The sequence below is a fragment of the Janthinobacterium agaricidamnosum NBRC 102515 = DSM 9628 genome (assembly GCF_000723165.1).
GTDB classification, from domain to species: domain Bacteria; phylum Pseudomonadota; class Gammaproteobacteria; order Burkholderiales; family Burkholderiaceae_D; genus Janthinobacterium; species Janthinobacterium agaricidamnosum.
Genome location: NZ_HG322949.1, coordinates 2,834,455 through 2,891,293 on the forward strand (window position 1 = coordinate 2,834,455; position 56,839 = coordinate 2,891,293).

Consider the following 56,839-nt stretch of genomic DNA (forward strand, 5'->3'; position numbering starts at 1 on the left):
TGCACTGGAGCGCGGCGCAGACGCTGGCGTCGGTATCGGCCCAGGCCACCGGCCTGTTCACGCATGCCGGCGGGATCCAGGCCATCGCCGGCAATGGGCCGCTATCGCTGCAGGCCCATACCGACCAGCTGGAAATCCTGGCCGACCAGGCCATCACCGTGATATCGGTCAACGACGTCATCGAGATCAAGGCCAATCAAAAGATCACGCTGCAGGCTGGACAGTCGTCGATGACGCTGGAAGGCGGCAATATTACCTTCGCCTGTCCGGGCAATTTCACGGTCAAGGGAGCGCAGCATGTGTTCGATGGCGGCGCCAGCGCCGTTCCGGCCACGATCCCCTTGCCGGACACCCGCCTGAAATTGTTTGATGAGGCTTTTGTACTGAAAGACCGAGATACCAGCGAACCGATGCCACGCCAGCCTTACCGCGTCAAGCGCGAAGATGGCAGTTATGAAGAAGGCATGACCGACGAAAAAGGATTGACCCATGTGATCGCGGCAGCGACAGCCGAGGCTTTGGTAATCGAACTATTAAGCATGCCCGCTGCCTCCACTGCGCCGATCGAACCGTCGTCTAAGGCGCCGCCTCCCGCTGGTCCGAAATTCAAGCAGGCTGGCAACTCAAGCACCACTCCTCGCGAGATCAAGGGCCGCAAGGAAGTGCTGGTCAAGCTCCCTGCCTGCTGGGTGGCAGACTATGAGAAGGAAATTATTGTTCCTTCGACCGGCCACTATGCGCAAGCATATCAAAAGGATGGTTCGCCACACGAGTATGAGGATACGGTCTGGTATAAGATCTATGCGCCGGTCAAGTCGAACCAGGCTATCGTGGTCGAGGTGCGCTTCAAGATTATCGCCGTACTCGATGCCGCGGGCGAGGCGCTCGAAGCTTCGGACAAGGGGACGCCGGCTGCGGCCCTGCGGGCAAAACAACGCGCAGCCGCGCTTGACTATGTGAAACCACGGGCCGTTAGTGGTATCGAAGGCAATTGGAACAATAAATTCAAACTTGAAATCGACGATACGCAGTGTGGCAAAAGGGTCTTGCCGATTGTATACAAGGTAATGTGGGTCGATTCCGGCCAACACTACACGATGCAGGTGCACAAGCGCTACGATCGCGAAGATGTCACCGGCAATGTAATGAATGTTTCGACTTCGACTGCATTAACGACTTTCGCGCACGAATTCGCGCATTGTGTCGGCTTGCCGGACGAGTATTCTTATACCGAAAATGACGAAACGGTCAAATATTTCAAACCTGACGGCTCGCTGGACGAGGCAATCGATTGCCCGGTTGACGGTAAATTTCCTGACGACCCGACGGCAACCATCATGTCCAATGCGGAAGGTGCACGAATCATCAAGCGGCATGGCTGGAATATTGCAATCGAAGTGCAGGAATTATTGACCAAAAAAATTGGCCGGAAAATAAAATGCGATATCGTCTAGGACTCATCATAGCCGTGTTTCACCTTCTACCATCTCACGCAGAAAATATCATGAACGATACGCCACCTATTTCGATCGATTTACAGTGCGTCCATCACACCGGCTGCATCTATGATGGGAAAGATATTTTAGTCAACATTTTAATTAAAAACGACAGCACGAAAAGTGTTGGTTTTCCATTGGAATTTTTACGAAAATCGGGGCCGATCATCAAATTCATCGACACCGACACCGGCAAAAATACCTATGGCCGCAGGGGATTGGCCAATCCCCTGCTGAAAACGAAATTCACCCAAATTCCGCCAGGCGCGACCATCTCCATGGAAACCGCACTACACAAGGAGCAGCTCGAATCCTTCAAGATCAAGAAAGTCGACATCACGGCAGAAGTCATTATCAAGACCAGACTGCAGATTGAAGGGGCTACGGAACTGAGTGAATATCAGGGGTCATCGACCATTCGTATCGTTGAAAAAAGTGACTAAGGGCACCTGCCAAAAAATCCATGGCAGCATTACATTGCCTTGATTTTTTTGTTAGACGTTCTAAATTCCATTGGCAAGTTTATTGGGAAGCGATGAAAAAACTGACGCTGTTCAAATTATTATTGTTATCCCATATTGTCTCACTGGCACCGCTGACATCAAGAGCAAAGTTGCCGATACCACTTATGCTGAATAACAACAGCTGCCTTATAAAGGCAAGCTAGAAAATTCATGGGATCTGGACGACCAGAAAGGCCGTCATCCTTTACTGCTATCGTCATTAAAACGACCATCGCAAGAGCAAAGAAATCCCAATCATGACGAACGCACCGAGCTCTATGCGGTGTATTACAGCATGGTCAATCGCGCCAGGAATGGGCCATCAACGACTTTATCGATTGCCCCGGACTCGATTTGAGCGCATCGTTCTTTGGCGATGCGGTCACATTCACCGACTTGAACGGCTATAGCGTGGTGGAAGTTACCGTACCGTACAAGATGTTTTGCGGCGGCGGCATCGACACTGATGCCAAGGGACAGACAAGTTTACGATACGTGGCGAATCACTGGTCAAGATACCCAGCCAGGAGGAGTTTGGCGGTACCAGCAAAAGCGACCGGAGTTTGTCACTGCCTGACACTGCCTGAATATGCGGCATTCAAGAAGCATCTGCAAACGGTCTGGAAAAAAAGTCTATGTCAAGCAATACTGATACGCACCTCGAATAATCGACTTGCGAAAGATGAGGTGTCCGGAAAAATTAGACCACAGCAAACTACCGCTCAAAAGATAACAATATTTTTTGGCGAAAACGGCACCTCTTACGAAGAAGTCACAAGGAAGTTTAAATGGCTAGCGCTAAATTTCTTGCAATAAATACTTTTTAAAAGAAACAATCACTTATAGATGATAAGTTAAAATCAACAGCATAAATGCATATCCTTGTAGAGACCCATACAAAGATGATTCAGGAGAAGAGCTTCATTGTGGACATACCGCACTTCATATCAAAAATGAAAAATTTTATTATGAAAGAAGAGAATTGGAAGAATTTTATGGCTTTTTTATTGGGAGCACTGGCATCAACTTCTCTCTGCCTCTCTCTTTATTTTATATTGGATTGCAAAAAAATCACTAAAATTCATCAGTTAAAATTCCCTCTTTTGTTGACAAGTGATGCAGATCAAAATGGCATCAGCCTATTGCCAAAAGGAACGGTGCTGTATTTTGACAAGGCTTTTCCTGAAGGATTTACACGTTACAAGGTTTACATTAACATAGATCGTATGCCATTAAATCTGAAAGATCTCGATGATCCGACGCTCATTAGCCCACTAGAGGCTTCTCCTCTTGATAAACCCTCGTTGCAAAAATTACTGCAAAGTTACCCTCTAAGCAAGGATGACTTAACAAGCATATTGAAGTCAAATAAAATTTCCAAGGATGAAATAAAGGAAATTTTTGAAAATTATTTGTCTAAAGATTAGCGGCGGCGGTATCAATACCGATACCGTCAAAGTCATCATGCGCCAAGGTCAAAACAAGTTTGCGATACATGGCGAATCCCTGGTCAGATACCCGGCCAGGCAGAATTTGGCGGTACCAGCAAAAGCGACCGGAGTCTGTCGCTGCCTGAATATGCGGCATTCAGGAAACATCTGGAAAAAAATCTATATCAAGGCCGCCCGAATTGATCAGGCGTGAACAGTTTCAGCGCCCGCCGGACACCTCGATAAAGCTGCCGGTGGTATAGCTCGCTTGCTCGGACAACAGCCACATCACGGCTTGCGCAACTTCCTCCGGCTGGCCGCCGCGCCGCATCGGCACGACGTTTTTCAGACGCTCGACGCGTTCCGCTTCGCCGCCGCTGGCGTGCATCTCCGTATAAATCAGGCCCGGCCGCACGCCGTTGACGCGGATGCCCTCGCCGGCCACTTCCTTGGACAGGCCGATGGTCAGCGCATCGAGCGCCGCTTTGGACGCCGCGTAATCGACATATTCGCCCGGAGAACCGAGCACCGCCGCACGCGACGACAGGTTGACGATGGCGCCGCCATGCCGGGTCGACATGCGGCGCACCGCTTCGCGCGCGCATAAAAAGCTGCCGGTGATATTGGTGGCGAAAATACGGTTCAGGCGTTCCGCGTCCATCTGGTCGACGCGCATCTGGCGCGCCAGGATGGCGGCATTGTTGACCAGCGCATCAAGGCGGCCGAAACGCCGGTCGATGGTCTCGAACATGGCGAGCACCGCGGCTTCGCTGGCGATGTCGGCCTGTAATGCCAACGCCGTGCCGCCAGCCGCCGTTATTTGTGTGACGACCAGTTCGGCGGCGGCGCGGTTGGCCAGGTAATTGACGCATACCGCATACCCCTGGCGGGCCGCCAGCGCGGCGGTAGCGGCGCCGATGCCGCGGCCGGCGCCGGTGATCAACATGGTTTTATGGCTCATATCGCTGCTGCTTCCCTTTACTTTTCATGTCTGCGGGGGATAACCATAACACGCCTTTTTCGATTGTCCCGAGGTTGCCCTATTCATATAGTGCCATGCGCATCCAGAACACGATCGCGCGCGTATATGCTAAAAAAGCGACAGCGCACGCCCCGATATCTTCGGATCGCTTAAAAAAAGTGGCTGGCGCCACCCGCAAACATTATAGTAATAAGTGCCTCAATGTTTTTTTAATACTACTTCGAGTTGAAATAATGAATAAAATAATAACTATTCTGGCCGCTGCCAGTCTTGCAATGAGCACTGTTGCGGCGCATGCCAGCCCTCAACCCTCCAATCTGTCACAGGGACCGCACGATGTCGATGTAGGCGAAGTCAGCCTGCATTATGTGGTCAAGGGCCAAGGGCCGCTGCTCTTTATGGCCTCTCCCGGCTGGGGTGCGGGTTCAAACTATATGCAGAACAGCATGACGCCGCTGGAACAGAACATGACGCTGATCTACATCGATATGCGCGGCAACGGCAAGTCCACCCGTCCGGTCGACCGTGCGCGCATGTCGCAATCGGCGATGGCCGATGACATCGACCGCTTGCGCGTGCTGCTGGGACAGCAGAGCATCAATCTGCTGGGGCATTCCGACGGCGGGACGATTGCGATTGAATACGCGCTGCGTCATCCGGAACATCTGGATAAGGTTGTGCTGGTCGCCCCCTATGTATTGGGCGATACCGTACACGGCGCGGCCACCAAGGCGATCCTCGATTTGTGGACCGACGATCCCCACTATCGCGACGCGATACGCGAAAAGAGGAAGCCCGATGACGGCAAGGAATTGACGGATCAGGGTTTTCAGAAATACATCGAAACCATACTGCCGCTGTATATGTCGGATCCGGTCCGGTTTGCCCCGCAACTGGCGTCGACCTTTGGCGACACCCGCGTTGCGGCCTATGCGCGGTACGCTGAAAATTATTCGAACAAGCTTGCGCCGCGCAACCAGGCCAAGGAACTCGGCAAGATCAAGGCCAAGACCTTGATCATCAACGGCACGGTCGATTGGGTATGCCCTTACCAGATGGCGCAGCAGACGCAGGCCGCTATTCCAGGTTCGCGCTTGAGTCTATATGCCAACAAGGCGCACTTTCCATGGCTGGAAGACCCTCAGCGATTCTTCAAAGAAACGTCTGAATTTCTGTTGAATTAAGGCACACCAAGCTGTCCGCGGCGAATACCAGCGGCGCCGGATGTGTATCAGCCTTGCAAGCCGGTGCAGGCCAGGTCGGCAATCTGTCCCGGCAAGGCCATGCAAAGTTACCCTATGGTGACAAACTGTTTTAATATTTACAACACCACTTCGAGATAAAACAATGAAGAGAGTAATAACCATGCTGGCTGCCGCCAGTTTCATGATGAGTACTGTTGCAGCGCATGCCAGCCCTCAACCCTCCAATCTGTCACAGGGACCGCACGATGTCGATGTAGGCGAAGTCAGCCTGCATTATGTGGTCAAGGGCCAAGGGCCGCTGCTCTTTATGGCCTCGCCCGGCTGGGGTCCCGGTTCAAACTATATGCAGAACAGCATGACGCCGCTGGAACAGAACATGACGCTGGTCTACATCGATATGCGCGGTAACGGCAAGTCCACCCGTCCGGTCGACCGTGCGCACATGTCGCAATCGGCGATGGCCGATGACATCGACCGCTTGCGCGTGCTGCTGGGACAGCAGAGCATCAATCTGCTGGGGCATTCCGACGGCGGGACGATTGCGATTGAATACGCGCTGCGTCATCCGGAACATCTGGATAAGGTTGTGCTGGTCGCGCCAAATGTACTGGGCGACACGGCGCGCCGCGCTGCCCTCAAGGGTATCCTTGATTTGTGGGCCGACGATCCCCACTATCGCGATGCGATACGCGAAGTGAGGAAGCCGGATGATGGAACGGAATCAACGGATCAAGGTTTTCAGAAATACATCGAAACCATACTGCCGCTGTATGTGTCGGATCCGGTCCGGTTTGGCGCGCAACTGGCGTCGACCTTCGGCGACACCCGCGTTGCGGCCTATGCGATGAGCGCTGAAAATTATTCGAACGAGCTTGCGCCGCGCAACCAGGCCAAGGAACTCGGCAAGATCAAGGCCAAGACCTTGATCATCAACGGCACGGTCGATTGGGTATGCCCTTACCAGATGGCGCAGCAGACGCAGGCCGCTATTCCAGGTTCGCGCTTGAGTCTATATGCCAACAAGGCGCACTTCCCATGGCTGGAAGACCCTCAGCGATTCTTCAAAGAGACGTCCGAATTTCTGTTGAATTAAGGCGCGACAAGCTGTCCGGCGCCGGCTGCGGATACCAGCGGCGCCGGGTTCTTATCAGCCTTGCAGGCCGGCCCAGGTCAAGTCGGCTATCTGCCCCAGCAACGCCTGGCGCTTGCGGGCTTCGGAACGCTTGTTCGACGCAATCGCCTGATAATCGATGGCGGGCCAGCGGCAAGGCATGTCGAAATCGCCGTCGGCACGGGGGCGGGCGCCCATTTCCAGCCAGGTTGCATCGTAGTCCGCGTGCACCAGGCCCTTGCGTAACTGGCGCCCCAGCACCCGATTGACATTGCCTGCCAACACCATATCGCGGCATTCGAGATTCAGGCCGATATGCTGCACCAGCCGCACCATCAGCGCCTTGGGCCGCAAACCGAACAAGTCGCGGGTGGCCTGGCGGATCCGTTCGACGCGCTCCTCGCCCCGTCCGCCCTGCAGGCAGCCGACCGCGATGCCGGCGGCACCGGACTGGCACGACAAGGTGAAGGCAATCGAAAACACCACCTCATGCCGCTGGAACAATTGCAAGACCATTTCCCCTTCGCGTTCCATATTCACCAGCGCGACCAGGCGGATTTGATAGGTGGCGCCCGATTTGCCGTCGAAGCTGGCCAGCAATACCGGCGCCGCGGCGGCGCGCTGCACCAGGCCGGCCAGGCCATGCCGCAACACCAGCCGGTAATGCGATTGCAGCAAGGCCAGCCGTTGCTGTCGGTCCAGGCGCCGGCTCAAATACGGCCGGTAGATTTTTTTCAGCAAGCCCGGCGATTCGTGGGCGATGCAAGTCAGCACCGGCGTCGAATTCCAGAAACCGATCCAGTCTTGCGTCAAGCGATAGTGCAGCCAAAAACGCGGCAACAGTTTCAGCGATTCACGCAGGTAGGGAAAACCGGCGCTGGCCGCGTTCAGCACGGTACGCAAGCGCACCGGCTCGGGCGCGCGGGTCAGCCGCGCTGCTTGAGGGACGGCATTACCCATGCGGAAAACCAATCATCCCGACGCTGCGGGAAATACGTATCATCCAATCATTCATCACGCCGGCTTATACACTTTCTTTTTTCTCAGCAAAGAATGGAAATACCAGCGGCAACAGCAGCAAGGTAAAGAAGGTGGCCGATACGATGCCGCCGACGATCACCACCGCGAAGGGACGCTGGGTTTCCGAACCGATGCCATGCGATAAGGCGGCCGGCAGCAAGCCCAGTCCGGCCATCAGCGCGGTCATCAGGATAGGCCGCAGGCGCAGCACGGCGCCAGCCACGGCTCTGTCGGCCAGCGATGGGGTGCCGCGGGCGAGGTCGATGATTTGCTCGACCATGATGACGCCGTTTTGCACCGAAATACCGGCCACGGCAATGAAGCCGACCGCCGCCGACACCGAAAAGTGCAAGCCCGCCACCGCCAGCCCGGCGATGCCGCCGATCAGCGTGAATGGCACGATGGACAGGATCAGCAGCGCCTTGCGCACCGAGCGGAAGGCCCAGAACAGCAGCGAGAAAATCATCAGCACGGTAATCGGCACGATCACTTCCAGCCGTTTGACGGCGCGCTGCTGGTTCTCGAACTGACCGCCCCAGGTGATTTGGTAACCTGGCGGCAAATGTACCTGGGCCGCCACTTTTTGCTGCGCCTCGGCGACAAAACTGCCCTGGTCGCGGCCCAGCAAATTGGCCTTGACCGACGCATTGCGCAGGCCGGCTTCGCGGCTGATGCGCGCCGCACCTTGCCGCACGTTAATATGCGCCAATTCCGACAAGGCGATCGTGCCTGCGCCGCCCGGCAAGGAAATTTGTAAATTGGCGACATCGGCTATGGCCGAACGGGCCTCCCGTTTCAGCCGCACGGTCAGGTCGAATTGCCGGTCGCCTTCATAAAAAGTATTCACGGCGGTGCCGGCCAGCGCGGTCTGGATCGCTGTATTGACGTCGGCTACGTTGATGCCGAGGCGGGCGATGCGGTCGCGGTCGATCACGATGTCGAGTTCGCTCTGGCCGCCGATCTTGATCGCGGCCACGTCGGCGGCGCCGGGAATGGCGCTCAGGATGGCGGCGATTTGCTCGCTTTTCCGGGTCAGCACATCCAGCTCGGGGCCGGAAATCTTGACCGCGATCTCCCCCTTGACGCCGGACAGCGCTTCTTCAACGTTGTCTTCAATTACTTGCGAGAAATTGGTCGGCACGCCCGGCAGACGGCGGATCTTGGCGGAAATGTCGGCGATCAGCGTTTCCTTGTCGGCGAAACGCCAGCCGCCGCGCGGCGTCAGGTCGGCCAGGATTTCCATATTGTTCGGCCCTTTCGGGTCGGTGCCGTCGTCCGGACGGCCGACCGCCGAAATCACATTGCCCACTTCCGGATAACTTTTCAGGATCGCGCGCACCTGGTGCTCGGTCTGCTCCGTCTTTTCCAGCGCGCTCGAGGTCGGCAAGGTGACGGTCAGCCAGATATTGCCCTCGTCCAGTTTCGGCAGGAATTCGCTGCCCAGCAGCGGCGCCAGGGCCAGCGTCAACAGCAGCAAGCCGCCGGATGCGCCCAGCACGATAAACCGCTGCCGTTGCGCCGCCAGCAGCATGTTGCGGTAGCGCTGCTGGAGCTTGGCCATCCATGCGCTATGTTTTTCCTGCAAGGGATGGCGCTTCAAGACCCAGCCCAGCAGCGATGGCACCAGCGTCATCGTCAGCAAGATGGCGCCCAGCATCGCAAAACTGAGCGTCAACGCGACCGGCGAAAAGATTTTTCCTTCGACCCGCTGGAAGGTATAGATCGGGATGAAGGCGACGATGATGATGGCTTTCGCGAACAGGATAGGATGGCCCAGTTCCAGCACGGTTTCCTTCAGCGTGCGCTGCCGGCCGGCATAGGGCCAAGCGCCGTCGTTTGCCGCATGCTGTTGCAAGGTCAGGCGCACCATCAGCGCCTCGACCAGCACCACGGCGCTGTCGATGATGATGCCGAAGTCGACCGCGCCGAGCGAAATCAGGTTGGCCGGGATGCCGCGCGCGTCCAGCATGATGAAGGCGAACAGCAGCGACAGCGGAATCACGGTGGCGACGATCAGCGCGGCGCGCCAGTTGCCGAGGAAAATGATCAGGATGGCGATCACCAGCAATGCGCCGACCAGCAGGTTTTCGCCGACGGTGCGCACGGTGTGGTTGATCAGGTCGGTACGGTCGTAAATCGTCTTCAGCTTGACGCCGGCCGGCAGGCGCGCATTGATGCCGTCGATGGCGACCTTGATATCGGCCACGACCTTGGCGGCATTGCTGCCCTTGCTCATTTGCACAATGCCTTCGACCACGCTGTTTTCATTATTGAACGCCACCACGCCGGAACGCGGGCGGTGGCCGATGGTCACCTGGGCCAGGTCCGACACCAGCACTGTCTTGCCATTCCTGGCGCTAACGATGACACGGCCGATATCGTCCAGGCTGTTAAAGATGCCGATGCCGCGCACCAGCAGCGATTCGTCGCCGCGCCGCACCAGGCCGCCGCCGACGTTGGCGCTGTTATTGGTCAGCGCGCCGCTCAGCTGGTCGATGGTGACGCCGTAACGTTTTAACGCATCCGGATCGGCTTGCACCTGGTATTGCTTGACGGTGCCGCCGAAACTGACGACATCGGCCACACCCGGCACCATGCGCAGGCCGGGCCGTATCACCCAGTCTTGCAGCGCGCGCACTTCATTGGCGTCCATGCCGGGCGGCGCTTCGACGATATAACGGTAGATTTCACCGACCGCCGTACTCAGCGGCGCCAGGCCCGGCTGTATGCCGGTCGGCAAGGTGACGTTTTGCAGCTTTTCCAGTACTTGCTGACGCGCAAAATAATCGTCGGTGCCATCGGCAAAGGTCAGCGTGACGATCGACAAGCCGCTGATGGTCACCGAACGCAACTGAGTTTGATGCGGCACGCCGCTCATTTCGCGTTCGATCGGCAGCGTCACCGAACGTTCGACCTCTTCCGGCGCCTGGCCCAGGTATTGGGTGACGATCTGCACCTGCACGTCTTGCACGTCGGGAAACGCTTCGATCGGCAAATTACTGAAGGCGCGATAACCGAACACGGCCAGCGCAAAGGTCAGGATCAGCACGAAAACGCGCTGGGCCAGCACAAAATCGATCAGTTTACTGAGCATTGGAAGCGGCCTCGGCATTTAACAGGAGTGCGCCTTCGGTGACCACGCGCTCACCGCCGCGCAGTCCGGCGGTGATAAAACTGGTGTCGCGGCCGCGCAGGCCGACGCTGACGCGGCGCTTTTCAAACTGTCCCGGCTGTAATTCGACAAACACATAATCGTAAATACCTTCGACAAACAGGCTGGTATTCGGCAACGCCACCGCCTGTGGGCTGCCGGCGCCGGCCAGGAAGGACACCCGGGCATACATTTCCGGTTTCAATGTCAAGTCCGGATTGGCGATCGCGCAGCGCACCTGCACCCGGCGCGTGGCCGGATCGAGCGCCAAGCCGACCCGTTCCACGGTGGCGTCGAAATGCCGGCCGGGATACGCATCGGTTTCGACGCTGACCGCCTGGCCGGCGCGGATCGCGCCGGCATACCGCTCCGGCACGTCGACCATCACCCATAAATGGCCCAGGTCGCTGATGACAAACAACGGCGCCGGCAAGTCCGGCCGCACTTCCAGGCCCGGATTGATTTGTTTGTCGGCAATGGTGCCGCCCAGCGGCGCGCGCAAGCCGAAACGGCCCTGTTCCTGGCCGCCGGCGTTCAGGTTTTTCATGCGCAGCGACGCGCGCCGGGTTTCCGCCTGCGCTTGCTGGAAGCCGGCCTGCGCCGCTTCCAGGTCCTTGCGCGGCAATACTTCGCCGTCGAACAGGGTTTGCGCGCGCTGGTAGGCCAGCCGCTTATAGGTTTCATCGGCTTGCGCCTTGCGCCAGTCGGCGTCGGCGGTGGCCAGCTCGGGGGCGTCGATCACCGCCAGCAGCGCACCGCGCTTGACGATATCGCCCGGTTCGCCATGCATGGCGGTCACCCGGCCGGCGATGGGCGAGCTGACCCGCGCGGTCAGGTTTTCATCGTAGGCGATGCGGCCATTCAGCGGTTCCGACACCGGCAGCGCCACGCTGTGCAGCGCCGCCACTTTCAGCGACGACAATTGCGGCGCATCCGGTGCAAAACGCACTTGCCCGGCCGGCACGGTGGCCGCGGCCTTGGCTAGCGCAGCCTTGTTGTCTGGCGACACGTGTACAAAATGCACGCCGGCGCCGATCAGGCCGGCGGCCACCAGCACGGCAGCCAATTTATTCAGGTTCACTTGCACGATCATTATGGTTTGCCTTCGGAGATGGCCGCCGTCCAGGCAGCCAGTGATTTTGCGTAATCGGCGTGCGCCGCCACCGCTTCCAATTGGGTGCTGCGCCAAGTGCGGCGCACATCGAGCAAGTCCATGATGCCCAGCGCCCCATGCTGGAATGCAAATTCGGCGGCGTCGGCCGATTTTTTCGCCGCGGCCAGCAAGCCGTCGTCATAGCGCCGCGCCCGTTCATACGCGCTGCGGGCCTGTTCGGCGCCGAGCAGCACATCGCTGCGCGCCTGCTTGCGGGCCCGTTCCAGGTTTTCCTCGGCGACATCGACCGCAACTTCGGCGGCACGGATTTCGCCTTGGTAGCCGTAACGCAGCATCAGCGGGATTTGCAGCGCCACGCCGTAGCTATTGCCGCTGCCCTGGGTATTGCTGATGCTGGTCGGGTAATGCTCAGCCTGGATACCGACCGTGATGTCGGCGCTGCGCGAGGCCAGCGCAAGCTTGCGCGAGGCGATCGCCGCATCCAGCCGCGACTGCGCCGCCAATACGTCGGGACGGCGGGCCAGCATGCTGTCGGCCTCGGCCGGATTCGGCGGCGGGGCCGCCGGCCAGTCGGTCCCGGCATCGGCCAGCGGCATGGCGGGGCGCTGGCCGATCAGCAGCGACAAGCTCATCCGCAAGGTGTACAGATCGGATTCGGCTTGCGCCGCGTCATTGTGGGCGCGCAAGGTATCGACTTGCACGCGCGCCACATCGGCGACCGCCAGGTCGCCCGCTTTCTGGCGTTTGACGGCGGCCGCCAGGCTGCTGTCGAACAGCGCCGCGCTTTGCCGCGCCACGTCGAGCCGGGCGCGCCCGGCCATCACATCGTAATACGCCTGGCTGACCAGCAAGCGCAGTTGACGCCGTGCATCGTGCAAATCGTCACGCGACGCCTGTTCCAGATGTTCGGCGGCGGCCACGCGGAAAGCACGCTTGCCGCCCCGCTCGAACAATTGGTCGATGCGCACCGAACTGTCGACGGTCTTGCTGCGCAAGCCGCCGGCCCCGATACCCGCATACGGATTGATATTTGCGGTTTGCAAGCTCAATACCGGATTCGGCGGCGCATTGGCCGCGACCACGGCGGCGCTGGCGCTATCGACGCCCAGCGCCGACACGCGCAGATCGGAATTATGTTGCTGGGCGTAGCTGATCGCTTGTTCCAGGCTCATGGCGTGCAATTCGGCGCTGCGGGTATTGGGCGAGACGGCGACGGCGGCCGCCAGCGACAAGGCGCCCAGCGCACGGCTGATCGGGGTGGTTTTCATGGGGACAGGAACTGTGTGATGCGCGACAATTTGCCGAGCGAGCAATCTTCGGGCCACAGCTCGACCTTGTCGCCGAGGGCAACTTGCTGGCCGTCAGGCAATAGCGCCACTTCGACCAGCATGCGCCGCACATGGTGGTAATGAATCTTGACGTAGCGCTGCTGCGCCAATTGTTCGGCCGGCAACTGGGCCAGGCAAGCGGGCAAGCTGTCGCGCGGCGTATCGGCGTCATAAAAGCCGGCGATGTCGCCATGCTTCGCGCCGTGCCGCCAATCGACGCTTGCTGGTTTATCCGATGCGCAACTGCTGAGCAACGATGCCGACAATAACGCCGACAAGAATGTGGGCAATGATGTGGACAATAAGGCCGGCGTCGGCAATGCGGCGCCGGTGAATGAAAAGGCCATGGTGCTCCCGCTCGATCGCGGCGGCCAGGGAGTGGCCACCGTCAGGCGCGCAGTGTCGATAGCACACGCTGCGCCAGCGCATGATAGGTGGAGTGACCTTTCGGCAACATGTCTTAGACATTACCAAATGGTAATGTTGGCTGATGCAGCTATGGATTACTGCCTTACTGATGGTCCAGCGGCAGGAAGATACTGGCGATCAAGCCGGGCGCCGCATCGCTCAATACAAACCGGCCGCCATGCAGGCTGGCCGTCGCATGCACAATCGACAAGCCCAATCCATTACCGGGCAAGCTGCGGCTTTTATCGAGGCGGTAAAAGCGCTGGGTGACCTTGTCGAATTCGTCGCCGGGAATGCCGGGGCCGTTATCGCAGACGGCAATCGCCACCTGCCCCGCTTCCCGGCTGGTGCGTACTTCGACGCTGGCGCCCGGCCCGGCGTATTTGATGGCGTTGTCGATCAGGCTGGCAATCGCGCTGGCCAGCAAGTTGCGGTCGCCATACGCCATCGCTTGCGGCAATAGCGCAGTACCCAGCCTGATATCGCGCTCCTCGGCGCTGGCTTCGTACATTTCCACGATATCAAGCGCGATCCTGTTCAAGTCGAGCGCCTCGAACAAATGGCCGCGCATGCCCGATTCCGCCTCGGCGATTTGCAGCAGCCGTTCAAACAGGCGTATCAGGTCATCGATATCGTCGATGGCGTTTTGCGCCGTGCCGGCCCACGCATGAACCGTCATGTCATGCCGCAATGCTTCGTCGAGCTTGCTGCGCACCCGGCCCAGCGGCGTGCGCAAGTCGTGGGCAATGGCGTTCGACACGTGGCGTATGCCTTCCATCAACTGCTCGATGCGGTCCAGCATGCGGTTGATATCGCGGTTCAACAAATTGAATTCATCTTTTTCCGACACCGTATCCGATACCGGGATGCGCCGGCTCAAGTCGCCGGCGCCGATTTCCAGCGCGGTGCGGCGGATCTGGCCGATGCGGCCCTCGATCTGGGCGCGGAACAGCCAGGCGCCGATCACCGTCAGCAGCAGCGACAGCGCCGCGCCGGAGACCAGCGCGCGCCAGACCAGTGCGCGCACCGCTTCCTGTTCGCTCAAATCGCTGCCGACCACCAGCAAGCCACCGCTGCCAAGGCGGCGTATCAGCAGCCGCGCCGGCGTCAAACTACCGTCGCGCGCCACTTCGCGGCTATACAGCACGCCGATTTCGGTGTCCGACATCGGCCACGGCGTCAGGTTGCCGGCCAGCTTGGTGTCCTCGGCGTCCAGCACCAGGAAGATTTCGCGGTCATTGTCTATGCCGTCGGTCAACTGGTGGCGCACTTCGCTGATCAGCTCGGCATCCGGCCGGCCCTGGTATTGCAGGATCAGCCGGTCGGACAAGACGCTGACCTTGCTGTCGATATTGCGGTCCAGCACGCCGATGGTGCCGACATAAAATACCGCCGACACCACCATGATCGAGGCCGTGGCGAGCAAGCCGTAACCGATCACCAGCTTGGCGGCGATCGACGCCCTGAGTCTAAACATCGCTAAACATCGGCCTGGGCCGGCTGGATCGACAGCCGGTAACCGGCGCCGCGGATGGTGTGGATCAGCACCGGCGTGAAATCCTTGTCGATTTTGTTGCGCAAGCGGCTGATCTGGACGTCGATGACATTGGTTTGCGGGTCGAAATGATAATCCCACACGCCTTCCAGCAACATGGTGCGCGTCACCACCTGCCCTTCGTGGCGCATCAGGTATTCCAGCAAGCGGTACTCGCGCGGCTGCAGGGAAATCATCTGGCCGCCGCGCGTGACGCGCATCGCGCGCATGTCCAGCGTCAGGTCGGCCACTTGCAGCACGCTGCTTTCCTGGCCCGGCGCGCTGCGGCGCAGCAGCGCTTCTATGCGCGCCAGCAATTCGGCGAATGAAAACGGCTTGCTCAGGTAATCGTCGGCGCCGCCGCGCAAGCCCAGTACGCGCTCATCGATATTGCCCAGCGCACTGACCACGACGACCGGGGTTTTCTTGCCCAGGCTGCGCAAACGGTCGATGATGGCCAGGCCATCCATCTGTCCCGGCAACATGCGGTCGAGGATGATCACATCCCAGCCTTCGCCGACCGCATAGTCGAGCCCGTCGCTGCCATTGTCACAGGCGGTGACGGAATAGCCGGCTTCCCGCAAACCCTTGCAGATATAACGGGAAGTATCGGCTTCATCTTCGATAACCAGGCAACGCAATCTGATGCTCCTCTTGATGGTGTCCTGTAAAAACGCCAGCATAAGCGCTGGCCTTGCGCTCACGCAAGAGGTGTTTTATTTCAGATTGTATAAGCGCACCGCCAGACCTGATTGCGGCGCGGGCGGTGCCGCAGCTTATTGCACCGGCTGGTAGCGGGTATCGATCACCTTGCCATGCGCATCAAACAGGATGGCCCAGTCCAGCACGCCATGTTCATGCTGGGCACGGTAGACATCCCAGCCGTTGGTATTGATGCCTTGAAATTGGGTCGACAATACCGGGCCGTATGGCGCCATCGATTTGCGCAGCTCCGGCAGATGCCGTTCCAGCAATTCGGCAAATTGCGGCGTCATGTCGTCTGGATAGAAACGTCCCTGGAACGCCACCTCTATGCTGCGCCGCAAGACCGGCTCGCCGCCCTCGGTGGCTTTTTTCCCGGTCACCCGCTCGGCGACGCGCTGGTAGACTTGCTGCATCGCCTCACCGCTGATACGCGTGGCGACCCGGTCGTCATCGCCCAGGCGTATCGTCAACGACGTGGTTTGCCCATTGGCGTCCTTTTTAAAGCGCACTTGCAGCGGCGCCTGGTAGCTGATGAAGGCATTGTCCCCCATCGGCTGCAGCAGCACCGGCTTTTGCCCGCTCACCAGCAGCGACAACTGTTCATCCTTGCGGGTGACGATGGCGGCTTGCATGTCGTTCAACTGATAATCGCCGGCAAAAGTATCGAGCATGCCTTCAGGAAGCAATACCGCCATGCGCGGGATCATCTTGGGCACGAACTCCTCCTGCGCAAAAGCTGGCGGACTGATTTGCGCCACCATCGCGCACATGCCGACCGCCAGCAGCGCGCACAGCGGCGTGCTGAAACCGCGGCGCTTGCGCCGTCCCATCAGGCGGATCCGCTGTTCCAGCGCAGAACCGGATTCGGCCATGCCGGTAGCACCGGCCAGCATGCCGGAGCGGCGCTGCGCCACATCGAGCAAGGCCAGGCCATATTGCTGCAGATCGTGGCCTGCCTTCAGCACACGGGCGTCGCAATCGACTTCGATCGCCAGCCGCAGGCGCCGCAGCAACCACCACAACGGCAGATTCCACGGCATCAGCACCACGGCCAGCAAGGCCAGCATCAGCAATTGCGGATCGCGCGCATCGAGGTGGGATTGCTCATGGGCCAGCACCAGCCGCTGCTGTTCAGGCGGCGCCGACATCAGCCATACCGGCAGCACGATACGCGGCTGGAAAAAGCCGATCGCCGCCGGTCCGGCCGCGGGGCTGAGCAACACATCGGTGCCTTGCACGGTGTTGCGCTGCCAGCCGCGACGCTGCCACGCCAGCAGCAGCGCGGCGCCGCCGAACACCAGCAAGGTCGCCGTCGACAGCCCGATCCAGACGGTTTTAAGCGCCTGGTCGCTGACATAAGCGCCATCAGCGCCTTGCCGCAACGACAGCCAGCCATCCTGCGCCGGTAGCGCGCCAATGTACGGGGCTGCGTGTGCGGCGTCCACGTTGCTAACAGGCAGAGTCGCACCATAATCGCGCGGCGCATGGAACAACACCGGACCGGCGGCCGGTACAATCAGCGCGGCGGCGATCGCCAGCGCCCAGGCCCAGCGTCCGGGGATGCGCCAGGCGCGGGCCGCGGATTCAAACGCCAGTGCGGCGCCGCAAAACAGCAGCGTCACGCTGAGTGTATAAGTCATCCAGGCCATCATGATTTTTGCTCCTTGCCACTTTGTTCGGCGAGCAAGGCGCGCATGCGCTCCAATTGCTCGGCACTCAGGTTCTGGTCCGACACCAGATGGGTGAACAGCAATTCCGCCGAGCCCTTGAACAGCTTGCCGGTCAGGTGGCGCAAAGCGCTCTTGCGCGCGGTCACCGGTTCGATGGCCGCGTGGTAACGGTGGCCGCGTCCCTCTTCGACATGCGCCACATGGCCCTTGGTTTCCAGCGTGCGCAATACCGTCAGCACCGTCGTATAGGCCAGCGGCACATCCAGCCTGGCTTGCACTTCGGCGACTACCGACGGACCGTTATCCCACAAGATTTGCATGACATCCGACTCGCGGTCGGTAAATGAAATATCCATGATTCCCTATCTACTAAAAGTTTAGTAGATAGTATCCGCAGAAAATACCGTCGTCAACTAATACTTTAGTTGATTATTTTTTGCCGATTGCGGCAGCTTGATAGTGTTGCGCTATCTCAATCGTTAGAAAAAACAACTACCAATTGAGAATGAGAATGGTTATTATTTACAGAAATGAGGCTTCACCACAGTTCAAAGGACATCATCATGGTCAAGGCAGCAAAAGCACTCAGCCAGGTCATCACCCATACTGCGATCGCATTCGGCCTCACCTATTCGCTGACCGGCTCGGTGGCGCTGGGCGGGCTGGCCGCGATCATCGAGCCGGTGCTGAATGTGGCCTTGCTGCCGTGGCACGAAAAAGCGTGGCACGCGTTGCGCCACCGCTGGCATGAGCGCAAGATCGGCCTGGCGCTGGTGGCGGCCGAGAAAGTCAGCCAGACCGGCATGCATATGAGCGTGGCCTTCGTGGTGATGTACTGGGCTACCGGTTCGATGGCATTCGGCGGCTTGATCGCGGTGCTGGAACCGGTGTGCAATGTGATCTTGCTGCCCGTGCATGACCGCTGGTGGGACCAGATGATAGCCCGGCGGGCGGCGCGCAATAACGCCCTGCCCATCTAAGTTACTGATTTAGAACACCTAACAAAACCTGCTGCGCGTCGGTATAGGCGGCCTGCGATGCTCACCGTACTAAGAGCCTATCCCAGTAGATGAATACGCCCTCTTCTGGCGCTCCTCAGGAACGGGGACTGCGTTGATCGTCGTCGCGTGGCCCGCCACGCTTCCTCCTCACGCCTGGTCCGCGCTCCTGATGCGCGGCCAGAACAAGACGCTCACTACTGGGATAGCCTCTAAAACGACAGCGTAATCACCCGCTCCAGGATATTGCGCAACTGCGGATGCTGCGGCATGCGGATGCCGAATTCGTTTTGCAGCAAATCGATGACGACATCGACTTCGGTAAATTGCCAGCGCTCGCTTTTGGCGCCGATGCGGTGGATCGCATAACTGCCGTTGTTCAAGGTGCGGCGCAGGCCGGCGCCGGTGCGCGCCACCACCAGCTGGCCGAGGAATGGCGAGTTCTGGTGGGTCGACACATACCAGTTGCCCACTTCATAATCGATCGGGCCCTGGGTTTGCAAGTCGAACACATACAGCGCCCGCCAATCGCCGGCCACCTGGGCGCGCAAGGTATAACTGCCGTCATGCAAGGTCAAGCGGTAGGGCTCATGGCCGGTCGGCTGTTCATCCTCGGTATCGAGCAGCAGCGGGCTGGTCGGCACCATACCGCCGAAACCGACGTCGACGATGTAGCGCACGCCGTTCAGCGTGACCAGGATCAGCATATGGGTACGCGCCTTGTGCTCGTCTTCCGAACCGCCCATCACAACACTGCCGGTGATGCCGCGCGCGTCAAATCCCAATTGCAGCAGCAAGGCCAGGAACAGATTATTCAATTCGTAGCAATAACCGCCGCGCCCCGCGTGCAAGATCTTGTGTTCCAGCGACGGCAGATCGATCGGCACTTCATCGTGCAACATCGTCGACAGCGTCTCGAACGGAAAAGCGACGGTATGCCGCGGCTGCAAGTGGCGCAGCGTTTCCAGCGTCGGCGCTGGCGGCCTGTCGTAGCCGAGCCGCTGGAGATAAAGGGAAAAGTTACTTGCTTGCAGCTTGGTCATTATTGCTTATTGATTAATTTAATCGAAAATGATGCTGATTATAATATTGCAGCCTCGGTATGACAGGCGCAATCGTGATTGCCGGCCGCTTCCGACAGGTTTTGCAGGATCGCGCACTCTTGCGACGGCTTCGGCTGGTCGCACTGGTGGCGCAAGGTGGTCAATTGCAACTGCAGCGTTTGCAAGGTTTCCATCTGCGCCTGGATGCGTTCAATATGGTGGTCGAGCAATTCATTGACGCTTTGGCAGCCATCGGCCGGATTATTCTTAAACTCCAGCAAGGCGCGGATATCGCTCAAGCCGATCTGCAGCGAGCGGCAATGGCGGATGAATTGCAGCCGCTCCTGGTGTTCTTCGCGGTACTCGCGGTAACCGGCGCTGCTGCGCGCCGGCTCTTGCAGCAAGCCGGCTTTTTCGTAATAACGTACAGTTTCGACATCGCAAGCCGTTCTTTTGGCCAATTCGCCGATACGCATCATTTCCTCCAGATATCACTTGACCCTGTAGCGGCTACAGGGTTTCTAATGGAAGCATACACCATCCAGTAAAGGTCGTTGCGATGCCACATGACTCCCACCCCTCCCACGGCTCTGGCCACTCTCACGATAGCTGCTGCTCCCACTCGCATGCGAAGCTCGACATCCAGCCGGCGCCGCTGAAAACCAGCGGCCCGGTGGCGGGCGCGCGGACCACCAAATACCGCATCCCGAACATGGATTGCCCGACCGAGGAACGCCTGATACGTAACAAGCTCGACGGCATGGCCGGCGTGGTCGGCCTCGATTTCAACCTGATGAACCGGGTACTGGACGTGCATCACCACCTGGACGACACCTCCGCCCTGATCGCCGCGTTGAAAGCCATCGGCATGCAAGCCGTGCCGGTCGATAGGTCGGCGCCGGTCTCGGCCGCAACGGAACAGCACGGCTTGAGCGGCGCGCAAAAGTCGCTGCTGGCCGTGTCCGGCCTGACGGCCGCCGCCGCCGAAGTGCTGGCATGGACCAGCCACACCGATCACTCGCCGCTGGTCATCGTGCTGGCCTTGATCTCGATCGCCAGCGGCGGCTTGCCGACCCTCAAAAAAGGCTGGATCGCGCTTAAAAGTTTTACGCTGAATATCAATTTCCTGATGTGCCTGGCGGTATTCGGCGCGCTCGCCATCGGCCAGTGGCCGGAAGCGGCGATGGTGATTTTCCTGTTCGCCATCGCCGAATTGATCGAGGGACTGTCGCTGGACCGCGCCCGCAACGCCGTGCACGGCTTGATGCAACTGGCGCCGGACGTCGCCACCGTATCCGGCAGCGCAGGCGCATGGTCCGAAGTGCCGGTGGCATCGGTCAAGATCGGCGACTTGATGCGCATCAAGCCGGGCGAACGCATCGCCCTCGACGGTGTGGTCGCATCGGGCGTATCGTCGGTCAACCAGGCCCCGATCACCGGCGAAAGCATGCCGGTCGATAAGCGCAGCGGCGACACGGTGTATGCCGGCACCATCAACCAGCGCGGCTTGCTGGAAGTCACCGTCTCGGCCAACAGCGGCGACAGCACGCTGGCGAAAATCGTCCGCGTGATCGAGGAAACCCAGGGCAAACAAGCGCCGACGCAGCGTTTTGTCGACAGTTTCGCCCGTTATTACACACCGGCCGTGGTGCTGTGCGCGGTGCTGGTGGCCATCTTGCCGCCGCTGCTGTCCGGCGCGCCGCTGATGGCCTGGGTCTACAAGGCGCTGGTGATGCTGGTGATCGCCTGTCCTTGCGCGCTGGTCATTTCGACGCCGGTCACGGTGGTCAGCGGCCTGACCGCCGCCGCGCGGCGCGGCATTCTCGTGAAAGGCGGGCAATTCCTGGAAACCGGCCACCGCCTGAAAGCGATCGCGCTCGACAAGACCGGCACGCTGACGCTGGGCCGGCCCAGCGTCACCGACGTGTTGCCGTTCAACCATGGCAGCCGCGACGCCTTGCTGTTGCTGGCGGCCAGCCTGGATAGCCATTCCGACCATCCGCTGGCGCACGCCATCGTCAAGGCCGGTCCGGCAAGCGGCCTGCTCAAAACTGTCATGCAATTCCAGGCATTGCCGGGACGCGGCGTGCAAGGCGATATCGACGGCGTCACGCATTATTTGGGCAACCAGCGCCTGATGAGCGAACTGGGCCTGGTGACGCCGCAACTGGAAGCGATGGTCAACGACTTGCAAGCCAAGGCGTACACGGCGATGGTACTGGCCACCAAGGAAGCGGCGCTGGGCCTGATCGCGGTGGCCGACGTGGTGCGCCCCAAGGCGGCCGACGCGATCCGGCGCTTGAACGCCTTGGGCGTGACCACCGTGATGCTGACCGGCGATAATCACTTGACGGCGCAGCGCATCGGCGGCGAAGTCGGTATCAGCCTGGTCAAGTCGGAGTTATTGCCAGAACAAAAACTGTCGGAAATCCAGGAATTACAAGCGCAATTCGGCGCGGTCGGCATGCTGGGCGACGGTATCAACGACGCGCCTGCGCTGGCCCAGTCGGACATCGGTTTTGCGATGGGCGCGGCCGGCAGCGACACGGCGATTGAAACGGCCGACGTGGCGCTGATGGATGACGAACTCGGCAAGCTGCCCGAATTCATCATGCTGAGCCGGCGCACGCGCAGCATCCTGCTGCAAAACATCAGCTTTGCGATCGGCATCAAGGCGGTCTTCTTTGCGCTGGCGCTGGCCGGCCTGGCGACGCTGTGGATGGCGGTGTTCGCCGACGTCGGCGCCAGCCTGATCGTGGTGGCGAACGGCTTGCGCCTGCTGCGCGGCAATCGTTACGCTTAAGCGGCAGCAAGCAAGCTTATGCGGGATCGCTTAATTCGCGCAGCATCACCACCGACACCGGCTGAAAACCCTTGCTTTTAAAGAAGCCCTGGGCCGGCAGGTTGTTGATGCCGCATTCCAGGAACAACCGGGCGATGCCGCGTTCGCGTAATTGCCCGGCGATCCATTCGACCAGCTGGCCGCCGGTGCCGCCGCCGCGCAATTGCGGCAGCAACACGATATCGTCCAGCGCGGCAAACGCCCGCGACGCCTTGCGGCGCGTATCGAGCGACACCATCGCCAGGCCGACTATATTGTTATCGACCGTGGCGGTGGCCAGCAAGGCGTGCGGCTCGTCCGGCGACAAGGCGGCGCGCACTTCGGCGCGGATCGTGTCGGCCAGGTCGCTACGCCAGCGGCCCGGCGCATCAGCGCGCGGGCCTTGCAATTCGGAATGGGAAATATAGTCAGCGCTGACGTTGTCGAGATACATCTGGCTGAGTAGCTCTTCTAAGGCGGCATCGTTGCACCACGCAAAAGTGGCGACCGGGGACTTCATGTGTTGCTGGCTCGTCATAATGAAACGTTAACAGTGGGTCGAAAACAGTGGGTCGAAGACGCAGTGTAGGTGCTTCAGGCAATCTCGTCAAAAAACGCTCATCCGGGCCGCTTGGGCCGCAGCAGGCTGCCGGCCGCATTGTCGTCGAAACGTCCCGCTTCCTCGATATAGCCATGCACCGTGCCGTCATGGCGCCAGCCGCCCTGGCGCTTGATGGACAGGAAATCGGCGCCGGCGCGGTGCGCGCTGGTGGCCATGCCGCGCCGCAAGCTGTGGCTGGATAAGTCCGGCACATAATCGAGCCCGGCCTGCTTGGCGCTATCCTCCAGCACTGTGTTGATGCTGCCCGCATGTAGCGCCCTGGCGCCGACCGCGCCCCATTTGCTGATGGTACGGAACAGCGGCCCGGATTGAATCCCGGCCGCCTCCAGCCAGGTGCGCAAGGCGGTCGCCGGGCAGCACGCGCCGTCGCCATAGGGTATTGCCTTGACCACGCCCTCGCCCAGCTGATCGGTTTTCGAGCGTGGCAGCGTAATGACGATGCCTTCCGCTTGCCACGCGATATGGGCCACTTCCAGCGTGGACAGCTCGCTGCGCCGGTACGCGCCGAAAAATCCCAGTTGCAGCAGCGCATTGTCGCGCCGCGCTTTCAGCGTATCCAGGCTGGCCAGATGGGCGGCGATGCGCTGCATATCTTCCAACGGCAAGGCCTTGGCCTTCTTTTTCGGCTTGCCGTGCAGGCGCTGAATGCCGGACATCGTTTTGCGCACCGTCGGCGTGGACGCCGGATCGCGAAATCCCTGATAGCTATGCCATTGCGACAAGGCGGTCAGGCGCAAGGCCAGCGTGCGCGGATTCAGCTCCTGCGCATAGGCCAGCAAATACCGGATTACCGTCGCCTCGGTGGCCGGCAACACGCCGCCCCACTGCTGGAAATGGTGGATCGCCGAGCGGTAGGCGCGGCGCGTGTTGTCCGACGTGGCGGCGGCCAGAAAAGCGCGCTGGCGTTGCGCCAATTCCGGGCTGAGTGTACTGGAAACGGCAGGTCCCAGCTGCCGCTGGGTGCCGGGGATGGGCTGGATCGGCTTATCTGGCATGGCGAAATCGCCCAAAACGGGCTGCTGTACTGGAAAACCGCCACGATACCACGGAAAAGCGGCGCATGGCTCACGATAATCAATCTTATCATGAGTCATTATTTTCAAAATAAATCAAAATTTATATCGTAATATTATCGTGTATTACGTATCATGTATTACGTTACGAAATTACACTGAAGGATAAATCATGGCCCGCTCCGGCATCCTGTACTCGCATGTCATCAAAGCCGCCGCGCTGGTGCTGGCCGATGGCAGGAATCCCACCGTCGACAATGTGCGCGCGGCGCTGGGCGGCACCGGCAGCAAAAGCACCATCGCTCCGCTGCTCAAGCGCTGGAAGGAAGAACACCAGGAAACCCCGCCGGAAACGGAACATGGCTTGCCGGCGGCACTGGTCGAGGCGCTCACCAGCCTGTACCAGAAAATGCAGCAAGACGTTGCCAGGCAGTTGGAAACAGCCCGCGAAGAACAGCGCGTAACGCTGCTGGCGGCAAGTGAACAAGTCAAAAAAGCGGAAACCGAGCTGAAACAGCTGACGGGCGTCAAGGCAGCGCTGTCGGCCGAACTGGGCGCGACCCAGGCCGCGCTGGAACAACTGAAGGAAGAGCACCATCACCGCGCCGTCACGCTGGCGACCTTGCATAGCGATAACGTCGGCTTGCACCAGCGGCTGGCCGACCGCGCAGACGAGATTGGCGCGCTGAACCGGCAACTGGCCCAGGTACGGGTGCAATTCGAGCACTACCAGGAAGCGGCAGCGACACAACGAATCGAAGAACGCCAGGCGGCGGAACAGCGGCAAGACCGGCTGGAGCAAGACAATAACGTCTTGCAGCAGCGCCTGGCCGGCCAGCAAGCGGCATTGGCACAGCAAAGCGTGCAAATCGGCCAGTTACAGGAGGAACAGGCGCGCTTGCTCGCGGCGGCCGCGCTGGTCCACGATGAATTGGCGGCGTTGCGGCCGGAGCGGGATCGCTTGGCCTTCCAGCTCCGGCAGGCGCTGGATAACGGTCAAGTACTGGCCGGCAAGCTCGATACCGCCCAGGAAGCGCTGACGGTATCGCGCATGGCGTGCGCCGCGCAAGAAAAACAGCTGGAGATGCTGGCCGCCAGCCTGGCGGCGGCAAGCCGGCGCGAACAGCAACTGCTGCAAGAACAATCAGGGCTGATACGGCACAACGCGGCGCTGCTGGTCCAGGTCGGGCAAGCGCCGCCGCCGGAAGCTACTTGATCAGGTAGACCGACTGGCTGCCGATCAGCGTGGCGCCGCAGGCGGTGCTGTCGCCATGGCGCGCGGTCGGCTGACCATCGGTCAGATAGGCGGAACTGCCGCTATTGATGACGGTTTCGGTCGGGTGCAGCGGACAGCTGACCTTGTCGCCGACACGCGCTACCGGCTTGCCGTCGATCAAGAATGCTGCGCTGCCGGACAACACTTCGCCGCCATGCGAAGTTTTGTCGCCGACACGGATTACAGGCTGGCTCATGCTGGATTTCCTTTCGCTGTCGCTGCTTATTTCTGCGCCACCAGCTTGATGCACTGCAGCGCCGCCGCCTTTTGATGCGGGTCGGGCAAGGCGCTGATCGCCGCGTCGTATTGCACGCGCAGCGGCGCGGTCTTTTTCATTTCCATCAGAAAAAACAGCGGACCGCCGATTTCCGGAGAAAAATATTGCGAACATGAAGACGTGATATCGATCAAGGCCGCGCAACCGGATAAGGACGCCACCCGCGTCATCGCTTCCGGCGCGATGCGCGTCTTGCCGATCCGCGCGATCACCTTGGCATCGTCCAGGCGTTCGTAATCGGCGCCGAAAATGGCGCCGAACTCCTGGTTGATCGCATCGAACACCAGCATCGTCTTTTCATACGCCACATCGTCCGGCACCGGATAGGCGACCGGGCATTGCAACAGCGGCGCCGGCTTGCCGGCGGCATGGGCCGGCACCACGCCGATCAGCGACAGCGCGCAAGCAATGCCGATTACTGCTAATTTATTCATCATTCATCCTTGTACCAAATGCCGGTGACCTTGAATGTCACGCCATATTTGGATGATTTTGGCGACACCAGCGTTTTAGGGTTCATCGAGTATGTCGGCCGCTTGGCCAGAAAATCGCTGACATAACCCTCTGTGCATTTTATTTCGATATGCCCGGCGATCACCTCGGTTTTCTTGCTTTTGGCATTCGTATACGTCTGCGATTCGACAGGCCAATAAATAACGATCGCCCCCAGCGGAGCGCTATTCAAATCGGTGCCCGGCCTGGTTTCCAGCAAGTTGGCAAATCCGGCTTTCTTCAAGAACGGACCAAAGTCTTTCGCATATTGGCAGCCAGGATAATCCTTGTAAAAACCGCTCTTCCACAGCGCGTTTTTTACATGCCGCAAACAATATCCGATGGAACTCGCTTTTTTATGCTTCAAGGCATAGGCGATCGCCGCCTCGTTTTTATGCGACAGCGCCACCTTTGTCACTTGCGCTTCCGGATGGCTGGTTTGGGCACTGCGCTTTTCGGTCACGACCGGCGCGCTGGCGGCCAGCGCCGGCTTGGCAGGCTCTTTCTTCGGCTCCGGTGCACTGGCTGCGGGCTTGGTCGCGGCAGGCGCAGCCGTTCTGGACGCCGGCGCGGGCGGCTGCGCTGGCGCCGAAGCAGGCTTGGCCGGTGCCGCAGCAGGCTTGGCCGCCGGCGGCTTCTTCTTCGCATCCGGCATTTTCAAGATTTGGCCGGGATGCAGCAAATACGGCGCCGCAATATTGTTCAGCTTGGCGATCTGCAGATAAGTGCAACCGGCTCCGCGCGCGATGCCGGACAGCGTTTCGCCCTTCTTGACCTTGTGGCTCTGGCCATCGCCCGGCGCGGCGCCCGCGTGCGCTTCATGCACATGGGTCTTGACGGTGCTTCTTTGCTTAGGCGCGACGATGGTCCATGCCGACTCGAACTTGGACAATGCGATTTCGCCGATCTGCTTGAATTCTTCCGACGCCTTCTGAATATAGACATTCAGCTTGCCCAGTTCCGGATTGGCGCAAAACTTGGGCAAAAAACCGTTTTCATCGGTTTTCAGCATCGCCGTCTTGCCATTTTGCGTCAGCTTGATGTGCGCATCCTTGATCGGCGCGCCGCTGGGATCGACGATGCTCAGCGCATGGCCGACGCTCAGCGCTTCCTGATAACGGTTGGCCAGCGGCGCGAATTTATTCACCGCCAGCTTTTCGCCGCCGTAATCGGAAGTCGGTCCGTCATGGTGGTATTTATAGACCCAGATATCGGACTTGCCGCGATCCTTGACGATATCCTCGTTATAGATATAGTACTCGACCAGCGCCGATACATTCGCCGCCAGGTCAAAGCGGTTGTCGTCGTTCAAGCCGAACGCCGCGCCGGTCCTCTTGATGAATTGCCCGAGACTGCTGGCCGAGGTAGTGCCGGCCGCCGCATCCAGGTTGAAGCCCGACTCGATCTTGACCATCGCCAGCAGCAAGGCCAGGCGCCGGGTATTAAAGCCGGCGCCGCGCGCGGCGACCACCACCGCATCGATGATCTTGCGCTGCCGTTCGATGGCGATGTCGCCCCAGATCCGGGAATTGCCCGCCAGCCGGCCGGGACTGTGATCGATCGGCTTGCGGTAATTGGAATACGTTTCAATTTGCTCGTCCTTGTACGCCTTCCCTTTTTCACGCGTATAAAAGACGTTGTAGTCGATTGCCATTATTTCGTGCTTCCTTGATAGAATCTACCCAGGTCCTTTTTCTGGATCACTTTCTTGGTGGCGTCATTAAAAGCGGCGTTCGAGGCTTCCGCCACCGCCTTGTTCCTGTTCTTTTTATCGCGGTCGCTGCCGACCGGCGCGCCATCCCAGCCAAACACTTCGAGCCATTCGCAGTTGTCGCAATTGCCGCCGTTATCCATGCGGGCGACGATGTATTTATCGCCGCGCGGCGTTTCCGCGCACACCAGTTCGCTGACTTTTTCCTCGATCGCCGGCGTGGCCTGTTGAGGCGCCGGCCTGAAGATACGCTCGCCCAGCTGGCGGTCGGCGCCATCCTTGAAGGTCAGGCTTTGGCGGGTACAGGTGCTGGCCAGCGGATTCTTGCTCGGCAGGCAATCGGCCTGCAATTCGATCTTGCGGTCCAGGCATTGCAGCACGGCGCTCTTGCTTTGCAGCGCAGGCGCCGGCTTTTCGGCGCAAGCCTGGGTGGACAGCAGGGCCGACAGGACGGCGGCGGCAGCGAGGTAATTTTTTTTCATGACAGGGAATTTTCTAAACAGGGAATTTTCTAAAAAAATACGTAATCTGACACTACGCCAGTTCGCTGCGGTGATCGGATGGCAGCACATCAAAATCGACCGGGTGCGTGTCCATCTCGGACAAGACCGCAAACTCCTGGCCAAAATCGAGATCGGTCATGTGCTCGGTCGGTTCGCGGCGGTTCATCGCCTGGCGCCGCAGCGTATTGGCTTTTTCAAACAGTTTTTCGACGCCGCCCGGGATATCGCCGCCATTCCATACGCCATCCAGCAACGCCACCAGCTTGGCGCTGGTGTCGTTGATGCGCTCCTCGACCATCTGGGTGGCGGTGCGCTCGGCCATGTCGCCCAGTATTTCCAGCGGCTTGATACGGCCTGGTTTCTTGAGGATGCCGATGATGGTATCGAGCGGCAGTTTCAGCTTCGCTTGCAACAGCAGCATCGCGGTCGACGTCGGGTCGACCTTGCCATCGTCCATGAACAAGCCCTTGACCACGTCGGGCGGCAACTTGGCCTGCTCGGCCAGCACATCCACGCCGACCGCCGAGAAGGTATCGACGGTGTCATCGGTCAGTTCATCGATTTCGTGGCGGATATCTTCCAGGATTTGCCACTTGCCCTGGTTCACATCGATTTCGACATGCAATTCTTCCATGTCCTCGGTGAATACCCGCTCGGTCTTGCCCTCCTCGTCCAGCGTGCCGGTCTTGAGCACCGCGCCATCCTTGGTCAAGATCTTGTATGCATAACCGGCGGCCTTGCCGGCGACCTGGTGCAGCACATCGGCAAACACCATTTGCTGGCTGAACTTGCCGATATTCATCTGGCCCCAGAAACTGCTTTCCGGCGGCGCGCCGACCGAACCGGCGTTGACCACCTGGGCCGCGCCCAGTTCGATCTTGCCGGCGATATCATGGGCTTCCTTGGCGCCCTTGATCAGGATCTCGCCGCTTTCGGTCAGCACGATGCTGCCGCCCCTGGTCTTGAGCACGATATCGCCGCTTTTCGCTTCCAGCATGATGCCTTTTTTCGACACGACTTCAGTCTTGCCGTCCTGCACATGGAGAAAATAATCGCCATGGCTCAGCGCGGTCGACATGCCGCCGCGCTCGACGTGCTGCTGCAAGCCCTTGGCCGCGCTGAACGACATCACCTCGCCGGCCGTCATGTCCAGGTTGCCGGCGGCATAGCTGCCGAGGTCCTGGCCGGCCGCCTGCACGATGCTTTTCGGCGTGCTGGTGGCCACGCCGTCGGGCGCGGTAATAAACACGATAGGCTGCGCCAGCGACCAGCCGGCGTCGTTCAGCGGTTTCTGGGTGTCCAGGCCGCGGTGGCCATGTTTTTTATCGCCGCGCTGCTCGCTGGCCATCGCCGCCGCCTTGCTGCGGTTTTCGGCGCTGTCGAGCACCGCGCGCAAGGTGTCGGCGCCTTCGGTATTGTCTTGCTGGGTGGTGCCGCTGTCCTGCACCGCCTGGCCCCACGCGGTCAGCAAGATGCCCTTGGCGGCGCGCAAGGCGCCCCAGCCATCGGTGCGCAATTCATAGCCTTCACCGCGATGGTCGTCGCGGCCGGCGGTGCCGCGCACGCGGGTCAGGTAGCCCAGGCTCAACTGGCTACGGTAATGGTCGGACGACAGCACGGCCTGGATTTGCCCGGCCGTATCGTCCATCAATAAATGGTTGTTGCGCCCGCCATTATGGCCACCGCCGCGTAATTCACTGCTGCGGATGCCCGACAGCGCTTGCTGGGTCGGCAATTCCCACGGCGCCATATTGTCGCTATTAAACACACGGCCGGTGATGATGGGCCGGTCGGGATTCGAATCGAGCCATTGCACCAGCACTTCCTGGCCGACGCGCGGCAGCGACACGGCGCCGAAATTGCCGCCGGCCCAGCTCGACGCGACCCGCACCCACGCCGACCCTTGGTCGCCATGGCCTTCGTTGCGGTCCCAGTGGAAACGCACGCGCACCCTGCCGTATTCGTCGGTATGGATTTCCTGGTCGGCCGGGCCGGTGACGATCGCCGTTTGCGGGCCGTGGATCTTGCTGTCGATGCTGTTAAAACCGCGCCCCGGACGCCACGCCACGCTCTTGCGCACGCACGTCAGGCGGTTGCTGTAGTCGGACGGTTCCAGCGCGTTTTGCAAATAATTATTACTGGCCCGGTGGCGTACCGATACCACCAGGAATTCATTCTTGCCGTCGTCGCTGCCAAAGCTGAAATGGCCGGTCAGCGCGAACCAGCGGCCCGGCATCACAAAACGGTTGTTGCCGCCGGCATCGAATTGCTTGCCGCGGGTTTCGATTTCTTCCATCCGCAAGCGGGCCAGCGCTTCGCCGCCCTTCAGCGTGCCGTAGCCGTAGGCGCCGGCATATTCATACGACTCGATATCGAGCACCTCGCCCTGCCGGTTCAGCGTCGGCACATGGACATGGCCCGGCACCGGCTGCTTGAAATTAAAACTCGACAAGGCGGCCTGCCCCGCGACGATGCCGCGCGTCGCGGCCCAGTCGCCGATGCCGTCCTCGCTTTTGGAGCCGGCGTGACGCTGGTAAGCGATGCCGGGAGCGGCGCCATCGACCGGCGCGGCGTGCACCGAATCGTCGGAAATGATCAATTGATGGCCGTCGGCGCGGTGTTCATACCAATAAAACCAGCCGGCCGCTTCCCAGCGCCGGTGCAGATAATTGTGGTCGTCTTCATCGAACTGGCACGCCATCGTCATCGCCGGATCGGGGCCGCCGACCCGGCTATCCCAGTCGGCATGCGTGCCATAGTCGGCAAAGATCTTTTCGGCTTGCTGGAACAGCGTACGGCCGTGGAACAGATAATTATTCTTGCGTAATGTCAGGTATGCCAGCCACGGCTTCAGGGTCATCGTATAAAACACCAGCGCGCCATCGGTTTTATCGAGGCGGAATGCAAACACATAGCCATTAAAATAGCGCAATCTGCCATCGCCGCGCACCAATTCGATGGTGACCATCTTGCCCTGCACATCTTTTAAGGCGATTTCGGCGTTATCGCTCAACACTTCCACCGTGAACTCGAAATCGCGCGACAAACTTTCGTCTGCTTCAAGCCGGTTGGCCAGCAACAGCGCCGAAGGTCCGTCATTGTGGGGAAACGACAAACGCAAGATGCGCTTGTGTTGGCGATCCTGGGCCAGGGTCGATAATGTCGGGAACGAACTCATGATGATTTAATTTAAACAATTGCCAAATGTAAAGATATCATTTTCCCAAGAACTTGTCTGAAATGTCTTCAATCGTGCGCGGCTATCGACATGATTCCCTTGGCCGCATCGGCGCGCTGAAGAGGGATTACGATTGACTGTTGTTTTGATAAAACAACAGGAATTGGTCCGCCGGCAGCGCCTTGGCGTATAACCAGCCCTGGCCGAATTCGACGCCGCGCGCCAGCAGGTAATCGGCCTGGGCCTGGGTTTCTATCCCTTCGGCGACAATTTGCAAGCCCAGCGTCTTGGCGATATCGATGATATGCGGCGTCACGCTGCTGGTGGCCGCGTCGGTGCCGACGGTGTCGACAAACGATTTGTCGATTTTGAGCGCATCGAGCGGCAGGCTTTGCAAATTCGACAGGCTGGAATAACCGGTGCCGAAATCGTCGATCGCGACCGCATGGCCCAGATCCCGCGCGCGCTGCAGCGTGGCCCGCGCCGCATCGGCCCGCAAAAAGCCCCGTTCGGTCGCTTCCAGCCAGATTTGCTGCGTCTCGATGCCGGTGCCGGCCAGCTCCCGTTGCAGCACCGGCAAGATGCGCCCGCTTTCGATATCGCTGGCGCACAGGTTGACGGCGATGTGCACATTCCGGTCGGCCAGCAGCATGTCCTTCAATTCATGTATCACGGCGGCGACCACCTGGTCGGTGATCGGCAAGATCAGGCCGCTATCTTCTGCCAGCGGAATGAACAGGTCCGGCCGCACCATGGCGCCATCCGGCCGCCGCCAGCGCACCAGCGCCTCGGCGCCGATGCACACGCCGGTTTTCAAGGCGACGATGGGCTGGTAATGCACGACGAATTCGCGCTGCTCGACAGCAATTTGCAATTCCGCCAGCGGCGACAGGCGCCGCCGCGACAGCCACACCACCACGCCGACCAGGAAGGCCGCCATCAGCGCGCCCAGCGGCAGCAGCATGATGTGCTCGCTGCGCAGGCGCGCCGCGATCTTGCTGCGCGGTTCGATCGCCAGCGCGCTCAGGCCGGCGTCGCGCCGCAGCGCATGCAGGCTGTCGGGACTGTCGCCGCCAGCCAACAGGCGTTTGACCAGCGCCGGATCGGGATCGTGCATGGTGCCCAGCACCCGGCCATCGTCCAGCGCGACCGCCAGCTCGATATCCTGGTCCAGGATCACGTCGGCAAACCGCACCGGATCGATCAGCGCCTTGTGCGATCGATAAAACAGGCCGACCATGGTTTTACCGTCGCTGACATGGGGCGCCATATGCAGGCTGACGCCGATGCCGTTGGCCAGCATGAAGTCCGCCGGCGTCAGGCTGATGCGCTCCGCTTCGATACCGCTTGAAGTACATTTCAGCAAGCCATTTTCAAAATAGCCGATGTCTTCGACACTGCGCGTGGTGACCGTCGTCACGCGCATTTTCCGGATATGCGCGTCGGAACACGGCGCGCTGTCGAGCTGCTCGAATTAGCGCAAGGCGTCGCCGGCGATCTGGAACGACTGCCTGGCGCGGCCCAATGCCTGTTCCGCATACAAGGCCAGGCGTTTTTCCTCGGCATGCCCGGCGCGCAGCGACGACAGGTAAAACGCCGCCGACAACGGCGCGGCCACGCCGACCGCCGCCAACAACGTCGCAATGACAATAATTCGTGTCCGCCGCACCGTCCGCCCCTTTTGATACCGTTGATGTATTGACTCGTTATTTCCTCGCAGAATTTATCATATTACAACGCGGGATCGTCGCTTATTTCGCCACAGCGGCGCCAGGATTGCCATGCGCCGTTTTTTGGCCGGCCAGTGCAAACACCAGCACGGCGGCGCACAGCGCCAATACGCCGGCCAGGTACAGCACGCTGGCGAAGCCGTCGATGAATGCGCTTTTCGCCGCCGCGCGCGCCACCGGCTGCAATGCGACCGGTAAATAGTCGAAAGCCTGGGCCGCATTGCCGGCCACGATGCGGCCGATCAGTTCGGACGACGATACGATGCCCTGCCCTGCGACCAGCCGCTCGAACGCTTGCGACGTATGCGTCGCCAGCACGCCGCCCAGGCCGCCGACCGCCAGCACGATGCCGACAAAACGGGTGGTGGTGCTGATGCCGGAACCCATGCCGCTGCGTTCCGGCGGAATGCAGCCGAGGATCGCCTTTTGGGTAGTGCCGTTCAATAATCCGGCGCCGGCGCCGGTCACCGTCATGCCCACCGCCACCATCCAGTACGACAGCAGCGTGGCCGCCAGCCCGGTGGCGACATTGCCGGCCGCCACGATCAGCAAGCCCAGCGTCAGCATGCCGCGGTCGCCCAGCCAGCGTCCGGCGAACGGGCTGAGCCGCGAAAACACCACCATCGCCAGCGCGAACGGCAACATGGCGCAGCCGGCCGCGACGGCGGAATACAGAAACGCATTCTGCAAATACAGCGGCAAGAAGGTCATCAGCACTTGCGCCGAGATGGCGTAACCGAACATGCCGATCACGGCGCCGACAAAGCGTGGATGGCGGAACAGGTGTAAATCGATCATGGCCGCGCGCTGCATCAGCTCGGCCACGATGAATATGCACAGCAACAGCGCGCCGGCACCGAAGCGCAGCATGGTGGTGGCGCTGTGCCAGCCGGCCACGCTGCCGTCGATCAAGCCCCAGATGATGCAAAACAGTCCGCCGCTGAACAGGCCGGCGCCCAGCGGATCGAAGCTGGCGCCGTTGTCATCCTTCGATTCCGTCACATGCCGCCGAACCAGGTGGATCAGCACGGCGACCACCGGCAAGTTCAGGTAGAAAATCCAGCGCCAGTTGATGGCGCTGGTGATCAAGCCGCCCAGCAAGGGCGCGACCGTCATCGCCGCGCCCATGCAGGCGCCCCACACCGACCACGCGTGCAAACGTTCTTTTTCATCGTGAAAGGTGTTGCCGATCACCGCCAGCGCCGACGTCAGCAGCAAGGCGGCGCCGATGCCTTTGACGGCGCGCGCCAGGTTCAGCACCAACGTGGTCCACGCCAGGCCGCAAAACAGCGACGCCAGCGCGAATACGCCGAGTCCGGCCAGCATCACCCGCTTGCGGCCCAATTGGTCGGCGATGCTGCCGGCCGGTAGTAAAAATGACGCGAACGCCAGCATATAGGCACTGACCACCCATTCCACATCGACAAAACTGGCGTTCAGCGAGCGCGCGATCGACGGCAGCGAGACCGCCACCACATTGGTGTCCAGCATGATCAACGCGCACACGCCGGAACAGGTGTACAAGGTCCATCGTTGTTTGGAATTCATCATCACATCTCGATTAATCGTCGGAGTCTTTATTCTAGGCGCCGTATTGTTATTTTCTGTTATAACTGAACAAGCTTATAATTTCTCCTGGGTTAATACTGATGGGGGGGCGTGGAATGGAATTGCGGCATTTTCGATGCTTCCTGGCAGTGGCACGCTTGCTGCATTTCAGCCGTGCGGCGGCCGAACTGGGCATGTCGCCGCCGGCGTTGAGCAAGCAAATCCAGGAAGCCGAGAACCAACTGGGCACGCGGCTGTTCAACCGCAGCAAGCGTTCGGTGGCCCTGACGTCCGCCGGCCAGTTATTCGAGATCGAGGCGCAGCGCGCGCTGCAACAGTTTGAACTGGCGCAAGAAGTGGCGCGGCGCGCCGGACGCGGCGAACTGGGTCGGCTGGAACTCGGTTATGTGGCGTCGGCCGCCTATGCCGGCGTGCTGCAGCAACAATTCGCGCTGTTCCGGCGCAGCCATCCGGGCATCGAACTGCGTTCCAAGGAGTACCCGATGGAATTGTTGCCGGAGTTGCTGGACCAACACCGGCTCGACCTGGCCTTTGTGCGGCCGCCGATGGCCTATCCGGAAGGAATCGACAGCGTGGTGTTGCTGCGCGACCGTTTTGTCGTCGCCTTGCGCGACGACAGTCCGCTGGCCTTACTCGGCGACATTGCGCCGGCCCGGCTCAGCCAGGAAGCGTTCATCGTGCCGGAACAGGAACTGGGCACGGCGCAAGTGAGCCAGCGCGGCGGATTTACCGCGCGCATCAGCGACCGGCCCGGCAGCCTGCTGGCGGTGCTGACCGAAGTATCGCTGGGCGCCGGCTGCGCGGTGGTGCCGTTTTCCGTGGTCGATCATGTGCGCCTGCCGGGCGTGTGCTACCGCGAAATCGCCGGCCCGCCAATTGCTTCGGAAATCGCCGCCGCGTTCCGGCGCCATGAAAAGGCGCCGGCGGCGCTGGCCTTCATCAACCAGATCAAGCGCATGCCGGCCGCGTGATAGCGCTTGTTTTATGATTTTACCGGCGTCAGCAGCGGCCGGCCGGCAAAATGCGCCGTCAGATTATCGACCACCAGTTGCCCCATCGCATGCCGGGTTTCCTCGGTCAGGCTGCCGACATGCGGCGTCAGCACCACGTTCGGCAAGGCGCGCAAGGCGGCCGGCACGCGTGGCTCGTCGGCGAACACATCGAGTCCGGCGGCGCCCAGCGCGCCAGTTTGCAAGGCGGCAATCAAGGCATCTTCATCGACCAGCGAACCGCGCGCGATATTGACCAGCGTGCCCTTCGGTCCCAGCGCGGCCAGCACCCCGGCATTGATGGCGTGCCGGGTATCCGTGCCGCCCGGCGCACATACCACCAGGTAATCGCTGCGTTGCGCCAGTTCCAGCAGCGACGCGGCGCGCGGCACCTCGGCGCCGGCGATCGGGCGCGGCTGGTAATACGCTAATTCCAGGCCGAAGGCCGTCAAGCGGCGTGCGATGGCCTGGCCGATGCGGCCGAAACCGAAGATGCCGGCCTGCTTGCCGCGCAGGCTGGAGGCCGGCGCCAAGCTGGCGCGCCGTTCCCAGGAGCCGTCGCGCACATACTGGTCCAGCGCCGGCAGGCGGCGCGCGGCCGACAGCAGCAAGGTCAGCGCCAGGTCGGCCACGTCGTCGGTCAGCACGTCCGGCGTGGTGGTCACGGCGATGCCGCGCGCGCGGGTCACGTCCAGCGCCACGCCATCGATACCGATACCGTTGATAGCGATGATTTCCAGCGCCGGCAGCAGGCCGATATCGCGGGCATTCAAGCCGAGCGCGCCGGTCGTCACGACCCCGCGCACGCCGGCGCCAACCTGCCGGATGAAGGCGTCGCGCCCGCCCGCCGCGACTTGCCACAGATGATGGCAGTGGAATTGCTGTTCCAGCTGCGCCATGACGGACGATGACGGACTGGCCGCCACTACCAGGATTTCAGGCTTCATGGGCAAGGCACGCGCTGGGTCTTGTTACCGTCGCCGGCCGCGCCATCCTTGAACGGATCGACGGCGACGCTGGAATTGAGACGCTGCGCAACGCAATAGCTGCCGCCGGCGCCAGTCACCTTGGTGGCCGGGCGGCCATCGCTGAGCACATAGTTTTCGATCCGAGGCGCGCCGCGCTGGACGTGGGCGGCTTCGATGGCCTTGTCGAATTTGTCGTTGCCGTCGTTCTTGAAATCGGGGGCGACATCCGACAACGCCGGCTGGCCGGTTTCGCTGCGCATGCTCTTATCGATATTGCCGGCCGCTTCGCGGGCCAGTCCGAGAATATCGCGGAGTGGCGCGGAAGGTGCGGCCGCAGCCGCCGGCGCGGCGGCGGGCGGCGCTTGCCCGGCAGCCACGGCATGGGCCGAAGCGTGCAGCGCCAACGCCAGCGCAAGCTGGCTGCTGAGTGATTTAAAACGGCGCGCGGCACCGGCTCTCAACTCTGGATTCATTCCACTCCCTGCAATCACGGTTATCGTCAATAGCTCATTGTATCGCCACTTTCGGTGTTAGCAGGAACTATCGCGAAGTATCAGCGGCTGCGACCTTTCAGGCTGTACCACGCGCCTATGGCTACCGGCACGCCCAGCGTCAGCGCCGACAGCGCATCCCACCAATCGTCGCCCAGCAGCGCGGAAATCAGGCCGATGCACGTCAACAAACCCAGCACGACAGGCCAGCCCCACAGGGACAGCAACGGGCTTTTCATGCGGCCTCCGCGGCTGGCTCAGCGACATCGCCCCTGGTTTCGTTGTTTGCCTTGACACCGCGCCGCAGCCACAGATACAGGCCGCTGCCGAGCACCACGATGGTCGCGATATCCAGCAAGGCCCACCAGATTTGCATCCAGAGACCGCCATAATCGCCAAAATGCAGCGGCTGCGAAATCAGCAAGCCCGTCAAATACCACGGCAAGGTGCGGCTGTCGGTCACCAGCGACGTCCGGGCGTCGACCAGCACCGGTTTATACAGGCGCGAAGTCAATGCTTCGCGGCCGCGCATGAACACGCCGTAATGATGCGGGCTGGAAAACGCCGTGCCCGGCCACGCGATAAAGGCGACATTCATGTCCGGTTCCAGCTTGTGGGCGGCGTCCAGCGCCGCTTGCATCGGTCCCAGCGTGGTTGGCGGCGGCAGGTTTTTATATGGGGCAACCATTTCCGCCAACTGGTCATGCTGCCAGTATTTCAAGACCAGGTCGGCCCAGGTATTGATCATGCCGGTCGCGCCGACCACCAGCGCCCAGACCAGCGTGACGATGCCTAGCAGATTATGCAAGTCCAGCCATTTGACGCGGCTGGTGCGCTCGCGCCGCACGGTGCCGAAGTCGAGCTTGCGCATGAACGGCGCATACAGCACCACGCCGGAAATGATGGCAATAATCAGCAGCAGCCCCATCAAACCGAGAAACAGCATGCCCCATAACCCGGCGAACAGGTCGACATGCAGGCGCAACATGATGTACATGAACGTGCCTTCGAACTTGCGTTCATCAAGCAGCCTGGCGCTGCGCGCATCGACCGCGATCGACTTGAAATCCGGATCGAGCGGCGTCTTGCCCAGCGTCAGGTTCCAGATCTTGTCATTGCCGATTTCCTGCGACATGTATTGCATCACCAGCTTAGGATATAGCGCGCGGCCGGCCGCGATCACCTGGTCGACATCGGCCTTCGGCGTATCGCGCGCCATTTCCGGCGCCTCGATTTCATTGCCCAGCCATTCATCGATCTGGTGATGAAAAATCAGTGGCAAGCCGGTCAGGCACAGCAGCAGCATGAAGATGGTGCAAACCAGGCTGCTCCACTTGTGGACCCAGGCCCAGCGGCGAATGGTGATAGGTGTCATGGCGAAATCCGGGCGGGGCTATCGGTGTGCGGGTGCATGTCGCAAGGCTGTGGCTGCGACGACGAATAATAATGCAAATTATTCTCATTTACTAGACAAAGTGATTAACCGTGGGAATATAATGAGAATCATTCTCATTTATATTATTACTTAAACACTTATGTGCAAATTGCAACTCACCCCTACCCCATTGGCGCTTGCCGCCTTCCTCGCCATCAGCGCCAGCGCCCAGGCGCAAACAGCCGCGCCCGCCGCCACGGAGCCAACCATGTCGGTAGTGAATATCACGGCGTCGGCCGACGCATCGGCCGAAGGCTTATCGAAAGCGTATGCCGGCGGCCAAGTGGCGCGCGGTGGCCGTATGGGTATCCTGGGTAAAGTGGACATCATGGATTCGGCCTTCAGCAGCACCAGTTACACGCAGCAATTCATTGCCGATCAACAAGCGCGCAGCGTCGGCGACTTGCTGCAAAGCGATCCGGGGGTGCGGCTGTCGCGCGGCTTCGGCAACTTCCAGGAAGTCTATATGATACGCGGCTTCGAGCTGGACTCGGATGACGTCGCCTACAACGGCCTGTACGGCGTGTTGCCGCGTCAATATGTGTCGCCGGAATTGCTGGAGCGTGTGGAAGTGTTCCGTGGCGCAAGCGCCTTCCTGAATGGCGCCGCGCCTGGCGGCAGCGGCATCGGCGGCGCGATCAACCTGGTGCCCAAGCGCGCCGGCAATGCCCCATTGACCGAGGTGACGGTCGGCGTCGAGTCCGGCGGCCATGCCTACTCCGCCATCGACGTGGGCCGCCGTTTTGGCGCGCACCAGGAATTCGGCGTGCGTGTCAACGCCGCCAAGCGCCAGGGCGAAACCAGCGTCGAGCACGAAGACCATGACGTCGGCATGCTGTCGGTCGGCCTGGACTACCGTGGCCGCGACTATCGCGTGTCGGCCGACGTCGGCTACCAGAATTTCGACCTGGATGCACCACGGCCCAGCGTCGGCACCTCCGGCGTCTCGGTGATTCCAGCCGCGCCGGACGCCAGCAGGAATTTCGCCCAGCCATGGAGCTATTCCAAGGAGCGCGATATATTCGGCACCGTGCGCGGCGAATACGACCTGAGCAAGGATGTCACCGCCTGGGCCGCATACGGCCAGCGCGACACCCGGGAATCGAACAGCCTGGCCCAGCCATCGCTGACGTCGGCCAATGGCGACGCCCGCTTCTACCGTTTCGATAATCAGCGCAAGCAAAGCATCCGCACCGGCGAGCTGGGCATCCGTGGAAAATTGCAAACCGGCACGGTCAAGCACACTTTGGTCGCCAGCTGGTCGGGTCACTGGAATGAAGCGAAAAACGCGTATGCGATCAGCAACTTCGCCGGCATTGCCACCAATATCTACGCGCCGGTCGATGCGGCGCCGCCGCTGCCGAACGCCGTGGTCGGCGGCGACATGGGCGACCCGCGCATTACCCAGAAAACCATCTTGTCGAGCTACGCGCTGGCCGACACGCTGGCCTTCCTCGACGACAGCCTGCTGGTGACGGTCGGCGCGCGCCGCCAGCAAATCAAGGATGCCAGTTATGCGTACGGCACGGCGATCCAGAACTCCAGCTACGACCAGAGCGCCACCACGCCGGTGGCCGGCGTGGTATTCAAGGTCGATAACAGCGTGTCGCTGTATGCCAATTACATTGAGGCGCTGGTCAAGGGCGGCGTCGCCGGCGGCAAAGGCCCGGACGGTAAACCCGTCAGCAATCTGGGTGAAGTCTTTTCCCCTTATAAATCGAAGCAAAAGGAAGTCGGCATCAAATACGATGCCGGCAAGATTGGCGTGACGGCAGCCTTGTTCTCGACGACAAAACCGTTGCTGGCGGTACAAGGAGGCGTGGCCGGTACGTTTGGCGAACAACGCAACCAGGGACTGGAATTGTCCGTCTTCGGCACCCCGGCGCGCGGCGTGCGCGTATTGGGCGGCCTGACCTTGCTCGATACCGAACAGCGCAACACCACCGGCGGCTTGACCAATGGCAAAGATGCGATCGGCGTAGCGAAGACCCAGTTCAACCTCGGCGGCGAATGGGACTTGCCTGGTCTACCAGGCTTGACGCTGAATGCGCGCACCGTCTACACCTCGTCGCAATATGCGGACCTGGCCAACACCAAGCAACTGCCGTCGTGGACCCGCCTGGACCTGGGCGCGCGCTACCTCACCAACATCGCCGACCACGCCGTGACATTCCGCGCGCGCGTCGACAACGTCGCCAACCGCAACTACTGGGCCTCGGCCGGCGCGGCGTTCGACGCAGGTTACCTGGTGCTGGCCACGCCGCGTACGTTTGTGGTGTCGGCTAGCGTCGCGTTCTAATCAGTAAGCCGGCGGCCAACGCGGTCGCATCATCAAAAAAACGGGCAAGTTCTACGGAGCTTGCCCGTTTTACGCTATAAAAGGCATCAAGTACTGGCGTAAATGGCGTAGGTCGGATTAGCGCAGCGTAATCCGACACCACCCGGCAACAGAACGCCATCCATCCCGCTCAGCAGAGTAATATTTCCCTTCGCGACCAAAGATCCGCCTGGTTCGGCACCGTACTGGCCGCCCTCGCCTTGCAGGAATTCGAGAAACTCAATCGCGCCGAGCAGGAGTTGATACATGATTTGCATGCATTGCGGCCGGAGGAAGCGGCGGTGATGGTTTTGCTGCAAAGCCGTTTACCAAAATAGATTGCTGCTTAAATCGATCGCTACTGATGAATAGCCATTGTCTTCACCAAATCTGCCATCTACCGCGCCATCTCGCACCACTTCGGTGCAAATCAGTCACATATATAAGCAATATAGGCTGTTTTTACACAATCCACTGGCACGCTTCCTGCTGAGCTATCTTTACAACAGGCACAAGCGAGGGAAATCACAGCATGGCGAAATTTTTTAATGAAATGACTGCGGATGGCATGGATGTGGCAACGAGCGCCAATGTTCGTGAGCACTATCGTGAATTTAATAGCTGGCTGAAACAGCAATCCCCCGAGACGATCGCCCGCAAACGGGCCGAGGCCGATCTCTTGTTCCGCCGCGTCGGCATCACGTTCGCCGTGTATGGCGATGTGGCCGGCACGGAACGTTTGATTCCGTTCGATACGATACCCCGCATCATCCCCGCGACCGAATGGGCGCAGTTGCAAACCGGGCTGGTGCAGCGGGTCAAGGCCTTGAATATGTTTATCCATGATATTTATCATGAGCAAAACATCATCAAGGCCGGCATCGTCCCCGCCGAGCAAATCTACAAGAATGCACAATACCGGCCGGAAATGCAGGGCATTTCGGTGGCGTCCGATATTTACGCCCACATCGCCGGCGTCGATATCGTGCGCGCCGGCCAGGGCGAGTTTTATGTGCTGGAAGATAATCTGCGGGTACCGTCCGGCGTGTCCTACATGCTGGAAGACCGCAAGATGATGATGCGGCTGTTCCCGGAATTGTTTACGCGCAACAAGATTGCACCGGTCGATCATTACCCCGATTTGCTGCTCGATAACTTGCGCTCGGTCGCGCCGATGGGCGTCACCGATCCAACCGTCGTCGTAATGACGCCGGGCATGTATAACTCGGCCTATTTCGAACACGCCTTCCTGGCCCAGCAAATGGGCGTGGAATTGGTGGAAGGCAAGGATTTGTTTGTCAACGACAACGCCGTCTACATGCGCACCACCCGTGGACCAAAACGGGTCGATGTGATTTACCGCCGCGTCGATGACGATTTCCTCGATCCGCTGGCGTTCCGCCCCGATTCGTCGCTGGGCGTGCCGGGCTTGCTGTCGGTCTACCGCGCCGGCCGCGTCACCTTGGCCAATGCCATCGGCACCGGCGTCGCCGACGACAAGTCGATTTATCCATTTGTGCCCGACATGATCAAGTTTTACCTGTCCGAACAGCCGATACTGAATAATGTGCCGACCTATCAATGCCGCAAGACGGCCGATCTGTCGTATGTGCTGGCCAATTTGCCGGACCTGGTGGTCAAGGAAGTGCATGGTGCCGGCGGCTACGGCATGCTGGTCGGTCCGGCGTCGAGCAAGGCGCAGATCGAGGATTTTCGCCGGCGCCTGCTGGCCAATCCAGGCGGTTATATTGCCCAGCCTACGTTGGCGCTGTCGGCCTGCCCGACGTATGTCGACAGTGGCATTGCGCCGCGCCATATCGATTTGCGGCCGTTCGTGTTGTCCGGCAAGACCATTTCGATGGTGCCGGGCGGCCTGACCCGCGTCGCGCTGGAACAAGGATCGCTGGTGGTCAATTCCTCGCAAGGGGGCGGCACCAAGGATACCTGGATACTGGAAAAGACCAACACTAGCGCAGGAGAACTGTAAATGCTGAGCCGAACCGCCGACCACCTGTTCTGGATGGCCCGCTACACCGAGCGTGCTGAAAATACCGCGCGCATGCTGGATGTGAATATCCAAACGTCGATGTTGCCGCAATCGGCCGAAGACGCCGAGCAAGTCTGGCGCGCGACGCTGGGTATTTCCGAGTTGCAGCAAGCCTACGACCAAAAAGGCGGCCTGATGCACGCCAGGGAGGTGCTCGACTTCATGGTGCGCGATCCGAATAATCCATCGTCGATCCTGGCCTGCCTGACGCAAGCGCGTGAAAACGCCCGCGCCGTGCGCGGCACCCTGACGACGGAAGTGTGGGAAGTGCAAAACCAGACCTGGCTGGACTTGCAAAAGCGCTTGAGGACGGACTTGCTGGAAACCGCGCCGAGCCAGTTTTTTGAATGGGTCAAGTACCGTTCGCATCTGTCGCGCGGCGTGACGCTGGGCACCATGCTGAAGGATGAAGCGGTGCATTTCATTCGCTTGGGCACGTTTTTGGAGCGGGCCGACAATACCGCGCGCATCCTGGACGTGAAATTCCATGCGGCCAAGGAGGCGCCGGCCGACGACAGTAATCAGCGCGATTTTTATTACTGGGCGGCGCTGTTGCGCTCGGTATCCGGCTTTGAAATCTACCGCAAGGTGTACCGCGACGTGATCACGCCGGAACGGGTCGCCGAATTGCTGATGTTGCGCGCAGATATGCCGCGCTCCCTGCTCGCGTGCATGGACGACGTGGTCGAAAACTTGCGCTGGGTACGCAACGATAGTTCGTCCGATACCGAGCGTTTCGCCGGCAAATTGCATGCGGAACTGAAATTCGGCCAGATCGACGACATCCTCGAAGCCGGCCTGCACGACACCCTGACCAGGTTCCTGGAAAACATTTACGAACTGGGCAACCGGGTCAGCCGCGATTTCCTCGTTCCATTGGCGGCCTGATGCAGTTATCCATACGCCACGAAACCACGTATGCGTACAGTGCGCCGCTGGCTTATACCATCCAGCAATTGCACTTGACGCCGCGTATCGAGCCGCAGCAGCGGGCCTTGTCCTGGCAGATGTCGATGCCGGGGCAATGCAACGCCTATACGGATGCTTATGGCAATTTGTCGCACATGCTGACCATTAACGGCCGGCATGACTCGTTGCTGCTGCTGGTACAGGGCATCGTCGAAACTGTTTATCCGTATCAAGGCCGGCTGAATGCCGTCGACCATTTGTCGCCGCTCTTGTTTACCGTGCCAACCCGCTTGACGGCGGCCGCGCCGGCCATCCTCGACCTGGCCGCGACCAGCTTGCCGGCCCGCCAGCAAGCGCCGCAAACCCGCCATGTATTACGGCTGGCCGAGGAAATCGTCGGCGCGGTGATCTATCAAAGCGGCGCGACGATGGTCACCAGCACCGCGCTCGACGCCTTGCAACTGGGGCGTGGCGTCTGCCAGGACCATGCGCATCTGTATTTGGCGTGCTGCCATGCCTGGGGCATACCGGCCCGTTATGTGTCCGGTTATATCGATCCGGAAACCACCGGCCACGCCGCCAGCCATGCGTGGGTCGATGTGTGGGTCGAGGACAGCGACTTTTCGGGCTGGGTCAGCATCGACGTGACGCATGCGCGGCTGATGACGGATGCGTATTGCCGGCTGGCCATCGGGCGCGACTACGATTCGGCGGCGCCGATACGCGGCGTGCGCAGCGGCGGCGGCAATGAAACCATGACGGTCGATGTAAAAATTGTACCGTTATAGTTTTGGATGCCCGGGGCTGGTGTAAAATTCAGCGGTTTTTAAATTTTATAAATTATTTGCAACGATGACATATTGCATAGGCATGCGCCTCAACGAAGGCCTGGTTTTTCTGTCCGATTCCCGCACCAATGCCGGTGTCGATCAAGTCGGCACGTTCCGCAAGATGAGTGTGTTTGAAAACCCGGGCGATCGCATGATGGTCTTGATGACCGCCGGCAATCTGTCGATTTCGCAAGCGATCCGCCAGCTGGTATCGGCCCATGTCGACGCCGATGGCCGCAGCATCTGGACCGCCTCGACGATGTACGAGGCGGCGCAAATCCTCGGCGACGCGGTGCGCACCGTGCACCAGCGCGAATCGAAGGCGCTGGCCGAATGCGGCATCGACTTTAACGTCAGCATCATTTTCGGCGGCCAAATCAAGGGCGAACGCTGCCGCTTGTTCCAGATTTATTCGGCAGGAAATTTCATCGAATCGCACGATGAAAACACCTATTTCCAGATCGGCGAAGCCAAATACGGCAAACCGATCATCGACCGCGTTGTCAATCCGACCACCGCGCTCGACGAAGCGGCCAAATGCGCGCTGATTTCGATGGATTCGACCTTGCGTTCGAATATTTCGGTCGGCTTGCCGCTCGATTTGCTGGTCTATGAAACCGAACGGCTGGCCGTGACGCGCTTCGTCACCATCGATGAAAAGAACCAGTATTTCCGCATGATCCGCGATACCTGGGGTGAACAATTGAAACGCGTATTCGAAGGCATAGCCGATCCGGTGTGGGACGCGGCGCCTGACACCGCCTTGAATGTGCTGTCATCGCGCAATATGAGCAGCAAGCCGGTGCGCGTGGCCTTGCCCGAGCATGTACATCCCGGCACTGCGCCTATCGGGCCGCTGCAATCGCTGGCGCAACAGTTTGGCGCCAAGCAGCAGTAAACCCGGCCATCCGCACCTGTCTGCGGCTCGTTTTGAGACGTAATCAACATTTCGCTTAAGCAATTATTGATGTTCAGCAGAGTGCCATCGTGTGCCGCTGGACTTCGCAGGGTTTGCCATGGTTTGATCGGTATTTATCGTTGCCTCTTTTAAAAGCGAGCGCATCATGGATCTGATCACGTCCGCCATCGTGGCCGCCATTGAACACGGCGCGCCGGACATGGCCACGCCCGATATCCGTTACCGTTACGAGCAACTGAAAGCCGCGATCCAGGACCGCGCCACCGATGCGCAGGCGATCCTGGCGGCAATCAAGGCATTGGAAGCCGATCCGGCGTCGGCGCCGCAACGCTTGTTGCTGCAACAACAGCTGTCCACCGCAAACGCTGCCGGCGATATGGCATTGCTGTTCGCCGCGCAGGAGCTGAGGCACCAGATTGACCTGGTAGTCCAGCCGGCGGCGCGCGGCGCGGCGCCCGTGCAGGCGCCGAGCCCGGCCATGACAAACGAAGCCGATTACGCGACCGTCAAGGTATTTTTCGCCACCGACCGCAAGCTCGACGCCAGCCAGCCGGTGGACCGGCGCTTTGGCGGGCTGCGCGGCGCGGCCGTCAGTTACGGCAGTTGCGACATCAGCATTCCGCGCGATCACCGCATGGGGCAATTGGAGTCGAAATCGCTGTGGCGGCTGGAATTTCGCAACGATCCGGCCAAACATGTGCTCTTGCTGGCCAGTACGGTGCAAGACCAGGATGACTTTTTCGCCACGCTGTCCGCGCAATTGCAGGCCGCCAGCCAGCAAAGCGCGCTGCTGTTCGTGCATGGCTATAACGTCAGCTTTGAAGACGCCGCGCGCCGCACCGGCCAGATCTCGTACGACCTCGGCTTTGGCGGCGTGCCGCTGTTTTACAGCTGGCCGTCGCAAGGCGACGTGGCCGCTTATATCGTCGATGAAGGCAATATCGAATGGAGCCAGCCGCACATGACGGCGTTTTTAAGCGATGTGCTGAGCAAGACCGACGCGCAAAACGTCTACCTGATCGCGCACAGCATGGGCAACCGCGGCATGACGCGCGCCATCGCCGCGCTGGTCGAGCAGCAGCCGGCGCTGGCCCAACGCCTGACGGAAATCATCCTGGCGGCGCCGGACATCGACGCCGAAGTCTTCAAGCGCGACATCGCGCCGGCGCTGACCAGGCACCAGAACCCGGTCACCCTGTATGCGTCGTCGGAAGACATGGCGCTGGCGGCGGCCAAGAAAGTTTATGGTTATCCACGCGCCGGCGATAGCGGCAGCGGCATGGTGATCATCGACGGCATCGAAACCGTCGACGCGACCGGCGTCGACACCAGTTTCATGAAACACGCGTATTTCGCCGAAAAATATTCGGCGCTGTCCGATATCTTTTATTTAATCAAGGATAATAAGCGCGCCGACCAGCGCCTGCTGCAACGTATCGATGTCGCGGCCGGCCATTATTGGACATTCAAAAAGTAGCGCCGTTCGTCAGCCTGCCCCGGACATGATAAGATAGGACAATTGAGTGCGTCTGCTCAGGCTGAATTAATATGTCCACTTTATCGAATTTACACACCGCTCCCCACGCCGAATCGCTGATCCGCAATACCCATGCGCGCGTGACCAAAACGCGCGTCAAGGTATTGGATTTCCTGTTGGCGCAAAAGCAGTCGCTGACCCACCACGAAATCCAGGAAGCGCTGTCGAAGGACAGCGATATCGATTCGGTGACCTTGTACCGCGTGCTGGAATGGCTGACGGACAATGAATTGGTGCACCGCATCGGCGGAACCGACCAGGTGTGGCGCTTCAGCGCCGGCGGCGGCCAGCAATCGCACGAACATGCGCATTTCCAATGCACCAAATGCGAAACGCTGACCTGTTTTAATGAGGTCAAGTTGCCGGCGCCGGTAGCGTTGCCGGACGGTTTCAGCGGCGACGAGATCGATTACCTGATCAAGGGCATTTGCCCGCGCTGCCGATAGACCCTGCCGGCCGGATCAGGGCCGGGTCCGCGGGCTAGGCCAGCGCCCCTTGGCGCACGCCATACAGCGTGTAGCCATACAGCCATATCATCCCGGCCAGCATCAAGCCGCCCAGTCCGGTCAGCCAGGCTTCCGGCATCAGCGCCACCAGGTGCAGCCTGGTCGCCATCATATACAGCGCCACGCACAAACACATGCCGACGATGGGCCAGCCGAGCCGGCGCCGGAACGCGGTAATGACGTCCTGGCGCCCGGTGCGCATGACCCTGGCCGTGACCCAGCCATCGAGCAATTCGGTGCTTCCCATGCCCACCGTAAATGTCAGGCCGATCAGCAACGCCGGCCAGATGCCGCCCAGGGACACCGCCGCATAGCCCCAGGCCGCCGCCTGCACCGCGGTATCGACCACCAATGCAAACAGGATACCGACGGCTATGCCCGCCAGCGGCCCGGCGCCGGCCCGCAGCCACGACGGCAGCATCGCGCTGCGCACGCCGGCCAGCGGATAGCCGGCCGGACGCAGCAAGGCGCGCGCATTCATCAGCCCGATCAGCAGCAGCAAGGCCACCGGCACCCATTCCAGCCATGTGAACATCAGCGGCGGCGGCTTGAATTCTTCCGACACCAGCGCCGCGATGCTGATGATGGCGAGCACCACCATGCCATGGCCGAGTGCGAACAGGCCGCCCATCCATGGCGCCCACCGCGGCCGGGTTTGCATGGTGCGCAAGGTCAACCCATCGACGGCGGCCAGGTGGTCCGGCTCCAGCCCGTGGCGCATGCCGAGTACAAAAATCAGCGCCAGGCTGGGTATGCTGGTGCTAAGCGACATGGCTTACCTCGGCGACATCGGCTGCCATAGTTTCCACGAAGACACATTTATCGAGACCCCGTACCAGCATGTCTTGCGGCAAATTCTTACCGATAAACACCATCTTGCTTTCGCGGTATTCCTGCTCGCCCCACAGCGCGCCGAGTTCCGACCCCATCAGCTGGTGCACGCCCTGAAATACCGCGCGGCATGGCGTGCCGGCAATGTTCAGGATGCCCTTGTAGCGCATCATCTGGGTGCCGAATACTTGCACCACCGCATCGAGAAAGTCTTCAATCTTCATCAAATCCATCGGCCTCGGGTTGTGATAGACGAACGATTGCACACCGTCGCCATGGCGATGCGCATGGTCGGACAGGAAATCCGGTTCCAGCTCGACGATGGCGTTCAAATTGAAGCCCCGGATATTCAGGATGTCTTTCAACGGCACGTTGCCGAAGCTGACTTTCTGGATATTGGCGCGGCAATTGATGCCGACCAGGCGGCTGCGCAGCGCGGCCAGCTCGGCCTTGCCGACCAGATCGGTTTTCGACAGCAGGATGCGGTCGGCGAAACCGACTTGCTCCTGCGCTTCCGGATGGGCATTCAATTGCTCTTGGGCATGGCGCGCATCGACCACCGTCAAGATTGCATCGAGCAAATAAAACTCGCTGACGCTGGGTTCGGCGAAAAAGGTTTGCGCCACCGGCCCCGGCGCGGCCATGCCGGTGGTTTCGATAATCAGGTGGTCGAACTGCAGCGCGCCGCTGGCCCGCTTGGTCTGCAATTCGCCGAGGATGCGTATCAGGTCGCCCCGCACGCTGCAGCAAATGCAGCCGTTATTCATTTCAACGATCTGTTCCTGGTCATGCTGGATCAGCAAGTCATTGTCGATGCTTTCCGCCGCAAACTCATTTTCGATCACCGCGATGCGATAACCGTGCTTGCCTTGCAAGATGCGCTTTAACAAGGTGGTTTTTCCGCTGCCGAGAAAACCGGTAATAATCGTGACAGGAATTAAATCCGTCATACACTCTCCTATCGTCCATAACCCGGCGCAAGGCCGGGCCATATGGTTAGTTAAAGCCTATCCCCGTAGTGAGCGTCGTCTGCTGGCCGCGCATCAGCAGCGCGGACCAGGCGTGAGGAGCAAGCGTGGCGGGCCACGCGACGACGATCAACGCAGTCCCCGCTACTGAGGAGCACCAGAAGAGGACGTATTCATCTACTGGGATAGGCTCTTGGTCCATTCAGCTTTCCAGCTCGCCCTCTTCCATCCGCTGCCATTGCGGGAAAGGATCGGGCAAGTCGCGCCAGGCTTTCATGCCTTTGCGGGTTTCTGTAAAGTTAAGCAGGCATTTTTTCAGGTCGGCTTCGATCGCTGCGCGATCCATGTCCTGGCCGATGAACACGATTTCCTGGTAGCGGTCGCCATACGTCTCGCTCCAGCCCGCCTTGATTTCCGCCTGCGACGCGGCATCCGTCGGCCAGCGCTCTTTCGGCACCGCCGCCCACCACAGGCCGACCGGCTCGATATTCATCAATTGACCGGCGCCGGACAAACTGGCCACCCATTCCGGGCGGCTGGCCAGCCAGAAATATCCCTTGCTGCGCACCAGCCCCTTGATCGGCCTGGAAATAAAATCGTGCAAACGCTGCGCGTGGAACGGCTCCTTGGCCCGGTACACAAAGCTGCTGATGCCGTAGGCTTCGGTTTCCGGCGTGTGGACACCGGCCAATTCCTGCGCCCAGCCCGGCATATTCGACGCCTGCTCCAGGTCGAACAGGCCAGTGTCCAGGATCGCGTCCAGCGGCACCTTCGAATGGTTGGTTTCGACGATGCGCGCCAGCGGATTGAGCGCCTTGACGACGCCCAGCACGCGTTTTAATTCGGCGGCGTCGACCATGTCGACTTTATTGACCACGATCACATTGGCGAATTCGATCTGGTCGGTCAGCAAATTGGCCAATTGCCGGTCGTCATCCTCACCGGCGACTTCCCCCCGCTCTGCCAGCGACGCTTCGCTGCCGAAGTCGGCCAGCAGGTTGGCGGCGTCGACCACCGTGACCATGGTATCGATGCGCGCGACATCGTTCAGACAGTTGCCATCCTCGTCTTCAAAGTCGAAGGTGGCGGCAACCGGCATCGGTTCGCCGACGCCGGTCGATTCGATCAGCAAATAATCGAAACGCTCTTCGGCGGCCAGGCGCCGCACTTCCAGCAACAAATCGTCGCGCAGCGTGCAGCAAATGCAGCCATTCGACATCTCAACCAGCTTTTCTTCGGTACGCGACAGCGCCGCCCCCGCCGATTCGGCGCTGTCGCGCACCATCGCCGCATCGATATTAACTTCGCTCATGTCATTGACGATCACGGCGACGCGCTTGCCTTCGCGGTTGCGCAAGATATGGTTCAGCAAGGTGGTCTTGCCGGCACCCAGGAAGCCGGACAAGACAGTCACAGGCAGTTTTTTTTGTTGCATGGTCGATTCCTATCAACGTGGGAAAGTGAAAGCGTTGCCGTCAGCCTTGGAAATGGCCCGGGCTATAATGCAAGTGTTTTGCGTTTGATCGCATTATAATGCAACTTACTTGCATTTGTGTCTGACGTATGAAAAAGCCTTGCTGACGAAATGGATAAATTAAGGCAAAATGGAGTTGGCTACTGCAAGTAGCCTGCATTAGAAACGCCTGATGAGGCATGGGATCCTGCAATCGATGTTGTCGTCATTAATCCATTCTCGCGATCGCTATCACACCGCCCGCCACTGGCCTGGAGTGGCGCTGTGGCTGGTAATGCTCGTCTTCGCGCTGCAATTGGCAGGCGCTACGCAGCATCACCATGACCTGGCCAAGCACTCCTCCGAGTGTTCCAGTTGTTACATCGCCGCCCATCTGCCGTCCGAAATTCCTAGCGGAAACATTGACCTGGTCGGCAATTCGGTGGCTGCGGTGGTGTATTTCCTGCCGCCGGTGCTGGCCTACACTTCCACGGTAGCGCTCAGCTTCCTGATTCCGCACGCCCAGGCCCCTCCGGCCAGCCACGCTCCAGCCTGACATCTCTCTTCCTTGGTTTTTCGCGCTGGCCGCTGGCGGCTTGCCGCGGCCTGGCGGTATTCGATCGCGTGTGATCGCATCCTGGCAGTCAGCCGGCCTGACGAAGTGAAGACGGGTGTATTCCGGCGCCCTGCCCGCGGGCAGGCGCGCCCGCAACCTGCTCGAGTTTAACGTGGAGTCAAGCGTGTTATCCATTTCACAATTCAGTTATGCCTATCAAGCCAGGTCCGTGCTGGCGATCGATGAATTTCATTTGCCGCGCGGCCAGCATGCCTTGCTGCTGGGGCCATCCGGTTCCGGCAAATCAACCTTGCTGCACCTGCTGGCGGCGGTATTGACGCCGCAACAGGGCCGCATCGAAGTCGGCGGCATCAACCTGTCCGCGCTGGCGCCGCGCGCCGCCGATGCCTGGCGCGGCCGCAATATCGGTTTCCTGCCGCAGCAACTGGCGCTGATCAGCAGCTTGTCGGCGCGCGATAACGTCTTGCTGCCCGCCTATGCCAGCAACCAGGCGCCGGATTTCGCGCGCGCCGCCAGCTTATTGGCGTCACTCGACCTGGCCGACAAAATCGATTCTTATCCCCATCAATTGAGCCAGGGCCAGCGGCAGCGCGTGGCGATTGCCCGCGCCATGTATTTGCAGCCATCGCTGATATTGGCCGATGAACCGACCGCCAACCTGGATGACCAGGCCTGCGCAACGGTAGTCCGGCTGCTGGTGCATCAGGCGCGGCAGGCCAACGCGTCGCTGGTCATCGCCAGCCACGATGCGCGCCTGATCGCCGCCTTGCCGGAAGCTAAAATCTTGCGCTTGCCGGCGTCCGGGAGCCTGTCATGAGCCGGCTGAATGCATTGAGCCTGGCCATCAAGGCGCTGCGCCACAAACCGCTGTCGACCGCGCTGAACCTGTTGCTGATGGCGATCGGCGTCGGCATGATGACCTTTGTGCTGTCCACCGCCACGCAACTGGAAGATGGCGCGCTGCGCGATGGACAGGGCATCGACCTGGTGGTCGGCGCCAAGGGTTCGCCGCTGCAATTGATTTTGTCGTCGATTTACCATATCGACATCCCGACCGGCAATATTCCATTCAGCGCGCAACAGCAGCTGGAAGCCAATCCGATGGTCAGGCACGTCATCCCGCTGGCGCTGGGCGACAACTTCTATGGTTTTCGCATCGTCGGCACCAGCCACGACTATTTCCGGCATTACGGCGCGGAACTGCAAAAAGGCCGCTGGTTCGATGAACCGATGCAAGCCGTGTTCGGCGCCTTGGCCGCCAGGGACACCGGCGCCACCATCGGCGCCAAGTTTGCCGGTTCGCACGGGCTGATGCAGGGCGGCGAATTGCACGATCACGCGCCGTACAGCGTGGTCGGCATTTTAAAACCGACTGGCACCGTACTCGACCGGCTGGTGCTGACCACCGTCAGTTCGGTATGGCGAGTACATGAAACCGATCCCGATGAAGTGCACGCGACGGCCATCGATGCGCCGCAACGCGAGTTGACCGCCTTGCTGGTCGAATATGCATCGCCGCTGGCCGCCGTCACGCTGCCGCGCTGGATCAATAGCCAGTCGCGGCTGCAAGCGGCGCAACCGGCGTTCGAGGCGGCCAGGTTGTTCCGCATGCTGGGCGTCGGCGCCGATGTGTTGCGGGCGATTGCGATCGGCGTGTTGCTGGTGGCCGGGCTGTCGATGTTCGTCGCGCTGTATAACGCGCTGGAAGAACGCAAGACCGACATGGCGATCATGCGCGCGCTGGGTACCAGTCCGGCCAGACTGCTGGTCTTGCTGTTGACGCAAGGTTTGCTGCTGGCCTTGGGCGGCGCCGTGCTGGGCTGGCTGCTGGGCCACGCCGGGGTCGCAATCCTGGGCCGCATGCTGGGCGGCAGCGAGCAGAACCTGACGCTGAGCGGCTGGCTGGTGTTGCCGCAAGAAGCCTGGCTGATGCTGGCGGCGCTGCTGGTCGGCCTGGCCGCCGCGCTGCTCCCGGCGATCCGCGCTTACCGCACCGATATCGCCGCCACGCTGGCGCGCTAACGCACTCCCTCTTTCACTGTCAAACCGGAGCACCTATGCGACTCTTCACCACCCTCACCCTGCTGGCCGGCCTGGCCGCCGGGCCTGCGCTGGCCATCGTCATCGATGGGCCGCCATCATTCTTTGCACCGCTGACCGATATACCGGGGGTGGTGTCCTGGAGCGTCTTGTCGAAAGCCACCACCGTCAAGGCCAAGGGCCGCATGGTGCCGAAATATACCGATGAAATCAATGCATTGAACAATACCGCCGTCAAGGTGCAAGGTTTCATGATGCCGCTGGAGGCGGGCCAAAAGCAAAAACACTTCTTGCTGACGGTCACCTCGGCGAGTTGCCCGTATTGCCTGCCCGCCGGCCCGGAAGGCGTGGTCGAAATCAAGAGCAGGACGCCGGTCAAGTTCACCTACGGGCCGATCATACTGTCCGGCAAGATGAGCGTCTTGCCCAACGATAGCATGGGCTTGTATTACCGCCTGACCGACGCCACGCCGGCCGAATAGCGTTTTTCCCCTTTCTGGCGCTGGATGCGGTCGCACGCGGCCGGCAGCGCCACCTTATCTCTTTGTCAGGATGCCAATGATGGCCATGTCACGCACTGCCGGCACCTTATGGTTCGCCCTCGCCTTATGTCCCGTGCATGCGGCCGAGCCGGCAATGGATTTCAGGCTGCCGGCGCTGGATGGCGAAAAGACAGCAGGCCTGGCCAGTATCGGCCAGCGCGCCGTGCTGCTCAACTTCTGGAGCAGCGAATGCATTCCCTGCATCCAGGAAATGCCATTGCTGAACGCCCAGTCCAAGCTGTTACGCAACGTGGCATTTGTCGGCATCGCCGTCGACCAGCGGCAAAAAGCGTTGCGTTTTCTACAGCAGCGACCGATGGACTACATACAATTGCTGGCGCCGCCGCATGCTGGACCGTTGCTGAGAAGTTTCGGCAACAAAATCAACGGCTTGCCCTACACCGTGATACTCAATCCTGCACATCGGATATGCACCACGCGCATGGGCCAGGTCGATGCGGCATGGATTGCGAAGGCGCTGGATGCGTGCGGCGGCGCATGAGGTGGCTGGCGACAAGCGCTGATCCGGCCAGCGAGCGGCTGCGCGAGTTATTGCAAAATCATGCCCAAGGTGGCCGCCACAGCCATTTACCGCCCCCCGAGTTACTGGCCTTTTACGGCGTGTCGTGCGCCGTGGCGGTGATCGCCTTGCTGGCCTTCGTGCTGTATACCAAGTGGCAACGGCGGTCTTTGAAACAGCAGCGGCAACGGCTGAAAGCAGCTGAAAAACGCAAACGCAAGCGTGGCTGACACACTTCCATCAAGATATCGCCCCCGGCCCTTTTTTCAATCGCGTTGAGGGGCCGTGCCGCAAGCGGCTATGATGAGCCCGCCAACTCTGCTTGGGGCTGGATTTTTTCCAGATGCCATACAGATCAAAAAAGGCTACACTAAATTTGCTTTTTGGAATTCGCCATTCGGGGCCAGCCTCGGTGAGCACCTGCTCAACCAAGCCAGCGTTCCGGCCGTTGTCCGGCCGGTTCGACTTTTGCGTAACTATCAGAAAGAGACCAAATGAAAAAGCTCACAACCGCCTTCGGCGCGCCAGTTGTCGACAACCAGAATACCCTGACCGCCGGCCCGCGCGGCCCGGTCCTGCTGCAAGACGTCTGGTTCCTGGAAAAGCTGGCCCATTTCGACCGTGAAGTGATACCCGAACGGCGCATGCACGCCAAGGGCTCCGGCGCCTACGGCACGTTTACCGTCACCCATGACATCACCCGCTTCACCAAGGCGAAACTATTCGCCGAGGTCGGCAAGAAAACCGATATGTTCGTGCGCTTTTCGACCGTGGCGGGCGAGCGCGGCGCGGCCGACGCCGAGCGCGATATCCGCGGTTTCGCGATGAAGTTTTATACCGAAGAAGGCAACTGGGATTTGGTCGGCAACAACACGCCGGTGTTCTTCTTGCGCGATCCGCTCAAATTCCCGGACTTGAACCACGCCATCAAGCGCGATCCGCGCAGCGGCTTGCGCAGCGCCAATAGTAACTGGGATTTCTGGAGCTCGCTGCCGGAAGCCTTGCACCAGGTCACCGTCGTCATGAGCGACCGCGGCTTGCCGCGCAGTTTCCGCCACATGCATGGTTTCGGCAGCCATACGTTCAGCTTCCTGAATGCGCAAAACGAACGTTTCTGGGTCAAATTCACGTTGAAGACGCAACAAGGCATCCAGAATTTGAGCGATGCCGAAGCGGAAACGCTGGTCGGCGGCGACCGCGAAAGTTCGCACCGCGACTTGTATGACAGCATAGAAAACAAGGATTTCCCGCGCTGGACGCTGTTTGTCCAGATCATGCCGGAAAAAGAAGCGGGCAGCTATCACATCAACCCGTTCGACTTGACCAAGGTGTGGCCGCATGGCGATTACCCGCTGATCGAAGTCGGCGTGATGGAATTGAACCGCAACGCGGAAAACTTCTTTGCCGAAGTCGAGCAGGCGGCGTTCAATCCCGCCAATGTGGTGCCGGGCATCAGCTTTTCGCCAGACAAGATGCTGCAGGGCCGTCTGTTTTCCTACGGCGATGCGCAGCGCTACCGGCTCGGCGTCAATCACCATCAAATCCCGGTGAATGCACCGAAATGCCCGTTCCACAATTATCACCGCGATGGCCAGATGCGTGTCGACGGCAACCAGGGCGGCACCATAGGCTACGAGCCGAACAGCAAGCAGGAATGGGCGGAACAGCCGGATTTCCGCGAGCCGCCGCTGGACCTGGAAGGTGCGGCCGACCACTGGAACCACCGCGTCGACGAGGATTATTACTCGCAGCCACGGGCCTTGTTCAAGCTGATGACGCCGGCACAGCAAACTGTGCTGTTTGAAAACACCGCGCGCGCGATCTCCGGCGCCTCGGCCGAAGTCAAGGCGCGCCATATCGATAACTGCACCAGGTGCGATCCCGCCTATGGCGCGGGAGTGGCGCAAGCGATCGCCCGCCTGAGCAAATAAGCCAGTAGCCAAACCCGGCGTACGTGCCCATACTGGCCGGTACGTATATACCGGTAACGGCGCCAGGATTCATGCTCGATCCTGGCGCCTGCAGGCTTCAATCAGCGCCCTGGCGCGGGGTCCGCATCAGGTCTCCTTC

55 protein-coding genes and 1 pseudogene (1 of these 56 cut by a window edge) are annotated in these 56,839 nt (G+C 60.3%); 25 read left to right on the forward strand and 31 right to left on the reverse strand.

Features of this window, described 5'->3' with window-relative positions:
- From GJA_RS28300 to GJA_RS27310, 5 genes are all read left to right on the forward strand, one after another.
- Positions 1-1,454 carry the 3' portion of a DUF2345 domain-containing protein gene (locus GJA_RS28300; protein ID WP_038492472.1) on the forward strand. 10 nt of this gene lie to the left of the window's left edge, so only the last 1,454 of its 1,464 coding nucleotides appear in the window; the start codon falls outside the window, past its left edge; its stop codon occupies positions 1,452-1,454.
- 50 nt (positions 1,455-1,504) lie between these two features.
- Positions 1,505-1,939 carry a hypothetical protein gene (locus tag GJA_RS11995; RefSeq protein WP_144241504.1) on the forward strand — a complete coding sequence of 145 codons (435 nt, stop codon included), beginning with the start codon at positions 1,505-1,507 and terminating at the stop codon, positions 1,937-1,939.
- A gap of 414 nt (positions 1,940-2,353) precedes the next feature.
- Positions 2,354-2,815 (forward strand): hypothetical protein, encoded by a 462-nt coding sequence (locus tag GJA_RS27305; RefSeq protein ID WP_144241505.1) that lies wholly within the window; start codon positions 2,354-2,356, stop codon positions 2,813-2,815.
- A gap of 152 nt (positions 2,816-2,967) precedes the next feature.
- Positions 2,968-3,426, forward strand: coding sequence for a hypothetical protein (locus tag GJA_RS12000; protein WP_197539793.1), 459 nt, complete (start codon positions 2,968-2,970; stop codon positions 3,424-3,426).
- Positions 3,401-3,643 (forward strand): hypothetical protein, encoded by a 243-nt coding sequence (locus GJA_RS27310; protein WP_144241506.1) that lies wholly within the window; start codon positions 3,401-3,403, stop codon positions 3,641-3,643. The genes GJA_RS12000 and GJA_RS27310 overlap by 26 nt, the downstream gene beginning before the upstream one ends.
- 6 nt (positions 3,644-3,649) lie before the next feature.
- On the opposite strand, the gene GJA_RS12005 is transcribed toward GJA_RS27310, so the two are convergent.
- Positions 3,650-4,390 (reverse strand): SDR family oxidoreductase, encoded by a 741-nt coding sequence (locus GJA_RS12005; protein WP_038492478.1) that lies wholly within the window; start codon positions 4,388-4,390, stop codon positions 3,650-3,652.
- 95 nt (positions 4,391-4,485) lie between these two features.
- Here GJA_RS12005 and GJA_RS26690 point away from each other — a divergent pair, with 95 nt between their 5' ends.
- Both GJA_RS26690 and GJA_RS12015 read left to right on the forward strand, forming a co-directional pair.
- Complete coding sequence (locus GJA_RS26690; RefSeq protein WP_167541105.1) at positions 4,486-5,595, forward strand: alpha/beta fold hydrolase; 1,110 nt, start codon at positions 4,486-4,488, stop codon at positions 5,593-5,595.
- Positions 5,596-5,776: 181 nt separating this feature from the next.
- On the forward strand, positions 5,777-6,709 hold the full coding sequence (locus tag GJA_RS12015) for an alpha/beta fold hydrolase (RefSeq protein WP_038492484.1): 933 nt from the start codon (positions 5,777-5,779) through the stop codon (positions 6,707-6,709).
- 54 nt (positions 6,710-6,763) lie between these two features.
- Here GJA_RS12015 and GJA_RS12020 read toward each other — a convergent pair whose 3' ends face one another.
- The 9 genes from GJA_RS12020 to GJA_RS12060 all read right to left on the reverse strand — a co-directional run bounded on the left by GJA_RS12020 (position 6,764) and on the right by GJA_RS12060 (position 18,013).
- Entirely contained in the window at positions 6,764-7,687 is a 924-nt protein-coding gene (locus GJA_RS12020) for a DUF535 family protein (RefSeq protein ID WP_051780722.1), read from the reverse strand.
- A 64-nt stretch (positions 7,688-7,751) separates the two neighbouring features.
- Entirely contained in the window at positions 7,752-10,841 is a 3,090-nt protein-coding gene (locus tag GJA_RS12025) for an efflux RND transporter permease subunit (protein ID WP_038492487.1), read from the reverse strand.
- Complete coding sequence (locus tag GJA_RS12030; RefSeq protein ID WP_051780724.1) at positions 10,831-11,991, reverse strand: efflux RND transporter periplasmic adaptor subunit; 1,161 nt, start codon at positions 11,989-11,991, stop codon at positions 10,831-10,833. Before GJA_RS12030 ends, GJA_RS12025 begins: the two co-directional genes overlap by 11 nt.
- Positions 11,991-13,280: a TolC family protein gene (locus GJA_RS12035; protein ID WP_038492490.1), complete on the reverse strand. Its 1,290-nt coding sequence runs from the start codon at positions 13,278-13,280 to the stop codon at positions 11,991-11,993. Before GJA_RS12035 ends, GJA_RS12030 begins: the two co-directional genes overlap by 1 nt.
- Entirely contained in the window at positions 13,277-13,687 is a 411-nt protein-coding gene (locus tag GJA_RS12040; RefSeq protein WP_038492493.1) for a hypothetical protein, read from the reverse strand. The genes GJA_RS12035 and GJA_RS12040 overlap by 4 nt, the downstream gene beginning before the upstream one ends.
- A 164-nt stretch (positions 13,688-13,851) precedes the next feature.
- Positions 13,852-15,225: a sensor histidine kinase gene (locus tag GJA_RS12045; protein ID WP_038492496.1), complete on the reverse strand. Its 1,374-nt coding sequence runs from the start codon at positions 15,223-15,225 to the stop codon at positions 13,852-13,854.
- Positions 15,226-15,227: 2 nt separating this feature from the next.
- Positions 15,228-15,923 carry a response regulator transcription factor gene (locus GJA_RS12050; RefSeq protein ID WP_038499647.1) on the reverse strand — a complete coding sequence of 232 codons (696 nt, stop codon included), beginning with the start codon at positions 15,921-15,923 and terminating at the stop codon, positions 15,228-15,230.
- Positions 15,924-16,058: 135 nt separating this feature from the next.
- Positions 16,059-17,639, reverse strand: a complete 1,581-nt coding sequence (locus GJA_RS12055) for a M56 family metallopeptidase (RefSeq protein WP_038492499.1) — start codon at positions 17,637-17,639, stop codon at positions 16,059-16,061.
- On the reverse strand, positions 17,636-18,013 hold the full coding sequence (locus GJA_RS12060; protein ID WP_038492501.1) for a BlaI/MecI/CopY family transcriptional regulator: 378 nt from the start codon (positions 18,011-18,013) through the stop codon (positions 17,636-17,638). Before GJA_RS12060 ends, GJA_RS12055 begins: the two co-directional genes overlap by 4 nt.
- Before the next feature lie 207 nt (positions 18,014-18,220).
- On the opposite strand from GJA_RS12060, the gene GJA_RS12065 reads away from it, so the two are divergent.
- Positions 18,221-18,637, forward strand: a complete 417-nt coding sequence (locus GJA_RS12065) for a DUF2061 domain-containing protein (protein WP_038492504.1) — start codon at positions 18,221-18,223, stop codon at positions 18,635-18,637.
- A gap of 230 nt (positions 18,638-18,867) precedes the next feature.
- Here GJA_RS12065 and GJA_RS12070 read toward each other — a convergent pair whose 3' ends face one another.
- Together GJA_RS12070 and cadR are read right to left on the reverse strand one after the other, a co-directional pair.
- Positions 18,868-19,698, reverse strand: a complete 831-nt coding sequence (locus GJA_RS12070; RefSeq protein ID WP_038492507.1) for an arylamine N-acetyltransferase family protein — start codon at positions 19,696-19,698, stop codon at positions 18,868-18,870.
- Between the two features lie 38 nt (positions 19,699-19,736).
- Positions 19,737-20,174 carry a Cd(II)/Pb(II)-responsive transcriptional regulator gene (gene cadR, locus GJA_RS12075; protein ID WP_038492510.1) on the reverse strand — a complete coding sequence of 146 codons (438 nt, stop codon included), beginning with the start codon at positions 20,172-20,174 and terminating at the stop codon, positions 19,737-19,739.
- An 83-nt stretch (positions 20,175-20,257) separates the two neighbouring features.
- Between cadR and GJA_RS12080 the strand changes: the two genes are divergently transcribed.
- Positions 20,258-22,501, forward strand: coding sequence for a heavy metal translocating P-type ATPase (locus GJA_RS12080; RefSeq protein WP_081905369.1), 2,244 nt, complete (start codon positions 20,258-20,260; stop codon positions 22,499-22,501).
- 16 nt (positions 22,502-22,517) lie between these two features.
- Here the strand turns inward: GJA_RS12080 and GJA_RS26180 are convergent, their stop codons facing one another.
- Together GJA_RS26180 and GJA_RS12090 are read right to left on the reverse strand one after the other, a co-directional pair.
- Positions 22,518-23,039 (reverse strand): GNAT family N-acetyltransferase, encoded by a 522-nt coding sequence (locus GJA_RS26180; protein ID WP_051780726.1) that lies wholly within the window; start codon positions 23,037-23,039, stop codon positions 22,518-22,520.
- 98 nt (positions 23,040-23,137) lie between these two features.
- Positions 23,138-24,136, reverse strand: coding sequence for a site-specific integrase (locus tag GJA_RS12090; protein WP_051781415.1), 999 nt, complete (start codon positions 24,134-24,136; stop codon positions 23,138-23,140).
- 190 nt (positions 24,137-24,326) lie between these two features.
- On the opposite strand from GJA_RS12090, the gene GJA_RS12095 reads away from it, so the two are divergent.
- Positions 24,327-25,370 carry a DNA-binding protein gene (locus GJA_RS12095; RefSeq protein WP_051780729.1) on the forward strand — a complete coding sequence of 348 codons (1,044 nt, stop codon included), beginning with the start codon at positions 24,327-24,329 and terminating at the stop codon, positions 25,368-25,370.
- On the opposite strand, the gene GJA_RS12100 is transcribed toward GJA_RS12095, so the two are convergent.
- From GJA_RS12100 to GJA_RS12130, 9 genes and pseudogenes are all read right to left on the reverse strand, one after another.
- Complete coding sequence (locus GJA_RS12100) at positions 25,363-25,626, reverse strand: PAAR domain-containing protein (protein ID WP_038492513.1); 264 nt, start codon at positions 25,624-25,626, stop codon at positions 25,363-25,365. The genes GJA_RS12095 and GJA_RS12100 overlap by 8 nt on opposite strands.
- 26 nt (positions 25,627-25,652) lie before the next feature.
- On the reverse strand, positions 25,653-26,141 hold the full coding sequence (locus tag GJA_RS12105) for a hypothetical protein (RefSeq protein WP_038492515.1): 489 nt from the start codon (positions 26,139-26,141) through the stop codon (positions 25,653-25,655).
- On the reverse strand, positions 26,141-27,853 hold the full coding sequence (locus GJA_RS12110; protein ID WP_038492518.1) for a LysM peptidoglycan-binding domain-containing protein: 1,713 nt from the start codon (positions 27,851-27,853) through the stop codon (positions 26,141-26,143). The genes GJA_RS12105 and GJA_RS12110 overlap by 1 nt, the downstream gene beginning before the upstream one ends.
- Positions 27,853-28,392: a hypothetical protein gene (locus GJA_RS12115; RefSeq protein WP_038492520.1), complete on the reverse strand. Its 540-nt coding sequence runs from the start codon at positions 28,390-28,392 to the stop codon at positions 27,853-27,855. Before GJA_RS12115 ends, GJA_RS12110 begins: the two co-directional genes overlap by 1 nt.
- 52 nt (positions 28,393-28,444) lie before the next feature.
- Positions 28,445-31,591: a type VI secretion system Vgr family protein gene (locus GJA_RS12120; RefSeq protein WP_051780730.1), complete on the reverse strand. Its 3,147-nt coding sequence runs from the start codon at positions 31,589-31,591 to the stop codon at positions 28,445-28,447.
- 127 nt (positions 31,592-31,718) lie between these two features.
- Complete coding sequence (locus GJA_RS28510; protein WP_422567934.1) at positions 31,719-32,708, reverse strand: EAL domain-containing protein; 990 nt, start codon at positions 32,706-32,708, stop codon at positions 31,719-31,721.
- Positions 32,709-33,047: pseudogene (locus GJA_RS28515) on the reverse strand (CSS-motif domain-containing protein); the annotation flags it as partial.
- Positions 33,048-33,065: 18 nt separating this feature from the next.
- Positions 33,066-33,224 carry a hypothetical protein gene (locus GJA_RS28305; RefSeq protein ID WP_242404525.1) on the reverse strand — a complete coding sequence of 53 codons (159 nt, stop codon included), beginning with the start codon at positions 33,222-33,224 and terminating at the stop codon, positions 33,066-33,068.
- A 118-nt stretch (positions 33,225-33,342) separates the two neighbouring features.
- Positions 33,343-34,872, reverse strand: a complete 1,530-nt coding sequence (locus tag GJA_RS12130) for an MFS transporter (RefSeq protein WP_051780731.1) — start codon at positions 34,870-34,872, stop codon at positions 33,343-33,345.
- Positions 34,873-34,985: 113 nt separating this feature from the next.
- Between GJA_RS12130 and GJA_RS12135 the strand changes: the two genes are divergently transcribed.
- Positions 34,986-35,861, forward strand: a complete 876-nt coding sequence (locus GJA_RS12135) for a LysR family transcriptional regulator (RefSeq protein ID WP_038492523.1) — start codon at positions 34,986-34,988, stop codon at positions 35,859-35,861.
- An 11-nt stretch (positions 35,862-35,872) separates the two neighbouring features.
- Here the strand turns inward: GJA_RS12135 and GJA_RS12140 are convergent, their stop codons facing one another.
- The 4 genes from GJA_RS12140 to GJA_RS12155 form a co-directional block, all read right to left on the reverse strand.
- Entirely contained in the window at positions 35,873-36,826 is a 954-nt protein-coding gene (locus tag GJA_RS12140) for a 2-hydroxyacid dehydrogenase (protein WP_038492526.1), read from the reverse strand.
- Positions 36,823-37,320 carry a hypothetical protein gene (locus tag GJA_RS12145; protein ID WP_144241507.1) on the reverse strand — a complete coding sequence of 166 codons (498 nt, stop codon included), beginning with the start codon at positions 37,318-37,320 and terminating at the stop codon, positions 36,823-36,825. The genes GJA_RS12140 and GJA_RS12145 overlap by 4 nt, the downstream gene beginning before the upstream one ends.
- Before the next feature lie 80 nt (positions 37,321-37,400).
- A complete protein-coding gene (locus GJA_RS27795; protein ID WP_038492532.1) occupies positions 37,401-37,577 on the reverse strand; it encodes a hypothetical protein in 177 nt (58 codons plus the stop codon).
- Positions 37,574-38,713, reverse strand: a complete 1,140-nt coding sequence (locus GJA_RS12155; RefSeq protein WP_051780735.1) for a PepSY-associated TM helix domain-containing protein — start codon at positions 38,711-38,713, stop codon at positions 37,574-37,576. The genes GJA_RS27795 and GJA_RS12155 overlap by 4 nt, the downstream gene beginning before the upstream one ends.
- Before the next feature lie 160 nt (positions 38,714-38,873).
- On the opposite strand from GJA_RS12155, the gene GJA_RS12160 reads away from it, so the two are divergent.
- Positions 38,874-41,072 (forward strand): TonB-dependent receptor, encoded by a 2,199-nt coding sequence (locus GJA_RS12160; RefSeq protein WP_038492534.1) that lies wholly within the window; start codon positions 38,874-38,876, stop codon positions 41,070-41,072.
- Positions 41,073-41,158: 86 nt separating this feature from the next.
- Here the strand turns inward: GJA_RS12160 and GJA_RS12165 are convergent, their stop codons facing one another.
- Positions 41,159-41,359 carry a hypothetical protein gene (locus GJA_RS12165; RefSeq protein WP_144241508.1) on the reverse strand — a complete coding sequence of 67 codons (201 nt, stop codon included), beginning with the start codon at positions 41,357-41,359 and terminating at the stop codon, positions 41,159-41,161.
- 263 nt (positions 41,360-41,622) lie between these two features.
- On the opposite strand from GJA_RS12165, the gene GJA_RS12170 reads away from it, so the two are divergent.
- The 6 genes from GJA_RS12170 (at position 41,623) to GJA_RS12195 (ending at position 47,778) form a co-directional block, all read left to right on the forward strand.
- Positions 41,623-43,077 carry a circularly permuted type 2 ATP-grasp protein gene (locus tag GJA_RS12170; RefSeq protein ID WP_038492540.1) on the forward strand — a complete coding sequence of 485 codons (1,455 nt, stop codon included), beginning with the start codon at positions 41,623-41,625 and terminating at the stop codon, positions 43,075-43,077.
- A complete protein-coding gene (locus GJA_RS12175; RefSeq protein WP_038492543.1) occupies positions 43,078-44,025 on the forward strand; it encodes an alpha-E domain-containing protein in 948 nt (315 codons plus the stop codon). It abuts the gene before it with no gap.
- Complete coding sequence (locus tag GJA_RS12180; protein ID WP_038492545.1) at positions 44,025-44,834, forward strand: transglutaminase family protein; 810 nt, start codon at positions 44,025-44,027, stop codon at positions 44,832-44,834. The genes GJA_RS12175 and GJA_RS12180 overlap by 1 nt, the downstream gene beginning before the upstream one ends.
- A gap of 64 nt (positions 44,835-44,898) precedes the next feature.
- Complete coding sequence (locus GJA_RS12185) at positions 44,899-45,774, forward strand: proteasome-type protease (protein WP_038492548.1); 876 nt, start codon at positions 44,899-44,901, stop codon at positions 45,772-45,774.
- Positions 45,775-45,940: 166 nt separating this feature from the next.
- Positions 45,941-47,272, forward strand: coding sequence for an alpha/beta hydrolase (locus tag GJA_RS12190; protein ID WP_038492551.1), 1,332 nt, complete (start codon positions 45,941-45,943; stop codon positions 47,270-47,272).
- A gap of 71 nt (positions 47,273-47,343) precedes the next feature.
- A complete protein-coding gene (locus GJA_RS12195) occupies positions 47,344-47,778 on the forward strand; it encodes a Fur family transcriptional regulator (RefSeq protein WP_038492555.1) in 435 nt (144 codons plus the stop codon).
- A 34-nt stretch (positions 47,779-47,812) separates the two neighbouring features.
- Here the strand turns inward: GJA_RS12195 and GJA_RS12200 are convergent, their stop codons facing one another.
- The 3 genes from GJA_RS12200 to zigA form a co-directional block, all read right to left on the reverse strand.
- Entirely contained in the window at positions 47,813-48,610 is a 798-nt protein-coding gene (locus GJA_RS12200; protein WP_051780737.1) for a HoxN/HupN/NixA family nickel/cobalt transporter, read from the reverse strand.
- Positions 48,600-49,619 (reverse strand): CobW family GTP-binding protein, encoded by a 1,020-nt coding sequence (locus tag GJA_RS12205; protein WP_038492558.1) that lies wholly within the window; start codon positions 49,617-49,619, stop codon positions 48,600-48,602. Before GJA_RS12205 ends, GJA_RS12200 begins: the two co-directional genes overlap by 11 nt.
- Before the next feature lie 220 nt (positions 49,620-49,839).
- Positions 49,840-51,072 (reverse strand): zinc metallochaperone GTPase ZigA, encoded by a 1,233-nt coding sequence (gene zigA / locus GJA_RS12210; protein WP_038492562.1) that lies wholly within the window; start codon positions 51,070-51,072, stop codon positions 49,840-49,842.
- Positions 51,073-51,385: 313 nt separating this feature from the next.
- Here zigA and GJA_RS12215 point away from each other — a divergent pair, with 313 nt between their 5' ends.
- From GJA_RS12215 to GJA_RS12245, 7 genes are all read left to right on the forward strand, one after another.
- Positions 51,386-51,646 carry a hypothetical protein gene (locus GJA_RS12215; protein WP_038492565.1) on the forward strand — a complete coding sequence of 87 codons (261 nt, stop codon included), beginning with the start codon at positions 51,386-51,388 and terminating at the stop codon, positions 51,644-51,646.
- A 184-nt stretch (positions 51,647-51,830) separates the two neighbouring features.
- Positions 51,831-52,484, forward strand: coding sequence for an ABC transporter ATP-binding protein (locus GJA_RS12220; protein WP_038499674.1), 654 nt, complete (start codon positions 51,831-51,833; stop codon positions 52,482-52,484).
- Entirely contained in the window at positions 52,481-53,689 is a 1,209-nt protein-coding gene (locus GJA_RS12225) for an ABC transporter permease (protein WP_038492568.1), read from the forward strand. The genes GJA_RS12220 and GJA_RS12225 overlap by 4 nt, the downstream gene beginning before the upstream one ends.
- Positions 53,690-53,724: 35 nt before the next feature.
- Positions 53,725-54,189: a DUF3299 domain-containing protein gene (locus GJA_RS12230; RefSeq protein ID WP_038492570.1), complete on the forward strand. Its 465-nt coding sequence runs from the start codon at positions 53,725-53,727 to the stop codon at positions 54,187-54,189.
- A gap of 85 nt (positions 54,190-54,274) precedes the next feature.
- Entirely contained in the window at positions 54,275-54,751 is a 477-nt protein-coding gene (locus GJA_RS12235) for a TlpA family protein disulfide reductase (protein WP_167541106.1), read from the forward strand.
- Positions 54,748-54,999, forward strand: a complete 252-nt coding sequence (locus GJA_RS12240; protein WP_038492573.1) for a hypothetical protein — start codon at positions 54,748-54,750, stop codon at positions 54,997-54,999. Before GJA_RS12235 ends, GJA_RS12240 begins: the two co-directional genes overlap by 4 nt.
- A gap of 264 nt (positions 55,000-55,263) precedes the next feature.
- Positions 55,264-56,700 (forward strand): catalase, encoded by a 1,437-nt coding sequence (locus GJA_RS12245; RefSeq protein ID WP_038492576.1) that lies wholly within the window; start codon positions 55,264-55,266, stop codon positions 56,698-56,700.
- Positions 56,701-56,839: the final 139 nt, after the last annotated feature.

Excerpts from the sequence above, each read along its gene's own strand:
- GJA_RS12045 (WP_038492496.1), bottom strand. The coding sequence starts at position 15,225 with ATGTTTAGACTCAGGGCGTCGATCGCCGCCAAGCTGGTGATCGGTTAC.
- GJA_RS12100 (WP_038492513.1), bottom strand. The coding sequence starts at position 25,626 with ATGAGCCAGCCTGTAATCCGTGTCGGCGACAAAACTTCGCATGGCGGC.
- GJA_RS12180 (WP_038492545.1), top strand. The coding sequence starts at position 44,025 with ATGCAGTTATCCATACGCCACGAAACCACGTATGCGTACAGTGCGCCG.
- GJA_RS12160 (WP_038492534.1), top strand. The coding sequence starts at position 38,874 with ATGTGCAAATTGCAACTCACCCCTACCCCATTGGCGCTTGCCGCCTTC.
- GJA_RS12070 (WP_038492507.1), bottom strand. The coding sequence starts at position 19,698 with ATGACCAAGCTGCAAGCAAGTAACTTTTCCCTTTATCTCCAGCGGCTC.
- GJA_RS27795 (WP_038492532.1), bottom strand. The coding sequence starts at position 37,577 with ATGAAAAGCCCGTTGCTGTCCCTGTGGGGCTGGCCTGTCGTGCTGGGT.
- GJA_RS12225 (WP_038492568.1), top strand. The coding sequence starts at position 52,481 with ATGAGCCGGCTGAATGCATTGAGCCTGGCCATCAAGGCGCTGCGCCAC.
- GJA_RS12080 (WP_081905369.1), top strand. The coding sequence starts at position 20,258 with ATGCCACATGACTCCCACCCCTCCCACGGCTCTGGCCACTCTCACGAT.
- GJA_RS28510 (WP_422567934.1), bottom strand. The coding sequence starts at position 32,708 with ATGCACGATCCCGATCCGGCGCTGGTCAAACGCCTGTTGGCTGGCGGC.
- GJA_RS12135 (WP_038492523.1), top strand. The coding sequence starts at position 34,986 with ATGGAATTGCGGCATTTTCGATGCTTCCTGGCAGTGGCACGCTTGCTG.
- GJA_RS12235 (WP_167541106.1), top strand. The coding sequence starts at position 54,275 with ATGTCACGCACTGCCGGCACCTTATGGTTCGCCCTCGCCTTATGTCCC.
- GJA_RS12240 (WP_038492573.1), top strand. The coding sequence starts at position 54,748 with ATGAGGTGGCTGGCGACAAGCGCTGATCCGGCCAGCGAGCGGCTGCGC.
- GJA_RS12140 (WP_038492526.1), bottom strand. The coding sequence starts at position 36,826 with ATGAAGCCTGAAATCCTGGTAGTGGCGGCCAGTCCGTCATCGTCCGTC.
- GJA_RS26180 (WP_051780726.1), bottom strand. The coding sequence starts at position 23,039 with ATGAAGTCCCCGGTCGCCACTTTTGCGTGGTGCAACGATGCCGCCTTA.
- GJA_RS12130 (WP_051780731.1), bottom strand. The coding sequence starts at position 34,872 with ATGATGAATTCCAAACAACGATGGACCTTGTACACCTGTTCCGGCGTG.
- GJA_RS12175 (WP_038492543.1), top strand. The coding sequence starts at position 43,078 with ATGCTGAGCCGAACCGCCGACCACCTGTTCTGGATGGCCCGCTACACC.
- GJA_RS12040 (WP_038492493.1), bottom strand. The coding sequence starts at position 13,687 with ATGGCCTTTTCATTCACCGGCGCCGCATTGCCGACGCCGGCCTTATTG.
- GJA_RS12055 (WP_038492499.1), bottom strand. The coding sequence starts at position 17,639 with ATGATGGCCTGGATGACTTATACACTCAGCGTGACGCTGCTGTTTTGC.
- cadR (WP_038492510.1), bottom strand. The coding sequence starts at position 20,174 with ATGCGTATCGGCGAATTGGCCAAAAGAACGGCTTGCGATGTCGAAACT.
- GJA_RS12165 (WP_144241508.1), bottom strand. The coding sequence starts at position 41,359 with ATGTATCAACTCCTGCTCGGCGCGATTGAGTTTCTCGAATTCCTGCAA.
- GJA_RS12000 (WP_197539793.1), top strand. The coding sequence starts at position 2,968 with ATGAAAGAAGAGAATTGGAAGAATTTTATGGCTTTTTTATTGGGAGCA.
- GJA_RS12065 (WP_038492504.1), top strand. The coding sequence starts at position 18,221 with ATGGTCAAGGCAGCAAAAGCACTCAGCCAGGTCATCACCCATACTGCG.
- GJA_RS26690 (WP_167541105.1), top strand. The coding sequence starts at position 4,486 with ATGCGCATCCAGAACACGATCGCGCGCGTATATGCTAAAAAAGCGACA.
- GJA_RS12095 (WP_051780729.1), top strand. The coding sequence starts at position 24,327 with ATGGCCCGCTCCGGCATCCTGTACTCGCATGTCATCAAAGCCGCCGCG.
- GJA_RS12145 (WP_144241507.1), bottom strand. The coding sequence starts at position 37,320 with ATGAATCCAGAGTTGAGAGCCGGTGCCGCGCGCCGTTTTAAATCACTC.
- GJA_RS12230 (WP_038492570.1), top strand. The coding sequence starts at position 53,725 with ATGCGACTCTTCACCACCCTCACCCTGCTGGCCGGCCTGGCCGCCGGG.
- GJA_RS12005 (WP_038492478.1), bottom strand. The coding sequence starts at position 4,390 with ATGAGCCATAAAACCATGTTGATCACCGGCGCCGGCCGCGGCATCGGC.
- GJA_RS12035 (WP_038492490.1), bottom strand. The coding sequence starts at position 13,280 with ATGAAAACCACCCCGATCAGCCGTGCGCTGGGCGCCTTGTCGCTGGCG.
- GJA_RS12110 (WP_038492518.1), bottom strand. The coding sequence starts at position 27,853 with ATGGCAATCGACTACAACGTCTTTTATACGCGTGAAAAAGGGAAGGCG.
- GJA_RS12185 (WP_038492548.1), top strand. The coding sequence starts at position 44,899 with ATGACATATTGCATAGGCATGCGCCTCAACGAAGGCCTGGTTTTTCTG.
- GJA_RS12195 (WP_038492555.1), top strand. The coding sequence starts at position 47,344 with ATGTCCACTTTATCGAATTTACACACCGCTCCCCACGCCGAATCGCTG.
- GJA_RS12200 (WP_051780737.1), bottom strand. The coding sequence starts at position 48,610 with ATGTCGCTTAGCACCAGCATACCCAGCCTGGCGCTGATTTTTGTACTC.
- GJA_RS12120 (WP_051780730.1), bottom strand. The coding sequence starts at position 31,591 with ATGAGTTCGTTCCCGACATTATCGACCCTGGCCCAGGATCGCCAACAC.
- GJA_RS12015 (WP_038492484.1), top strand. The coding sequence starts at position 5,777 with ATGCTGGCTGCCGCCAGTTTCATGATGAGTACTGTTGCAGCGCATGCC.
- GJA_RS12025 (WP_038492487.1), bottom strand. The coding sequence starts at position 10,841 with ATGCTCAGTAAACTGATCGATTTTGTGCTGGCCCAGCGCGTTTTCGTG.
- GJA_RS12020 (WP_051780722.1), bottom strand. The coding sequence starts at position 7,687 with ATGGGTAATGCCGTCCCTCAAGCAGCGCGGCTGACCCGCGCGCCCGAG.
- GJA_RS12155 (WP_051780735.1), bottom strand. The coding sequence starts at position 38,713 with ATGACACCTATCACCATTCGCCGCTGGGCCTGGGTCCACAAGTGGAGC.
- GJA_RS11995 (WP_144241504.1), top strand. The coding sequence starts at position 1,505 with ATGAACGATACGCCACCTATTTCGATCGATTTACAGTGCGTCCATCAC.
- GJA_RS12205 (WP_038492558.1), bottom strand. The coding sequence starts at position 49,619 with ATGACGGATTTAATTCCTGTCACGATTATTACCGGTTTTCTCGGCAGC.
- GJA_RS12245 (WP_038492576.1), top strand. The coding sequence starts at position 55,264 with ATGAAAAAGCTCACAACCGCCTTCGGCGCGCCAGTTGTCGACAACCAG.
- GJA_RS12190 (WP_038492551.1), top strand. The coding sequence starts at position 45,941 with ATGGATCTGATCACGTCCGCCATCGTGGCCGCCATTGAACACGGCGCG.
- GJA_RS12060 (WP_038492501.1), bottom strand. The coding sequence starts at position 18,013 with ATGGATATTTCATTTACCGACCGCGAGTCGGATGTCATGCAAATCTTG.
- zigA (WP_038492562.1), bottom strand. The coding sequence starts at position 51,072 with ATGCAACAAAAAAAACTGCCTGTGACTGTCTTGTCCGGCTTCCTGGGT.
- GJA_RS12105 (WP_038492515.1), bottom strand. The coding sequence starts at position 26,141 with ATGAATAAATTAGCAGTAATCGGCATTGCTTGCGCGCTGTCGCTGATC.
- GJA_RS12090 (WP_051781415.1), bottom strand. The coding sequence starts at position 24,136 with ATGCCAGATAAGCCGATCCAGCCCATCCCCGGCACCCAGCGGCAGCTG.
- GJA_RS12115 (WP_038492520.1), bottom strand. The coding sequence starts at position 28,392 with ATGAAAAAAAATTACCTCGCTGCCGCCGCCGTCCTGTCGGCCCTGCTG.
- GJA_RS12170 (WP_038492540.1), top strand. The coding sequence starts at position 41,623 with ATGGCGAAATTTTTTAATGAAATGACTGCGGATGGCATGGATGTGGCA.
- GJA_RS12215 (WP_038492565.1), top strand. The coding sequence starts at position 51,386 with ATGCTCGTCTTCGCGCTGCAATTGGCAGGCGCTACGCAGCATCACCAT.
- GJA_RS12030 (WP_051780724.1), bottom strand. The coding sequence starts at position 11,991 with ATGATCGTGCAAGTGAACCTGAATAAATTGGCTGCCGTGCTGGTGGCC.